The 56844-nt window shown below is 68.9% G+C and carries 52 protein-coding genes (2 of these 52 only partly in view); 19 read left to right on the forward strand and 33 right to left on the reverse strand.

All coding sequences use genetic code 11. The features are described 5' to 3' along the window. The 6 genes from pstB to AB0H49_RS02400 all read right to left on the reverse strand — a co-directional run. Nucleotides 1–83 carry the 5' portion of a phosphate ABC transporter ATP-binding protein PstB gene (pstB, locus tag AB0H49_RS02375; RefSeq protein WP_067790438.1) on the reverse strand. Its footprint begins 694 nt before the window's first position, so 83 of the gene's 777 nt are visible here — the first part of the coding sequence; it begins with the start codon at nucleotides 81–83; its stop codon lies beyond the left edge, outside the window. A gap of 18 nt (nucleotides 84–101) precedes the next feature. Further along, a complete protein-coding gene (pstA, locus tag AB0H49_RS02380; RefSeq protein ID WP_355000296.1) occupies nucleotides 102–1007 on the reverse strand; it encodes a phosphate ABC transporter permease PstA in 906 nt (301 codons plus the stop codon). Then, the gene (pstC, locus tag AB0H49_RS02385) at nucleotides 1007–1981 is read right to left on the reverse strand and encodes a phosphate ABC transporter permease subunit PstC (RefSeq protein ID WP_355000297.1); all 975 of its coding nucleotides are present in this window, start codon (nucleotides 1979–1981) and stop codon (nucleotides 1007–1009) included. The genes pstA and pstC overlap by 1 nt, the downstream gene beginning before the upstream one ends. 88 nt (nucleotides 1982–2069) lie before the next feature. Beyond that, nucleotides 2070–3182 carry a phosphate ABC transporter substrate-binding protein PstS gene (gene pstS, locus AB0H49_RS02390; RefSeq protein ID WP_355000298.1) on the reverse strand — a complete coding sequence of 371 codons (1113 nt, stop codon included), beginning with the start codon at nucleotides 3180–3182 and terminating at the stop codon, nucleotides 2070–2072. A 325-nt stretch (nucleotides 3183–3507) separates the two neighbouring features. Beyond that, entirely contained in the window at nucleotides 3508–4461 is a 954-nt protein-coding gene (gene mshD, locus AB0H49_RS02395) for a mycothiol synthase (RefSeq protein WP_357246598.1), read from the reverse strand. A gap of 90 nt (nucleotides 4462–4551) precedes the next feature. After that, nucleotides 4552–5313 carry a response regulator transcription factor gene (locus AB0H49_RS02400; protein WP_357246227.1) on the reverse strand — a complete coding sequence of 254 codons (762 nt, stop codon included), beginning with the start codon at nucleotides 5311–5313 and terminating at the stop codon, nucleotides 4552–4554. Nucleotides 5314–5488: 175 nt separating this feature from the next. Here AB0H49_RS02400 and AB0H49_RS02405 point away from each other — a divergent pair, with 175 nt between their 5' ends. The 6 genes from AB0H49_RS02405 to AB0H49_RS02430 all read left to right on the forward strand — a co-directional run bounded on the left by AB0H49_RS02405 (nucleotide 5489) and on the right by AB0H49_RS02430 (nucleotide 9684). Further along, the gene (locus tag AB0H49_RS02405) at nucleotides 5489–6301 is read left to right on the forward strand and encodes an LmeA family phospholipid-binding protein (protein WP_357246230.1); all 813 of its coding nucleotides are present in this window, start codon (nucleotides 5489–5491) and stop codon (nucleotides 6299–6301) included. Further along, nucleotides 6298–6747, forward strand: coding sequence for a thioredoxin family protein (locus AB0H49_RS02410; RefSeq protein WP_357246233.1), 450 nt, complete (start codon nucleotides 6298–6300; stop codon nucleotides 6745–6747). Before AB0H49_RS02405 ends, AB0H49_RS02410 begins: the two co-directional genes overlap by 4 nt. A gap of 278 nt (nucleotides 6748–7025) precedes the next feature. Next, nucleotides 7026–7598 (forward strand): DUF4395 domain-containing protein, encoded by a 573-nt coding sequence (locus tag AB0H49_RS02415; protein WP_357246236.1) that lies wholly within the window; start codon nucleotides 7026–7028, stop codon nucleotides 7596–7598. Nucleotides 7599–7627: 29 nt separating this feature from the next. After that, nucleotides 7628–8461 (forward strand): sulfurtransferase, encoded by an 834-nt coding sequence (locus AB0H49_RS02420; RefSeq protein ID WP_355000303.1) that lies wholly within the window; start codon nucleotides 7628–7630, stop codon nucleotides 8459–8461. Between the two features lie 5 nt (nucleotides 8462–8466). After that, nucleotides 8467–8772 (forward strand): DUF1416 domain-containing protein, encoded by a 306-nt coding sequence (locus AB0H49_RS02425; protein ID WP_063023277.1) that lies wholly within the window; start codon nucleotides 8467–8469, stop codon nucleotides 8770–8772. Nucleotides 8773–8958: 186 nt separating this feature from the next. Next, on the forward strand, nucleotides 8959–9684 hold the full coding sequence (locus tag AB0H49_RS02430) for an FABP family protein (RefSeq protein WP_355000304.1): 726 nt from the start codon (nucleotides 8959–8961) through the stop codon (nucleotides 9682–9684). Nucleotides 9685–9818: 134 nt separating this feature from the next. Here AB0H49_RS02430 and AB0H49_RS02435 read toward each other — a convergent pair whose 3' ends face one another. The 6 genes from AB0H49_RS02435 to AB0H49_RS02460 form a co-directional block, all read right to left on the reverse strand. After that, nucleotides 9819–10403 (reverse strand): Uma2 family endonuclease, encoded by a 585-nt coding sequence (locus tag AB0H49_RS02435; RefSeq protein WP_355000305.1) that lies wholly within the window; start codon nucleotides 10401–10403, stop codon nucleotides 9819–9821. Nucleotides 10404–10619: 216 nt separating this feature from the next. Then, nucleotides 10620–12284: an ATP-binding cassette domain-containing protein gene (locus tag AB0H49_RS02440; RefSeq protein WP_357246601.1), complete on the reverse strand. Its 1665-nt coding sequence runs from the start codon at nucleotides 12282–12284 to the stop codon at nucleotides 10620–10622. Nucleotides 12285–12385: 101 nt separating this feature from the next. After that, nucleotides 12386–14407 (reverse strand): ATP-binding cassette domain-containing protein, encoded by a 2022-nt coding sequence (locus tag AB0H49_RS02445; protein WP_357246240.1) that lies wholly within the window; start codon nucleotides 14405–14407, stop codon nucleotides 12386–12388. 5 nt (nucleotides 14408–14412) lie between these two features. Next, nucleotides 14413–15444: a cytochrome d ubiquinol oxidase subunit II gene (cydB, locus tag AB0H49_RS02450; RefSeq protein ID WP_355000307.1), complete on the reverse strand. Its 1032-nt coding sequence runs from the start codon at nucleotides 15442–15444 to the stop codon at nucleotides 14413–14415. Between the two features lie 11 nt (nucleotides 15445–15455). Next, on the reverse strand, nucleotides 15456–16952 hold the full coding sequence (locus tag AB0H49_RS02455) for a cytochrome ubiquinol oxidase subunit I (RefSeq protein ID WP_355000308.1): 1497 nt from the start codon (nucleotides 16950–16952) through the stop codon (nucleotides 15456–15458). Between the two features lie 130 nt (nucleotides 16953–17082). After that, the gene (locus tag AB0H49_RS02460) at nucleotides 17083–18003 is read right to left on the reverse strand and encodes an aminodeoxychorismate lyase (protein ID WP_357246243.1); all 921 of its coding nucleotides are present in this window, start codon (nucleotides 18001–18003) and stop codon (nucleotides 17083–17085) included. Between the two features lie 157 nt (nucleotides 18004–18160). Between AB0H49_RS02460 and AB0H49_RS02465 the strand changes: the two genes are divergently transcribed. The 4 genes from AB0H49_RS02465 (at nucleotide 18161) to AB0H49_RS02480 (ending at nucleotide 21530) form a co-directional block, all read left to right on the forward strand. Further along, entirely contained in the window at nucleotides 18161–19276 is a 1116-nt protein-coding gene (locus tag AB0H49_RS02465) for a folate-binding protein (protein ID WP_357246246.1), read from the forward strand. Nucleotides 19277–19342: 66 nt separating this feature from the next. Then, nucleotides 19343–20041: an MOSC domain-containing protein gene (locus AB0H49_RS02470; RefSeq protein WP_357246249.1), complete on the forward strand. Its 699-nt coding sequence runs from the start codon at nucleotides 19343–19345 to the stop codon at nucleotides 20039–20041. A 150-nt stretch (nucleotides 20042–20191) separates the two neighbouring features. After that, nucleotides 20192–21142 carry an asparaginase gene (locus AB0H49_RS02475; protein ID WP_357246252.1) on the forward strand — a complete coding sequence of 317 codons (951 nt, stop codon included), beginning with the start codon at nucleotides 20192–20194 and terminating at the stop codon, nucleotides 21140–21142. A 175-nt stretch (nucleotides 21143–21317) separates the two neighbouring features. Beyond that, complete coding sequence (locus AB0H49_RS02480) at nucleotides 21318–21530, forward strand: DUF3073 domain-containing protein (RefSeq protein WP_068055885.1); 213 nt, start codon at nucleotides 21318–21320, stop codon at nucleotides 21528–21530. 254 nt (nucleotides 21531–21784) lie between these two features. Here AB0H49_RS02480 and purM read toward each other — a convergent pair whose 3' ends face one another. The 5 genes from purM to AB0H49_RS02505 form a co-directional block, all read right to left on the reverse strand. Further along, a complete protein-coding gene (purM, locus tag AB0H49_RS02485) occupies nucleotides 21785–22861 on the reverse strand; it encodes a phosphoribosylformylglycinamidine cyclo-ligase (protein ID WP_355000313.1) in 1077 nt (358 codons plus the stop codon). A gap of 427 nt (nucleotides 22862–23288) precedes the next feature. Continuing rightward, nucleotides 23289–24971, reverse strand: a complete 1683-nt coding sequence (locus tag AB0H49_RS02490; protein ID WP_357246256.1) for an ABC transporter ATP-binding protein — start codon at nucleotides 24969–24971, stop codon at nucleotides 23289–23291. After that, nucleotides 24964–25962 carry an ABC transporter permease gene (locus tag AB0H49_RS02495; RefSeq protein WP_357246604.1) on the reverse strand — a complete coding sequence of 333 codons (999 nt, stop codon included), beginning with the start codon at nucleotides 25960–25962 and terminating at the stop codon, nucleotides 24964–24966. The genes AB0H49_RS02490 and AB0H49_RS02495 overlap by 8 nt, the downstream gene beginning before the upstream one ends. Nucleotides 25963–26045: 83 nt before the next feature. Continuing rightward, on the reverse strand, nucleotides 26046–27056 hold the full coding sequence (locus tag AB0H49_RS02500) for an ABC transporter permease (protein ID WP_357246607.1): 1011 nt from the start codon (nucleotides 27054–27056) through the stop codon (nucleotides 26046–26048). Nucleotides 27057–27151: 95 nt separating this feature from the next. After that, nucleotides 27152–28705, reverse strand: a complete 1554-nt coding sequence (locus tag AB0H49_RS02505) for an ABC transporter substrate-binding protein (protein ID WP_357246259.1) — start codon at nucleotides 28703–28705, stop codon at nucleotides 27152–27154. A gap of 715 nt (nucleotides 28706–29420) precedes the next feature. Between AB0H49_RS02505 and AB0H49_RS02510 the strand changes: the two genes are divergently transcribed. Further along, the gene (locus tag AB0H49_RS02510; RefSeq protein ID WP_357246262.1) at nucleotides 29421–29573 is read left to right on the forward strand and encodes a hypothetical protein; all 153 of its coding nucleotides are present in this window, start codon (nucleotides 29421–29423) and stop codon (nucleotides 29571–29573) included. On the opposite strand, the gene purF is transcribed toward AB0H49_RS02510, so the two are convergent. Beyond that, entirely contained in the window at nucleotides 29513–31093 is a 1581-nt protein-coding gene (purF, locus tag AB0H49_RS02515) for an amidophosphoribosyltransferase (RefSeq protein WP_355000317.1), read from the reverse strand. The two genes, AB0H49_RS02510 and purF, sit on opposite strands and share 61 nt — an antisense overlap. A 213-nt stretch (nucleotides 31094–31306) precedes the next feature. Here purF and AB0H49_RS02520 point away from each other — a divergent pair, with 213 nt between their 5' ends. Then, nucleotides 31307–32578, forward strand: coding sequence for an ABC transporter permease (locus tag AB0H49_RS02520; protein WP_357246610.1), 1272 nt, complete (start codon nucleotides 31307–31309; stop codon nucleotides 32576–32578). Nucleotides 32579–32699: 121 nt separating this feature from the next. On the opposite strand, the gene AB0H49_RS02525 is transcribed toward AB0H49_RS02520, so the two are convergent. The 3 genes from AB0H49_RS02525 to AB0H49_RS02535 form a co-directional block, all read right to left on the reverse strand. Next, nucleotides 32700–33098, reverse strand: coding sequence for a sterol carrier family protein (locus tag AB0H49_RS02525; RefSeq protein ID WP_357246265.1), 399 nt, complete (start codon nucleotides 33096–33098; stop codon nucleotides 32700–32702). Nucleotides 33099–33244: 146 nt separating this feature from the next. Then, nucleotides 33245–33961 carry a CPBP family intramembrane glutamic endopeptidase gene (locus AB0H49_RS02530; RefSeq protein WP_357246268.1) on the reverse strand — a complete coding sequence of 239 codons (717 nt, stop codon included), beginning with the start codon at nucleotides 33959–33961 and terminating at the stop codon, nucleotides 33245–33247. After that, the gene (locus AB0H49_RS02535) at nucleotides 33958–35691 is read right to left on the reverse strand and encodes an alpha/beta hydrolase (RefSeq protein WP_355000320.1); all 1734 of its coding nucleotides are present in this window, start codon (nucleotides 35689–35691) and stop codon (nucleotides 33958–33960) included. Before AB0H49_RS02535 ends, AB0H49_RS02530 begins: the two co-directional genes overlap by 4 nt. A 160-nt stretch (nucleotides 35692–35851) precedes the next feature. Here AB0H49_RS02535 and AB0H49_RS02540 point away from each other — a divergent pair, with 160 nt between their 5' ends. After that, nucleotides 35852–36139 (forward strand): YiaA/YiaB family inner membrane protein, encoded by a 288-nt coding sequence (locus AB0H49_RS02540; protein WP_355000321.1) that lies wholly within the window; start codon nucleotides 35852–35854, stop codon nucleotides 36137–36139. 72 nt (nucleotides 36140–36211) lie between these two features. On the opposite strand, the gene AB0H49_RS02545 is transcribed toward AB0H49_RS02540, so the two are convergent. Continuing rightward, nucleotides 36212–37939 (reverse strand): alpha/beta-hydrolase family protein, encoded by a 1728-nt coding sequence (locus AB0H49_RS02545; RefSeq protein WP_357246272.1) that lies wholly within the window; start codon nucleotides 37937–37939, stop codon nucleotides 36212–36214. Between the two features lie 18 nt (nucleotides 37940–37957). Then, nucleotides 37958–40252 (reverse strand): phosphoribosylformylglycinamidine synthase subunit PurL, encoded by a 2295-nt coding sequence (gene purL, locus AB0H49_RS02550; RefSeq protein WP_357246275.1) that lies wholly within the window; start codon nucleotides 40250–40252, stop codon nucleotides 37958–37960. A 359-nt stretch (nucleotides 40253–40611) separates the two neighbouring features. Between purL and AB0H49_RS02555 the strand changes: the two genes are divergently transcribed. Continuing rightward, complete coding sequence (locus AB0H49_RS02555; protein WP_357246278.1) at nucleotides 40612–41940, forward strand: glycosyltransferase 87 family protein; 1329 nt, start codon at nucleotides 40612–40614, stop codon at nucleotides 41938–41940. Nucleotides 41941–41980: 40 nt separating this feature from the next. Here AB0H49_RS02555 and AB0H49_RS02560 read toward each other — a convergent pair whose 3' ends face one another. Beyond that, nucleotides 41981–43264 (reverse strand): M18 family aminopeptidase, encoded by a 1284-nt coding sequence (locus AB0H49_RS02560; RefSeq protein WP_355000325.1) that lies wholly within the window; start codon nucleotides 43262–43264, stop codon nucleotides 41981–41983. 133 nt (nucleotides 43265–43397) lie between these two features. Between AB0H49_RS02560 and AB0H49_RS02565 the strand changes: the two genes are divergently transcribed. Beyond that, on the forward strand, nucleotides 43398–44471 hold the full coding sequence (locus AB0H49_RS02565; protein WP_357246281.1) for an ABC transporter substrate-binding protein: 1074 nt from the start codon (nucleotides 43398–43400) through the stop codon (nucleotides 44469–44471). A 62-nt stretch (nucleotides 44472–44533) separates the two neighbouring features. On the opposite strand, the gene AB0H49_RS02570 is transcribed toward AB0H49_RS02565, so the two are convergent. Beyond that, nucleotides 44534–44959, reverse strand: a complete 426-nt coding sequence (locus AB0H49_RS02570; RefSeq protein ID WP_355000327.1) for a MarR family transcriptional regulator — start codon at nucleotides 44957–44959, stop codon at nucleotides 44534–44536. Here AB0H49_RS02570 and AB0H49_RS02575 point away from each other — a divergent pair. Continuing rightward, a complete protein-coding gene (locus AB0H49_RS02575; protein WP_357246284.1) occupies nucleotides 44959–46089 on the forward strand; it encodes a substrate-binding domain-containing protein in 1131 nt (376 codons plus the stop codon). The two genes, AB0H49_RS02570 and AB0H49_RS02575, sit on opposite strands and share 1 nt — an antisense overlap. A 76-nt stretch (nucleotides 46090–46165) precedes the next feature. Here the strand turns inward: AB0H49_RS02575 and purQ are convergent, their stop codons facing one another. Together purQ and purS are read right to left on the reverse strand one after the other, a co-directional pair. After that, nucleotides 46166–46843: a phosphoribosylformylglycinamidine synthase subunit PurQ gene (gene purQ / locus AB0H49_RS02580; protein ID WP_355000329.1), complete on the reverse strand. Its 678-nt coding sequence runs from the start codon at nucleotides 46841–46843 to the stop codon at nucleotides 46166–46168. Then, entirely contained in the window at nucleotides 46840–47076 is a 237-nt protein-coding gene (purS, locus tag AB0H49_RS02585) for a phosphoribosylformylglycinamidine synthase subunit PurS (RefSeq protein ID WP_067791321.1), read from the reverse strand. The genes purQ and purS overlap by 4 nt, the downstream gene beginning before the upstream one ends. 112 nt (nucleotides 47077–47188) lie before the next feature. Between purS and AB0H49_RS02590 the strand changes: the two genes are divergently transcribed. Next, entirely contained in the window at nucleotides 47189–47833 is a 645-nt protein-coding gene (locus AB0H49_RS02590) for an MBL fold metallo-hydrolase (protein ID WP_355000330.1), read from the forward strand. Nucleotides 47834–47872: 39 nt separating this feature from the next. Here AB0H49_RS02590 and AB0H49_RS02595 read toward each other — a convergent pair whose 3' ends face one another. Beyond that, nucleotides 47873–49234, reverse strand: a complete 1362-nt coding sequence (locus AB0H49_RS02595; protein WP_357246288.1) for a dipeptidase — start codon at nucleotides 49232–49234, stop codon at nucleotides 47873–47875. A gap of 332 nt (nucleotides 49235–49566) precedes the next feature. On the opposite strand from AB0H49_RS02595, the gene AB0H49_RS02600 reads away from it, so the two are divergent. Then, nucleotides 49567–50976, forward strand: coding sequence for a glutamate decarboxylase (locus AB0H49_RS02600; protein WP_357246290.1), 1410 nt, complete (start codon nucleotides 49567–49569; stop codon nucleotides 50974–50976). Nucleotides 50977–51057: 81 nt separating this feature from the next. On the opposite strand, the gene AB0H49_RS02605 is transcribed toward AB0H49_RS02600, so the two are convergent. The 3 genes from AB0H49_RS02605 to AB0H49_RS02615 form a co-directional block, all read right to left on the reverse strand. After that, a complete protein-coding gene (locus AB0H49_RS02605; protein WP_357246293.1) occupies nucleotides 51058–51759 on the reverse strand; it encodes a DUF2334 domain-containing protein in 702 nt (233 codons plus the stop codon). A 108-nt stretch (nucleotides 51760–51867) separates the two neighbouring features. Next, nucleotides 51868–54021: a S9 family peptidase gene (locus AB0H49_RS02610; protein ID WP_357246296.1), complete on the reverse strand. Its 2154-nt coding sequence runs from the start codon at nucleotides 54019–54021 to the stop codon at nucleotides 51868–51870. Nucleotides 54022–54031: 10 nt separating this feature from the next. Further along, the gene (locus AB0H49_RS02615; protein ID WP_357246299.1) at nucleotides 54032–54439 is read right to left on the reverse strand and encodes a MerR family transcriptional regulator; all 408 of its coding nucleotides are present in this window, start codon (nucleotides 54437–54439) and stop codon (nucleotides 54032–54034) included. A 54-nt stretch (nucleotides 54440–54493) separates the two neighbouring features. Between AB0H49_RS02615 and AB0H49_RS02620 the strand changes: the two genes are divergently transcribed. Further along, a complete protein-coding gene (locus tag AB0H49_RS02620; RefSeq protein ID WP_357246302.1) occupies nucleotides 54494–55582 on the forward strand; it encodes an alkene reductase in 1089 nt (362 codons plus the stop codon). A gap of 15 nt (nucleotides 55583–55597) precedes the next feature. On the opposite strand, the gene AB0H49_RS02625 is transcribed toward AB0H49_RS02620, so the two are convergent. Both AB0H49_RS02625 and AB0H49_RS02630 read right to left on the reverse strand, forming a co-directional pair. Then, nucleotides 55598–56554, reverse strand: coding sequence for an alpha/beta hydrolase family protein (locus AB0H49_RS02625; RefSeq protein ID WP_357246305.1), 957 nt, complete (start codon nucleotides 56552–56554; stop codon nucleotides 55598–55600). Between the two features lie 135 nt (nucleotides 56555–56689). After that, nucleotides 56690–56844: the 3' end of an HIT domain-containing protein gene (locus AB0H49_RS02630; protein ID WP_357246308.1), read on the reverse strand. 280 nt of this gene lie beyond the right edge of the window; 155 of the gene's 435 nt are visible here — the last part of the coding sequence; the start codon falls outside the window, past its right edge — the gene reads right to left on this strand; it ends in the stop codon at nucleotides 56690–56692.

The raw sequence follows: 56844 nt of genomic DNA on the forward strand, positions 1-56844 counted from the left end.
AACACGGTGAGCGAGACATCGGCGACCGCGTGGAACTTGCCGTAGTAGATGTTCAGGTCTTTGACGTCGATGCGCTTGGCCATCTGAATATCCGTTCGCTTCTATCGGTTCCGCGTGAGCAGCTTGTTGACGCCCGCCGCCGCCAGGTACAGCAGCGCGATGAGCAGGATCAGCGTGAGCGCCGCGCCCCAGACTCGTTCGCGGCCCGCCGCTTCGGGGTTGGCCAGCTCTTGGTAGATCAGCAGCGGCAGCGAGGCCATGTTGCCGTCGAAGAGGTTGGTGTTGATCGACTTCGCGTAGCCGACCAGCACGAGCACCGGCGCGGTCTCGCCCATGACGCGGGCGAGAGCGAGCAGGGTGCCGCTGATCATGCCGGGCGCGGCGGTCGGGATGACGATCCGCACGATCGTCTTCCACTTGGGGATGCCGAGGGCGTAGGAGGCCTCGCGCAACTCGTCCGGCACCAGCTTCAGCATTTCCTCGGTGCTGCGCACCACCACGGGCAACATCAGCAGCACCAGCGCCAGCGACACCGCGAAGGCGCTCTGCGGCGCGCCGAGCGTGGCGATCCACAGCGCGAAGATGAACAGCGCCGCGACGATCGACGGCACGCCGGCCAGGATGTCGACCATGAACGTGGTGACCTTGGCGAGCCTGCCTCGTCCGTACTCGACCAGGTAGACCGCGGCCATGATGCCCAGCGGCACGGCGATGATCGCCGCGACCGCCGACTGGACGATGGTGCCGTAGATCGCGTGGTAGACACCGCCGCCGAACTGATCGGGCAGGATGCCCTTCTGGGACTTCTGCCACCAGTCGACGGAGGCGATCGCGCCGATGCCCTTGCTGATCACCATCCACAGCACCCAGCCGAGCGGCACGAGCGCGATGGCGAAGCAGGCGGTGACCAGGCCGGTGGCGAGGTGGTTCTTCACCCGCCGCGCGGGGCTCACGTGCCGGAAGGTCGGGGCCTTGACCGGCTGGTCGAACTTCGTCAGCGTTGTCATCAGCCGTTCACCTTTCCGCCTGCCGCGAGCCGGGCCAGCGCGTTGACCACGAAGGTCAAGGCGAACAGCACGAAGCCCGCGGCGATGTAGGCGCCGGTCGGCAGCGGCGAACTGAATTCCGATGCCGCCGAAGCGATCTTGGAGGCGAAGGTGTAGCCGCCGTCGAACAGCGACCAGCCACCCGCCTGTGCCGAAGTGCGCAGCACGACCAGTACCGCGATGGTCTCGCCGAGCGCGCGGCCGAGGCCGAGCATCGAGCCCGCGATCACACCACTGCGCCCGTAGGGCAGCACGGTCATCCGCACGACTTCCCACTTGGTCGCGCCGAGCGCCTGGGCGGCCTCGATGTGCGAGACCGGGGTGAGGTTGAAGACCTCACGCGAGACCGACGTGATGATCGGCAGGATCATCACCGCGAGCACCACGCCCGCGGTGAAGATCGTGCCGCCGCCGGAGATCGAGACGTTGCCGTCGTCGAAAAGGAAGAACCAGCCGAGGTTCTCGTTCAGGAAGCGCTGCACCGGCTCCAGCTCCGGCGCGAGCACCAGGAAACCCCACAGACCGAAGACGATCGACGGCACCGCGGCGAGCAGGTCGACCAGCATCGCGAACGGGCGGGCCAACCCTTTCGGCGCGTAGTGGGTCAGGAACAGCGCGATGCCGACGCCGATCGGCACCGCGATCACCAGCGCGAAGACCGAGCTCAGCACCGTGACCATGAGCAGGTCACGGATGCCGAACCGCAGGTTGTCCGCGTTGCTGGTGCTGAACTCCGTGCTGGTGAAGAAGTTCACCTGGTCGGCCCTGAGCGAAGGTACCGCGCGGATCAGTAGGAACAGCGCGATCAACGCGATGGAAGCGACGATGATCGCGCCCGCGGCCGTCGCGAGCGAGCGGAATACGACCTCGGCGCGTTGGCTGTGGGGCGGACGGCTCTTCACCGGGGCCGGCTCGGTGTTCGTATCACTCGGCATCTGCGCAGTATCTCCAGCCGCCGACGGGCCCGTCGAATCCGACGAGCCCGGGGCGGTCACCTCAGGGTGCACGGTCATGGTTGTGCGATCAGGAGATGGCGTTGATCGCGGTGGTCAGGCGGGTCTTGAACTGCTCGGGGATCGGGATGTACCCGCCCTCGTCCAGGCCCTTCTGGCCGTTGGTTACGGCCGAGGTCAGGAACGCCTTGACAGCCTCGCCGACGGCGGCGTCGCTGTACTTCGAGCAGACGATCTCGTAGGTCGCCATCATGATCGGGTACGAGCCCGCGGCGGTCGGCTTGTAGAACGAGCTGGTGTCGAGGACCAGGTCGTTGCCCTCGCCCTTGATCTTCACGCCGTCGATGGCCTTGCCCGCGGTCTCGACCGACAGCTTCACCGGGTCCTTACCGGCGGAGGTGACGATCTGCGCGACGGAGAGGTTCTGCGACTTGGCGAAGGACCACTCGTTGTAGGTGATCGAGTTCTTGGTGCTCTTGATCGCGGCCGAGGTGCCCTCGTTGCCCTTGGCGCCCTCACCGACGCCGCCGTTGAAGGTCTTGCCCGCGCCCTTGCCCCACGCGCCGTCGGAGGCGGCGTCCAGGTAGAGCTGGAAGTTGTCGGTGGTGCCCGACTCGTCGGAGCGGAAGATCACGGCGATCTTCTCCGAGGGGAGCTTGGCGTTCGGGTTGAGCGCCTTGATCTCAGGCGCGTCCCAGGTGGTGACGGAGCCGTTGAACACCTTGGCGGCGGTCGGGCCGTCGAGCACCAGGTCGGTCACGCCGTCGATGTTGTAGGTGATCGCGATCGGGCCGAAGACGGTCGGCAGGTTCCATGCCGGGGCGCCGCAGCGCTCCTGAGCCTTGGCCGGCTCTTCCTTCTTCGAGCTGAGCGGGGAGTCGGAGCCGCCGAAATCGGTCTGGCCGCCGATGAACTCGTTGACGCCCGCGCCGGAGCCGCTGGAGGTGTAGTTCAGGGTGTAGCCGTCGCAGTTCGCCTCGTAGGCGGCGATGAAGCGCTCCATCGCGTTCTTCTGCGAGGACGCGCCACTGGCCTTCAGCGACTTCTTGCCGCCGCAGGCGACGCTGGTGTTGGCGGCGTTGCTCGGGTCGCCGGTGGTGTTGTCGTCGCTGCCACAGGCGGCAAGGGGCATGGCGACGGCGGCCAGCACACCGACCAGGGCGCTGCTGCGCTTGAGATTCACTATTCCTCCGGGAATCGCGTCCGACACGCCCGGTCCCTCACCGGCCCGGGCGGGTGTTGTGGTGCTGTTCGCGGGGAACTCGCGCACCAGGCAGCGGCTGCACTGCCCTTAAGTAACGTAAAGTCGCCCGGTTGACAGTTGGACCAAGCTGAGTGAACGCGAGGTGAACACACCGGCGCGATTGCGTCTGTTTTGTGTGACATTTGCCGCAGCTTTACTGGACAGCCCCGACAGGTCACTTTCGCGCCATGCGCCGTTCGGGATTCGGCCGAATTGCGTCAGGCGCCCGACCCGCTTCGCGATCGGCGACGAGCCGTTCGATCCATCAGGTCCGATCGGATGCCGGCACCGCGTAGGCGACGTCGACGTGGGCGGTGGTGAAGCCGAGGCGGGTGTAGGTGTGGACGGCGGCGGTGTTGTCGGCTTCCGTGTACAGCAGGACCTCCGGGAGGCCGCGGTCGCGCAAGTGGTGCAGGCCCGCGAGGGTGAGGAGGCGGCCGAGGCCGCGGCCTTGGGCGGCGGGATCGATGCCGACGATGTAGACCTCGCCGACCGGCGGATTCTCCTCGTGGTGCACCTTGGTCCAGTGGAAGCCGAGAACGCGCGAGGGATCGTCGGCGGCGGTGGCGATGAACAGGCCTTTCGGATCGAACCACGGTTCGGCGCGGCGCATTTCGATATCGCGCTCGGTCCAGCCGCCCTGCTCGGGATGCCAGTGGAAGGCGGCGTTGTCGACGCGCAGCAGTTCGGCGTCGTCGGCGGGGCCGGAGTAGGTGCGCAGCACGATTTCGTCCGGCACCGTCAATTCGGGTAGCTCGGGCGTTGCCAGCGGGCGGCGCATCTGCCACAACTCGCGCGCGGTCACCAGGCCCAGCCGCGCCGCGACCGCCTTGGCCGCGGGCCGATCGCCGTGCGCCCACACCCGCGCCCCCGCCCCGCCTGCCGCCAGCGCGGCCCGCACGAGTTCGGTTCCGACACCGCTCCCCCGCGCCTCCGTATCCACGGCCGCTTCCGCCATCGCAGGGTGCTCACCGTGCGCCGCAACGAGATTGGCGTATCCGACGATCGCGCCCGCCCGCTCGGCGACCAGATGTCGCGCCGCACCTTTTTCGCGCAGCGAGAGCACGGCCTGCTCGGAGACGGGGGCGACACCGTCTGCGGAGGTCGCCCGCCCGAGCAATTCGCGCACCGCCAGCGCGGTGCGGTCATCCAGCTCGTCGGCCCATCGCACGTCGACCACAACTACCCCTCTCCGATCAGACGCCACCCAGGATGCCATCGCGCGCGGAGCCAGCTCGACCCCGCGTCGACCGAAGGCGCCCCGAGCCGGTCTCACCCACTGAAGGTGACATTCGGTCCACCGCGTGGACTACTGCACCGAACCGTTGACCGGCGTCAGGGCGGAGTCGTCGCCCTCGCTGTCGTCGTCGGGGAACGTGACGGGCTCGCCCTTGGCGGCGGTGCGGGCAGGGCGGACCGCCTTGTAGCCGACATTGCGGACCGTGCCGATGAGCGATTCGTATTCGCTGCCGAGCTTGGCGCGCAGGCGGCGGACGTGCACGTCGACGGTGCGGGTGCCGCCGAAGAAGTCGTAGCCCCACACCTCTTGCAGCAGCTGGGCGCGGGTGAACACCCGGCCCGCGTGCTGGGCGAGGTACTTGAGGAGTTCGAACTCCTTGTAGGTGAGGTCGAGCGGGCGCCCGCGCAGCCTGGCCGTGTAGGTGCCCTCATCGATGACGAGCTCGCCGAGGGTGATCTTGCCGGAGTTCTCGGGGCTCGCCACACCGCCGTTGCGGCCGACGAGCAGGCGCAGCCGGGCGTCCAGTTCGGCGGGGCCGGTGCCGGGCAGCAAGATGTCGTCCAGACCCCAGTCCGCGTTCACCGCGACCAGGCCGCCCTCGGTGAGCACCGCGACGACCGGCACCGACGAGCCGGTGCTGCCGAGCAGGCGGCAGAGTCCGCGCGCGGCGGCGAGGTCGGTGCGGGCGTCGACCAGCGCGACATCGGCGGTACCCGCCTCCAACAGCGACGCCACCTCGGTCGGGGCGGGCCGTACGTTGTGCGCGAGCAGCGCGAGCGACGGCAACACCGACTCGGGGTTGGGGTCGGAGGTCAGCAGGAGCAGCTCCACAAGCCCTCCTCCCATCTCGTAGCGCCGGGGCAACAGCAGCGTTGCCGAAAGCCACATCGCTAATCCATAGGTAATCGAGTGCAAGATTAGCGCGTCGACCCCGATGACCTCGCCATCCGGGTGACCGGTGAGACCGTCGCGACCCGCGCGGCGCCACCGCATTACTGTTCATGGCATGCGCAAGCTGATCATCGGACTGCTGTGTCTCGCGGGTTTGGCGGTCGTCGTCGATTTCGGCGCCGCCGCCTACACCGAGTACCGCGTCTCGCGCACCCTGCGCGAGGGAGCCGATCTCAGCGCCGACCCCGAGGTGACCATTCACGGCTTCCCGTTCCTCGGCCAAGCCCTCGACGGTCGGTACCAGAACATCGTGATCCGCGCGGCCGTCGTCCGCCCCGACATTCCCGGCGAGATCTCGGTGGACGCGACGCTCACCGGCGTGCATGCGAGCATGAGCGACCTGGACGACGGCAACGTGCGCAAGGTGCCGGTGGAGAAGGTCCAGGCGGCGATGCGCATCGAACCGGTCGAACTCGGTCGCCTCTTCAATATCCCCGACCTGCAAGTGCATTCGCGCCCAGCGGACAAATCGGACGGAACGGGCGGCTCCGGTGGCACCGGCATGACGACCGAGGGCGCGCTGGTGCTCACCGGCACGCTGCCCGGCAGCACCGCGCAGCCCGGCAAGTCCGGCGCGCAGAACGGTGACAAGGTCGCGGTGCAGGCCGAGCTGACGCTCGACGACGACCAGGTCAAGATCGTCGCCACCGGCTTCTATCGCAGCAGCGACACCGACCTCACCACCACGGCCATCGTCCCCGAAGCCGATCGCCCCGCCGTCCTCGCGCGCTTCACGCGCACTATCGATACGAAGGACCTGCCCTTCGGCGTGCGCCCGACGAAGGTGTTCGCGCTGGGCGGGCAGATCCTGGTCGAGGGCAAAGGAGAGAACGTGACGATCGACCTGGACCGACTGCAGAGACCATGACCGAAATCACACTGCTCGCACTCGTTCTGATCACCGCGCTCGCCGTCGGGCTGGCGCTGCGCGGCCGCCACGGCAAGCTGCGCGCCGCCACTCCCGCCGCCGATGCCGACTCCGCGCGCGCCGATCTGCTCGCCGGGGTGGGAGTAACCGGTTCGGGTCCGGCGGTGCTGCACTTCTCCGCCGACTGGTGCGGACCGTGCGCCGCGGTTCGCCGGGTGGTTGCTGGAGTCGCTACGGATCTGGCGGAGACCCCGCGCCCGCCGCAGGACATCGAGGTCGACATCGACGCCGAGCCCGCGCTGGCCAAGGAGCTGAACGTACTGTCGCTGCCGACGACGTTCGTCTTCGATATCGAGGGCAAGGAGCGCTTCCGTATTTCGGGCGTGCCGAAGGCGGGCGATCTCCGCTCCGCGTTGGCCCCCTTGACGGGGCAAAACCAGTCCTGACGCCGCCGGATGGCGACTGTGACGTACCCCGGGTCCAATTCTCCGTCCCAATTGGGTAAACTGCCTCTCGTGCAAGCCAACCACGAGCTGATGCTCACCCGACGCCGCACAGTTGATCTGTGTCGCCTCGGTGGTTGTTGCTGCCTGTGCCGCTGATCGGTCGGCTTTCCAGTCTTTCCTGACGCCGACCGCTGCCCGCCGCGCGAGTGATCTCACGATCCCCCGGCGAACTGGCAACTTTCCAGCCAATCAACGCATTCAGCGCAGGAGTACGCACAATGTCCACCGAAACCCGGAACACTTCCGGATCCCGAGCCATTCCCCCAGCGATCGACCGCGTCGACGTGCGCGGCCCGCGTTTCGCCGCCTGGGTCACCACCGCCGTTCTCGTCCTGGTTCTGGTTGCCGCGGCCGTCTCGCCCGTCGCCGCTGGCGTCCTGATCGCGCTGCAGGCGGTCGTCTTCGCGATCGGCGCGGCCGCCGGTCCGCGCAAGCACCCGTACGGCCGGATCTTCGCCGCCTTCCTCGCGCCGCGCCTCGCTCCCACCAGCGAGACCGAGCCGACGCCGCCGCTGCGATTCGCGCAGCTGCTCGGCTTCGTGTTCGCGGCCGTCAGCCTGCTGGGCTTCGCGCTCGGCTCCACAGTCGTCGGCGCGGTGTTCGCCGGCTTTGCCCTGTTCGCGGCGTTCCTGAACGCGGCGTTCGGGATCTGCCTGGGCTGCCAGATCTATCCTCTGGTCGCCCGCCTCCGCCGGAACAGAGTCCACGGCGCCGTCCGCGGGCCCTCCGTGGTCACGCAGGCTTCCGCCTCCGGGCCTGACGCTCCCACCGCGGTCTCGGCACCGAACTGACCCTGCAAGTCATATCTGAAAGGAACACAATGGCTCGCTCCGATGTCCTGGTCTCCGTTGACTGGGCCGAAGAGAACCTCAACGCCCCCGGCGTCGTCTTCGTCGAGGTCGATGAGGACACCTCCGCCTACGACGGCGGACACATCGAGGGCGCCGTCCGGCTCGATTGGAAGAAGGACCTGCAGGATCAGGTTCGTCGTGACTTCGTGAACCAGGAGCAGTTCTCCGATCTGCTCTCGGCGCGCGGCATCTCGAACGACGACGAGGTTGTCCTCTACGGCGGCAACAACAACTGGTTCGCCGCCTACGCCTACTGGTACTTCAAGCTGTACGGCCACAACAACGTCAAGCTGCTCGACGGCGGCCGCAAGAAGTGGGAGCTGGACGGTCGTCCGCTGTCCACCGAGGCCGTGAACCGTCCCGCCACCCAGTACAAGGCCGCCGCGCCGGACCTGACGATCCGCGCGTTCCGCGACGAGGTCATCGCCGCCATCGGCACCAAGAACCTGGTCGACGTGCGTTCGCCTGACGAGTTCTCCGGCAAGATCCTCGCTCCCGCGCACCTGCCGCAGGAGCAGAGCCAGCGTCCCGGCCACATCCCGGGCGCCATCAACGTGCCGTGGAGCAAGGCGGCCAACGAGGACGGCACCTTCAAGTCCGACGCCGAGCTCACCGAGATCTACAAGGAAGCCGGTCTGGACGGCGAGAAGGACACCATCGCCTACTGCCGCATCGGCGAGCGTTCCTCGCACACCTGGTTCGTGCTGCAGGAGCTGCTCGGCCACCAGAACGTCAAGAACTACGACGGGAGCTGGACCGAGTACGGCTCCCTCGTCGGTGCACCGATCGAGTTGGGAGCGTAATCAACATGTGTGCAGCACCTACCCAGGGTCAGGCCATCCCCGCAGGCGTCGACGTGGAGAAGGAGACGGTCATCACCGGCCGCGTCCTGAGCACCGACGGTCAGCCGGTCGGCGGCGCGTTCGTGCGGCTGCTCGACGGCAACGGTGACTTCACCGCCGAGGTCGTCGCCTCCGGCACCGGTGACTTCCGCTTCTTCGCGGCTCCGGGCTCGTGGACCGTGCGTGCGCTGTCCTCCGCGGGCAACGGCTCGGCCGAGGTCCGCCCCGAGGGCGCGGGCATCCACGCCGTGGACGTCGCGGTCGCCAAGTAAGGCACGTCGAACACCAACGGCCCCGGCGCTTTCCTTCGCGGAAGCTCCGGGGCCGTTGTGTTGCCCGGAAGTGGCGCTCGTTAGACTCCGAGACGTGGTCCTCTTCTTCGAAATTCTGCTGGTCCTGGTGTCCGTGCTGATCGGCTGGTTCGGTCTGTACGTCTTCTACCGGCTGTTCACGGAATCATGAGCGACCTCGCGAGCGAAGGTTCCAATTCGGCCGAGCGAGCGAGTGAACAGATGAACGGCAGCGCTCCCGCCGGGAACCCCGAGCGGGGTGACGACGTGGTCCGCCGCAGCGGCGACCAGGCCGTGGCCGAGGCCGCCGAGCGCGCGAAATCGACCGGCGCCCGCAACATTCCGGTGCTGCCGGACCTGCCGCTGCCCGAGGACACCGCGAACCTGCGGCTCGGTCCCGATCTGAGCGCCTCCATGCTGGCCCTGCTGCCCATGGTCGGCGTGTGGCGCGGTGAAGGCGAGGGCAACGACCCCGAGCGCGGGGACTACCGCTTCGGCCAGCAGATCGTCGTCTCGCACGACGGCGGCGACTACCTCTCCTGGGACTCCCGTTCCTGGATCATCGAGGACGACGGCGGCTACGGCGGACCCGATCTCCGCGAAAGCGGATTCTGGCGGGTCGGCATCGACGGCAACGACGAGGTCATCGAGCTCCTGCTCACGCACAGCTCCGGCATCGTCGAACTCTTCTACGGCACCGCGCTCACCCAGTCCTCCTGGGAGTTGGCCACCGACGTGGTGATCCGCAGCCAGTCCGGCGTCGTCGTCGGCGGAGCCAAGCGCCTCTACGGCATCATCGAGGGCGGCGACCTCGCCTACGTCGAAGAACGCGTCGTCGCCGACGGCCCCCTCGAACCCCGCCTCTCCGCCCGCCTCCAGCGTTACATCGGCTGAACCGGCCCGGACGATCTCCCCGGCCGTGGTCGGCGGCCCGCCGGTCGTCGTCAGAGGTCGGAGCCGCCGATCTGCGGCGATCCACGCGGCGTATGGACGCGATCGGCGTCCGAGACGTGACCGAGGCGGCGGGCTCAGCCCCGTTGCCCGATCGTCGTCAGGTCGATGTCGATCGGGAACGGCACGCTGATCTTCAGCCGGTCATGGAAGATCCCGGTGGGGACATAACGACGCGTGGCTGGGTCGATCTCGTAGACGTACACAACAACAGTGCCGTCTCCCTGCTCGGTCCGCCAGTAGTGCGGAATCCCAGCGTTGGCGTACTTCATCGGCTTTGTTTCGCGGTCACGCTCTTCAGAGTCCGGTGAGACCACTTCGATAGCCAAGACAAGGTCCTCGGCGAAGTAGTAGGTGTCCGGGTCCGCTCGGTTCATTGCTTCGAGCGTCACCACGATGACGTCCGGCTCCGGCATCTGGCGTTTCCCGAGCTTGACTGCCATCTCACGGTCGGCCCGGAGATGCGGAGGTGCCTGTAGAGCCAGTTCCGTCCGGAAGAGGTCGACTACCTGCCGGTGCCACTTCCGCTGCGGGCTAACGAAGATGAGACTCCCATCGATCAGCTCGGTGTGCTTCGGGAGGCCGCGCATCCGCAGGAACTCCTCGACAGTGAAACCGTTGGCAGGCGGAATCACCCAATCGGGAAGCGGCTCAACGGTCATTCGCCCAGCGTAGAGTCCCGAGGCAACAATCGTCACCATAAACGGAACGACCCCCGAGCCGTACCCGGCGGGTTCGAGAACCTGCGCGGGTCCCGGTCGGACAAGACCGGGGGCTCGGGGGTCGGGTGACTGCCTGGTATTCGCTCGGCGCCTCGCGCGGGCGGATACCACCTGCAGCGGTGGCGCTAGCGGACAGCCACCTCACGTGTCCTGGAATTACTCATTCTTCGAACCACCTCCTTCCTGTGTACTGACGAAATTAGCGAAGGATCGGCAGGTCGGCAATGGATTTTCGCGCGGGGCGGAATCGGCCGGATATTCGACCGTGACCTGGGCTGATACGTCGACGTGGACGACCGCGTCGGCGCGGTGCCCGTCCGGCAGCTGATGTGTGACGACCACCACTGTCCGGTCCGAGTCGACCAGTCCGCTCGCGGGGTCGAGCAGGGCCCGGAGCAGGTCGCCGCCGTCCTGGGCCTCGAGGTGTTCGGTGGGCTCGTCGAGCAGCAGGACACGGGCCGGTGCGAGCAGTGCGCGGGCGAGCAGGAGGCGGCGGCGCTGTCCGCCGGAGACCGCGGCCGCCCCGCCGACCAGCTCGGTGTGAATACCGTCCGCGAGTGAATCCAGCCAGTCGCCCAGACCGACCGCGCGCAGTACCTTCTCGGCCTCGGCTTCGGTGATATCGCCGCGAGCGACCCGCAGGTTCTCCAGAACGCTTGTGCCGAACAGGTGCGCGTCCTCGGCGAAGAAGGTGGTGTCGGGCCGAGGGGTGTCGAACAGCCCGGCCCACGACATGAGCAGCGTGGTCTTGCCCGCACCGCTCGGACCGACGACCGCGATGCGGCGTCCGGCGGGCAGCTCGGGCAGCTGGTGCGGCAGGCCGGACTCCCGGCGCGGGTCGGCGGCTTCGACGGCCGAGAGCCTGCGCAGCGCGGCCCGCGCGGTGGTGATGGCCTGCGCGGCGGCCGGTAGGGGTCCGACCGCTTCGAAGGCGGAGAGCGGCAGCAGCACGAGGATGGTGAGCGCCATGGGCGTCATGGCGCCGGGCGCGCCGCCGTTCGGGCCATAGATCGCGATGCCGATGAGCAGGGCGCCGAGCACGCTGGCCCCGATGGCGAGCGGCGTCGCGGCGGCGGCCGAAGCGGTGTGGGACGCGGCCTTGTCCTCGGCGGCTACCGCACGTTCACCCGCCTTCTTCGCCGCGGCCAGCGCCGCGTCGAGTCGTCCGGCGACGCGCAGTTCGGCCGCGTGGTCCAGCACGGTGAGCGCCTGCGCGGTGAATTCGGCGCGGTCGGCGCGCACCGCGGTCTCGGCCTCCCGCGCGGCGCGCGCCGAGAGCCAGGGCGCGAGAATGCCCGAAACCCCGAGCGCCACGGCGAGAATCACCGCCGCCGCGACGGAGATCGTGGCCAGCAGTCCGATCGCGGCGAACGCCAGCACGATGGCGACCACGATCGGCACCAGCGCCCGCACCACGACCGCACCGAGATCGTCGATATCGCTGCCGATCCGGACCAGCAGATCACCGCGTCGCAACCGCGCCGCGCTCCGCGGCTCGGTCTCGGTATCGCGCGCCCGGCGCAACCACACGTCCGAGCCCGCCAGGGTGCGGTAGACGCTCGTGCGCGCGATGGTCATCGACCGCAGCGCGACGTCGTGCGTCGCAAGCCGTTCCAGATACCGGCACAGTCCGCGCGAAATACCGAGCGCCCGCACCGAGACCACCGCGACGCTCAAATCCAGCACCGGCGGCATCTGCCACGCCCGCGCGATCAACCACGCCGCCAGCGCCGCCAGCCCGAGCCCACTGCCGAGCGCCAGCACGCCCCACCCGACCGCCACCGCGACCCGCCACGGGGAGAGCTCCAGCAGGCCCCACATCCGGCGAAAGTCGCCGCTGATCGACCCGCCCGCAGGACGTTTGCCTTCCTTGCTCACGCCAGGATCGGTGAATGCGGCCCCGGCGTGCACATCCGCAGCGCTCATGATCCGCTCACCGTCCGATCGAAGACCGAGGCTCGCACGGACACAACGTGGTCGGCGGCGGCCAGGATCGCGGGGCGGTGGCCGATGACGACGACCGTGGCGCCGTCGCGGGCTTTGGCTCGGAGGGCGGCGAGGACCGCGGACTCGCTCGCGGAGTCGAGGTGGGCGGTCGGCTCGTCGAGCAGGAGTGCGGGGCGGTCGGCGGCGAGCACCCTGGTCAGCGCGAGGCGCTGGCGTTGGCCGAGGGACAAGCCGGTGCCGCCCGCGCCGACGACGGTGTCCCAGCGCTGTGGCAACTCGTCCAGCACAGCGTCGAATCCGGTAGCGGCGCAGGACGCTTCGAGGACCGCCCCGCGATCCGAATCGTCGGCGGCCCGCGCGCCCAGCAGTTCCAGGTTCTCCCGCAACGTGCCCGGCACGAGCACCGGCCGCTGCGGCAGCCAAGCAACCCGCGCCCACCACGCTTCGGGGTCCAGCTCGCGCACATCGGTTCCGTCGACCAGCACGCACCCGTCCTCCGGCCGCACGAGACCGAGCATCGCGAGGAACGCCGTCGATTTGCCGCTCCCATTGGGCCCGGTCAGCACGGTCACGGTCCCCGGACGCAGCGCAGCCGAGAGCCCATGCGGCGCCAAACCGTCCCGCGCCCGCACACCGAGTTCGCGCATCTCGATGCGGCCGAGCGGCTCCGGTCGCGCCGCACCGCGTCCGGCCCCTTCGGCTCCGGCACCCTCGACCGCGCCGGGCGATCCGCTCTCGGATCCCGCCATCTCAGCGCTTTCGTCCGCACCGACAGCCGCCTCCGACCGGTCGGGCACCTCCCCCGGCTCGAGAATCGCGAACGCCTTGTCCGCCGCCGCCATCCCGTCCTGCGCCGCGTGGAACCGCTCCCCCACCATCCGCAGCGGCAGGTACACCTCCGGCGCGAGAATCAGCGCGACAAGCCCGGCGTACAAATCCATCCCGCCGTAGACCAACCGCAACCCGATCGACACCGCGATCAGCGCCACGCTGAGCGTCGCGAGCAACTCCAGCACCATCGAGGACAGGAACGCGATCCGCAAAGCGCGCATCGTGCGCGAACGCAACGCGTCACCGAGATCGCGCACCCGGTGCGCCATGGTGCGAGCCCGCGCCGCATCACCGCCCGCACGATCCGTATTCGCCGCCGATCCCCCGCCTTGCCCGCCTTGGCCCACGACGACGTCCGCATCCCGCGCCGTCGCCGATCCTGCGCCCTGAGGCGCCTGGGCGGCCGAGCCACTTCCCACCCGAGCGGCACCAGCACCTCGCTCCCGTACGGAGCCGGACCGGGCGGCATTCGCGCCCTGCTCGAAACCGGACCGCTCGGCAGCGCTTCCTTCCCTCCCCAACGCGCGCAACGTCGGCATGCCCGCGAACAAATCCAGCAACTGATCCGACAGCCGAGTCGTCGCCTCCAGCGTCGCCGCCGCGCGTCCCTGCGTCAGCCACCCGATCAGCACCATGAAGATCGGAATGAGCGGCAACGTCACCACCGCGATCCCCCCGGACACCGGATCGTGCATCGCGATGACCGCCAACACGATCGGCGGCACGAGCACCGCCAGCAACAGCGCGGGCAGATATCCGCTCAGATAGCCGCGCAACCCCGACAGACCGGTCCCGACCACCACCGCGAGTTCGGTTCTCCGGCTCTCCAATTCGCGCGGCGACAGCCGTGCACCGGCCGCGAGCACCGCCGCCTCCAGCTCCGCGACCACACCCGCCCCGGCCCGATGCGCCACCCTGGCTTGCACCCAGCTCGCCGCCACTCGTGCGGCAACGGACGCGGCCAGCACCGCGAGTTCGGTTGTCCACGAGCCGAACCCGCGCGCACCAGGGTCGGTGATGACTCCGGCCAGCACCCGAGCCAGCGTCACCGCGGTGACCACGATCGACGCGGTGATCACCACGGAGAGCCCGACGCTCAGCATCAGATACCGGCGTGCCGAGCGGGCATACCGCCACAGGCGCGGGTCGACGGGCGGACGTGCCATGGCCGTCAGTCCTTGCCCGGCCTCAGCGGCAGGCCGATGTGCCCCGGAATGTGGTCCACCGTCAGGCGTTTGCGGAAGACCCAGTAGGTCCAGCCTTGGTAGCCGAGCACCACCGGCGTGACGATCACCGCCGCCCAGCTCATCACCTTCAGCGTGTACGGCGTCGACGACGCGTTGTCGATGGTGAGGTGGAATGCGTCGCTGATGGTGGAAGGCAACACGTTCGGGAACAGCGAGCCGAACAGCAGCACCGTCGCGGCCGCGATGGCGAAGGTGGTTCCGGTGAACGCCCACCCGTCGCGTTCGGCGAATACCGCGACCGCCGCGACCACGAGCCCGAAAGCCGCGACGCCCAACGCGATCCAGGTCCACCCGGCCCCGTAGGCCAGCTGCGTCCACAGGCCGAACCCGCCGACGACGAGCGCGGTCGGGGCGAGCAGCAGGCGCGCGATGCGCACCGAGTCGGCCCGCACCTCGCCGCCGGTCTTGAGGTTGACGAAGATCGCGCCGTGCAGCAGGAACAGCAGGCCGGTGGTCAGCGCGCCGAGCAGCGCGTACGGGCTGAACAGGTCCGCCACCGTGCCGACGATCTGCTTCTCCTCGTCCAGCGGCACACCGCGCACGATGTTGGCGAACACCCAGCCCCACGCGAACGCCGGTAGCCAGGAGCCGATGCCGATACCGATGTCGCAGCGCGCCCGCCAGACCGGATCGTCGATCTTGGCGCGGTATTCGATGGCGCAGATGCGCAGGATCAGCGCGATCAGGATCAGCAGCAGCACGAAGTAGAAACCGGAGAACAGGCTCGCGTACCACTCGGGGAACGCCGCGAACATCGCGCCCGCCGCGGTGATCAGCCACACCTCGTTGCCGTCCCACACCGGGCCGATGGTGTTGAGCACCACGCGCCGCCGGGTGTCGCTGCCCTTGCCGAGGATCGGCATCAGCATGCCGACGCCGAAGTCGAAACCCTCCAGCACGAAGTAGCCGGTGAACAGGACGCCGATCAGGACGAACCAGAACTCTTGCAGACTCATCGTCGGGCTCCTCAGTACGCGAACGAAAGCTGTTCGACGGCAGGTTCTTCGGCGCGCTTGCGCTCACCGGGGCCGCCCGCGTCGTCCGGGCCCTCCGGTTCGTGCGCGTGCGGTTGCTCCGGCCCGGCGATCACGTACCGCCGCATCAGGTAGAACCACACCACCGCGAGCACGCCGTAGAGCAGGGTGAACACCACCAGCGAGGTGATCACGGTGCCCGCCGAGTGGTCCGAGACACCCTGCTGAACGGTCATCCGCAGGGCGGGGTCGCCGGTCGGATTCGGCACCACGACCCACGGCTGCCGGCCCATCTCGGTGAACACCCAGCCCGCGCTGTTCGCGAGGAACGGCGTCGGGATGGCCAGCAAACTCAGCCACGAGTACCAGCGCTGGTCCGGCACCCGGCCGCGCCTGGTGAGCCACAGCCCGGCGAGAACGAGCAGCATCGAGCCCGCGGCGAGGCCGATCATCGCGCGGAAGGACCAGTAGGTGACGAAGAGGTTGGGCCGGTAGTCGCCAGGACCGAACTTTTCGATGTAAGCCTTCTGCAGATCTTGCACACCGTCGAGCGTGACGTCGCTGAACTCGCCCTTGGCCAGGTACGGCAGCACGTACGGCACCTCGATGACGTGGGTGACGCTGTCGCAGTTGTTGTGCGTGCCGACGGTGAGCACCGAGAAGTGCGGATCGGTCGCGGTGTGGCACAACGATTCCGCCGAGGCCATCTTCATCGGCTGCTGCTCGAACATCAGCTTGCCCTGGACGTCGCCGCTGAGCACCAGCGCGAGACCCGAGACCACGATCACCCACATGCCCGCGCGCCCGCCCGAGCGCCACATGGTGCGCGCCTCGGCCGCCTTCTCCGGGTCGCCGCTGCGCGCGTTGCGCACCATCCACCAGCCAGCGATGCCCGCGACGAAGGTGCCCGCGGTGAGGAACGAGCCCGCGACCACGTGCGGGAAGGCCGCCAGCGTCGTGTTGTTGGTGAGCACCTCCCAGATGCTGGTCAGCTCCGCGCGCCCGCGTTCCGGGTTGTATCGCGCGCCGACCGGGTGCTGCATGAACGAGTTGGCGGCGACGATGAAATACGCCGAGGCGTTCACGCCGATCGCGACCATCCAGATCGCGCCGAGGTGCAACAGTTTCGGCAGTCGTGTCCAGCCGAAGATCCACAGACCGATGAAGGTCGACTCGAGGAAGAAGGCGACCAGCGCCTCGAGCGCGAGCGGCGCGCCGAACACGTCGCCGACGAAGCGGGAGTACTCGCTCCAGTTCATGCCGAACTGGAATTCCTGCACGATGCCGGTGGCGACGCCGAGCGCGAAGTTGATCAGGAACAGCTTGCCGAAGAATTTCGTCAGCCGGTACCAGTGTTCCTTGCCGGTGATCACCCAGGCGGTCTGCATACCCGCGACGAGCGGGGCGAGCCCGATGGTCAGCGGGACGAACACGAAGTGGTAGACGGTCGTGATACCGAACTGCCAACGCGAGATGTCCAGCACACTCATCCGACCCTCCAGCAACCGTCTACGACATGTCGTAGTAAATGCTACGTGCCGGGGTTCGGCAATCAACGTGCGTTAGGACACGGCCCTCGACAAAGCGAAGGTCGTCCGCCCCGAAGAGGCGGACGTCACCTCACCAATCCCCGACGGCACCCGCCCGATCGATACCGCGATCGACCAGGTCGATGATCTCCTGCGCGTTGTCCGGCGCGGACATCCGCAAACCGTCCAGCGAATTCACCCGCGCGGCAAGGCTGATGCTGGACATCATCCAGACGCTGTCGCAGGTCAGCAGATCCGCGGTGAAGAGCAATTCGTAGGTGCACGTCCAGCCCGCCTTCTGCGCCTCCGCGAACAGCGCGCGTTGGGTGACGCCGGGCAGCACACCGTTCTTCGCGGGCGGGGTGATCAGCTTCTTGTCGCGCGCGATCACCACCGTGGAGCGCGGACCCTCCAGCACCCGGTTCTCGGTGCTGGTGAAGATCACGTCGTCGGCGCCCATCCGGTGCGCGAACCGCAGCGCGGCCATATTCGTCGCGTAGGACAGGGTTTTCGCGCCGAGCAGCTGCCACGGCGCGGCCTGGGCCAGATCGATGGAGATACCGCGCGGCAGCGTCACCACCGAGACGCCCTCCGTGCGCGCCTTCGCCACCCGCTCGGGCACCGGCATCACCAGCACGTAGGAGGTCGGCACCGGAACCGCCGCGGCGAGATCGCCCGACTTGACGCTGGAGCGCGCGCCGGACAGCTCGCTGTCGCGACCGCGGGTCAGCACCAGCCGCATGATGCCCTCGTCCTCGGTGCCCCACTCCTTGGCGGCGGTTTCGGCGGCCTCGCGCCAGCGGCTCAGTTCGGGTTCCGGCAGTTCCAGCGCCTGCGCCGAGCGCCGTAGCCTGCCGAGGTGGAAATCGAGCGCGCACGCGTTTCCACCGCGCACCAGCACCGTTTCGAAGACGCCGTCGCCGCGCAGCACCCCGATGTCGTCGGCGAACAGCAACGGCGCGTCCGGATCCTGGACGACGCCGTCCAGTGTGACAAGAACCCGATCTACCATGCGTCGAGCGTAGGCGGTATGCGCTGCCCTTGCCTATGTTTGCCACGCCGTGAAACCCGCGGGCGCGCGCGTCGAAACCCGCGGGCGCGCGCGTCGCGGACCTGCTGGCTTCGGCAGTGCCCGGACCGCCGTCCGGCCGTGCCACTAAAGTGGAGACGTGTCCGTGGTCGATGCACCCAGCCCTGTCCTATCCGTTCCGGGCGCCGTCGCGGGTCCGCCCGGCACCCAGGACGCCGCCGTGGCGTGGCACTACGGCAATCCCTTCGGTGAACAACGGGCCGCCGCCGAACGCGTCGCGGTCATCGATCGCTCGCACCGTTTCGTCCTGTCCATCACCGGCGCCGAGCGCCTGACCTGGCTGCACACCATTTCCAGCCAGCACGTGGCGAACCTGGCCGACGGGCACTCGGCGGAGAATCTGGATCTCGATCTCAACGGTCGCGTGCAGCACCACTTCGTGCTCACCGATCTGGACGGCACGGTCTGGATCGATACCGAGGCCGACCACGGCCCGGCCCTGCTCGACTTCCTGCGCAAGATGGTGTTCTGGGCCGACGCCCAACCGCGCGAGGCCACCGACCACGCGGTGCTGAGCCTGCTCGGTCCGCGCGTGCGCGAACTGACCGCCGCCCTCGGCGTGGCCGAGCTGCCCGACACCTACGCGGCCGTTCCGCTGCCCAGCGGCGGTTTCCTGCGCCGTATGCCGTGGCCGACCGCCGACTCCTTCGACCTGGTGATTCCCCGCGAGCGGCTGACCGAATGGTGGGGCAAGCTCACCGAAGCGGGCGCCGAACCGGCGGGCATGTGGGCCTTCGAGGCGCTGCGGGTGACCGCGCTGCGTCCGCGCATCGGCCTCGACACCGACGACCGCACCATCCCGCACGAGGCGCGCTGGATCGGCGGTCCCGACGAACATGGCGCCGTGCACCTGGACAAGGGCTGCTACCGCGGCCAGGAAACCGTGGCCCGGGTGCACAACCTCGGCAAACCGCCGCGCCACCTGGTTCTGCTGCACCTGGACGGGTCCGCCGACGAGCGGCCCACACCCGGCACCGACGTCACCGCGGGCGGCCGCGCCGTCGGCAGGCTCGGCACCGTCGTCGACCACTACGAGTTCGGCCCGATCGCGCTGGCCTTGATCAAGCGCGCGATCCCCGCCGACACCGCGCTGGTCGCTGGTCCGTCCGCCGCCTCCATCGATCCCGATTCGGTCCCGCACGACGACACGCCGCAGGCCGGTCGTCTCGCCGTCGACCGGCTGCGCGGACGGTGATCCGCCCGAACTCGCTCGACGCCGAGCCTCGCGATCCCCATCCACACGACGAAGGGAGCGGCGCCGATGCGCAGCGATGACACCGCCCGCGTGCTCGCGGTCTGCGTGGTGCACGCCGATCTGGAGGTGCCGACCAGGGTCGGCCGCACCGCCATCGACAAGCGACCCGTCGCGGGCCGCGTCGGCGTGCGCGCTCTCGGCCTGGACGGCGATCACGTCTGCGACACCAAGCATCACGGCGGCGTGCACCAGGCGGTCTACGCATACGCCGAGCACGACGCGCGGCGCTGGGGTGACGAACTCGGCAGGGAGCTGCCCGCGGGCTGGTTCGGCGAGAACCTGCGCATCAGCGGACTGGCCGTGAGCGACGCGGTGATCGGCGCCCGCTGGGCGATCGGCGACACCCTGCTCGAAGTGAGCGCGCCCCGCGTCCCGTGTGCCACCTTCCAGCACTGGTCCGGCGAGGCGCAGTGGGTCAAACGCTTCACGCTGCGCAGCGACACCGGCGCCTATCTGCGCGTTCTCACCGAGGGCACGATCGGCGCCGGTGATCCGGTCGAGGTGGTGCACGTCCCGGAGCACGGCATCACCGTGCGCGACGTGTTCACCGGCAACGACATGGAGCGGCTCGCCACCCTGCTCGAGCACGAGACCACCGTCTCCGACGACATCCGGATGCAGATCGACCGGCACGCCCGTCGATCCGCCAACGCCGCCCGCGCCGCCGAACGGCGCGGCGAACTGTCGACCGAGGGGGCGCTATGAGCGAACGGCGTGAGCGAATCATGTGCCAGCGCGCTTCGCGCATGCCGGAGCCGAGCGCCAGCGAGGCGCAGGCATGAGCGAACGGAGTGAGCGAATCATGTGCCAGCGTGCGACACGCATGCCGGAGCCGAGCGCCAGCGAGGCGCAGGCATGAGTGTCGAACTCGTCGAGGTCGTCCGCTCCGGGTTCCGCGAATGCGTGCACCGCGGATCCCTGGTGATCCTCGACGCCCACGGCGAGCCCACGCACCAGCTCGGCGAGGTGCACGTGCCGATCTTCCCGCGCTCGACCAACAAGCCGATGCAGGCGATCACCTTGCTGCGCAATGGTTTCGAGCCGGTCGACGAGGCCGAGCTGGCCATCGCCACCGCCTCGCACTTCGGTGAGCCCGACCACGTCGCCTTGGTCCAGCGGCTGCTCGACCGGTTCGGCTTCCCCGAGAAGGCGCTGGAGTGCCCGCCCGACCTGCCGTTCGAGGAGCGGGCCCGCGCCGCCGCGCTGACCGCTGACGAACCGCGCCGGATCTACATGAACTGCTCCGGCAAGCACGCCGCGATGTTGGCGACCTGCGCGATCAACGGCTGGCCGACCGAGGGCTACCTCGACGAGACCCACCCCTTGCAGCGGGCGGTGATCGCGAACATCACCGAGCTCACCGGCGAACCGGAGACCGATCTCGGCATCGACGGCTGCGGCCTGCCCATCATCCCGGTCTCGCTGATGAACCTGGCCCGCGCCTTCGCGACCATGGCCACCGCCGAGCCCGGCACCCCGCCGCGCCGGGTCGCCGACGCCATCCGCGCCCATCCGCGAGTGATTTCGGGCACGAACGCGCCCGATTTGCTGGCCATGGCGGCCACCCCTGGCCTGATCTGCAAGATCGGGGCCGACGGGGTGCACGCGGGCGCGTTGCCCGACGGAAGGGCTTTCGCGTACAAGATCGACGACGGGCACGACCGCGCGCGGATGCCCCTGACGCTGGCGATTCTGCAACGGATGGGCGTCGACTGGACCGAGGCGCACACCGAATTGGCGGCCCAACCGGTGCTCGGCGGCGGCGCTCGAGTCGGGGTGATCCGGACAATTCCCGGCGTACTCTAAGAGCCAGGACACACGGCGACAACCGGGCAAACGGGGTTCGTTCGGCAGCTCTTCCCCCACTCCTGGAAGCGCGACCGCCGGACACACGCTAAAGTGTCTGTCAGGAAGAGTATTAATTCGAACGGGGCCGCCAACAAACCCCAGGCCGCCCCGCAGTGACGCGAGGGGGTCAGCCATGGGCCGTGGCCGGGCTAAGGCAAAGCAGACCAAGGTCGCACGCGAGCTGAAGTACAGCTCAGCGCCGACCGACTTCGCGAGCCTTCAGCGTGAGCTCTCGGGAAGCCCTACCACCCAACGCAGTGGCGGTGTGCTGTCCGATGAGCACGACGCGGACGTACCCTCGTCCCGTTGGGACGAGGACGACGACTACGACGACTGGCGCCGCTGACTCGGATCAGGCGTGACGAAGGGGGAGGCCGTCCGGGCCTCCCCCTTCGATCGTTGCCATCGAGACACGGACATCGCCTTAGAGGCTTGCCATACAACGAGATCAGCGTCCCGCATCCATGGATGCGGGACGCTGATCTCGTGTGAGCTGGTTGTTCGCCGTCACCGGTGAGTCGCGCCGGTCCGCGCGCGGCGAGGCAGGAACCAAAAACTCCGGCGGCCGATCACCGAAGCGATCGGCCGCCGACGGACTGATCAGAACCGCGGGTGCTCGCCGAGCAACACGGCGCGGGCGGCGTCGGACTCCTTGGCCTTCTTCACGGTGCCGAGGGTCCAGCACTCGATGTGCCGGGCGGTGAGCACCGCGAGGGCGCGGTCGACGTCCTCCGGAGCGACGACGGCGACCATGCCGACGCCCATGTTGAACGTCTTCTCCATCTCGGCCCGCTCCACCCGGCCGCGCTGGGCGATCATCTTGAACACCGGCGCCGGATTCCAGGTGCCGCGGTCCAGCTCGGCCACCATGCCCGCCGGGATGACGCGGGCCAGGTTCGCCGCAAGTCCGCCACCGGTGACGTGCGCGAAGGTGCGCACGTCGGTCTCGGCGACCAGCGCGAGGCAGTCCTTGGCGTAGATGCGGGTCGGCTCGAGCAGCTCCTCGCCGAGGGTGCGGCCGAATTCCTCCACGTGCCCGGTCAGCGACATCCGGTCGATGTCGAGCAGCACCTTGCGCGCCAGGCTGTAGCCGTTGGAGTGCAGACCCGACGAACCCATGGCGATCACCACGTCGCCGGGACGCACGCGATCCGGGCCGAGCACCGAGTCGGCCTCGACAACGCCGACGCCGGTCGCGGACAGGTCGTAGTCGTCGGGATCCATCAGACCCGGGTGCTCCGCGGTCTCGCCACCGAGCAGCGCGCAGCCCGCGCGCACGCAGCCCTCGGCGATGCCGGAGACCAGCTCGGCGACCTTCTCCGGGACGACCTTGCCGATGGCGATGTAATCCTGCAGGAACAGCGGCTCGGCGCCGCAGACGACCAAGTCGTCGACGACCATCGCGACCAAGTCGAGACCGACGGTGTCGTGCTTGTCCATAGCCTGCGCGACCGCGATCTTGGTGCCGACGCCGTCGGTCGAGGCGGCGAGCAGCGGCTCACGATAGCCGCCCTTGAGCGCGAACAATCCGGCGAAGCCGCCCAGCCCACCCTGGACCTCGGGACGGGTGGCCTTCTTCGCCAATGGCCCGAACAACTCGACTGCGCGGTCACCTGCCTCGATGTCCACGCCTGCCGCGGCGTACGAGGCACCACCAGTGGGGGTCTGTTCAGTCATTTTCGGGGAAAGCTCCAAACCGAATCGGCGGATAGATGCCTGCTCACGCTAGCTCATCCGCCTCTCCGCGTTTCTCGCCGGTCGTCGGTGCCGCGAGACTGTGACGCCGGGCCGCCGGTCGGGTTGGGGTCGAGTTCTGGGCGTACCCGACGAGTTACCCGGATCCTTGCGAAATCAGTCGTCACGTTTCGATTCTGTTCCGCTGATCATTCTGCCCGGTTCGCGGGCAACGGGCGGGTGTTCGAGGCATCGAGATGAGGTGGCTCGCTCCGTTGGCTTCGGTGCGAACAGCTCCCTTCACGCGGCGCCGAGTTGGCGCGGTGCGCTCCGGCGAGGTCGAGAGACAAACGGGCTCCCTCGCCTCGACAACGCGCGGCTCCGTCGAACAGCTGGGGTGACGAGCGGTGCGGCTTCGATGGCCGATGGCTCACTCCGCCGCCTCCGAGGCGAACAGGGTCGCGGCCTCGGCGCGGCGTCGGCGTTGTTCGACCGGGTCCGGTACCGGAACGGCGGCGACCAAGCGGCGGGTGTACTCCTCTCTCGGGTTCCGCAGGATGGCGTCGCGGTCGCCCTGCTCGACCACCGCGCCGTCGCGCAGGACCACGATGCGGTCGGCGAGCTGGTCGACGACGGCGAGGTCGTGGCTGATGAACAGGCAGGCCCAGCCGCATTCGCGTTGGAGTTGGGCGAACAGTTCCAGGACGGCGGCTTGCACCGAGACGTCCAGCGCGCTGGTCGGTTCGTCGGCGACGAGCAGGTCCGGGTCCAGCGCGAGCGCTCGGGCCAGGCTGGCACGCTGGCGTTGGCCGCCGGACAGCTCGTGCGGGTAGCGGCGTTCGACGCCCGCGGGCAGGCGGACGTCGTCGAGCAGAGAGCGCACCTTGGCGCGGATCGCCTCGGATTTGCCGACCTTGTGCACGATCATGGGTTCGGCGACGCAATCGCCCACAGTCATCCGGGGATTCAGCGAGCTGGCCGGATCCTGGAACACGAAACCGAACCGCCGCCGGATCGGCCGCAGCCGCCGCTGCGAGAGACCCGCGATGTCCTGGCCGCGCACCCGCACCGCCCCGGACGTCGGCCGCTGCAACGCCGCGACGCATCGCCCGATGGTGGACTTGCCGGACCCCGACTCCCCCACCAACCCCAGTGTCTCGCCCGCGGCGATGGACAGGCTCACCCCGTCCACCGCTCGGAACCGCGGACGTCCGATGGGTCCGGGGAACTCCACAACCAAATCGCGCACCTCGAGCACCGGCGCACGCTCCCCGAACTCGACGCTCCCACCACTTTTCCCGCCACGCGCGCCCAGGTGCGGGACCGCCGCGAGGAGGGCGCGGGTGTAGTCCGCCTTCGGTCGGGCGAAGAGGTCCTCGACGGGCGCCTCTTCGACAACCCGGCCCTCACGCATCACCACGACGCGGTCCGCGAGGTCCGCGACCACGCCCATGTTGTGGGTGATGAGGACGATCGCGCTGCCGATACGGTCGCGTAGGTCGCGCAGCAGGTTCAGGATCTCGGCCTGGACGGTGACGTCGAGTGCGGTGGTCGGCTCGTCGGCGATGATCACCTTGGGCTCGCAGGCGATGGCGATGGCGATCACCACGCGCTGCTTCTGCCCGCCGGAGAGCTGGTGCGGGTAGTAGTCGACGCGGTGTTCGGGCTCGGGCAGACCCACCAACCGCAGCAGTTCCACGGCACGCGCCTTGGCAGCCTTGCGCGACAGGTCGGTGTGCGCCCGCAGCGCCTCGGCGATCTGGAAGCCGACCGTGAACAGCGGGTCCAGCGCGAGCCCCGGTTCCTGGAACACCATCGAGATAGCCCCGCCGCGCAGCGCGGTGAGCTGGCGTTCGGACATCCCGGTGACCTGCCGCGTGCCGAGCGTCACCAGGCCGCGGACCTGCGCGGTCGACGGCAGCAGTCCCATCGCCGTCCGCGAACTCACCGATTTGCCCGAGCCGGACTCCCCCACGATGGCGAGCACCTCGCCGGGGAACACCTCGTAGGACACGTCGGTCACCGCGTGCACCGCGCCCGCGTCGGTGGCGAAGGTGACCGACAGTGCCTCGATGGACAGCGCGGGCCGCCGCTCCTCGGTCACGTCAGACATGATCGCCCTCCCGTCTACTCGAATCACTCTCTCCCGCACCTGGTTCGGCGCTTTCCTCCGCCACGGGCATCTCCGGCTCCCCCGTCGCGCCGACCACCACATCACTGCCCACCGCGACCGGCGCCGCGGTGCGCCGGGTGCGCAGCAGCGGGTTGAGCACCTCGTTCAAGCTCTCGCCGACCAGCGTCATCCCGAGAACGACGAGCACGATGGCGGTGCCGGGAAAGACCGCCGTCCACCAGATGCCGTTGGATACCGCCGCCAGCGACTTGTTCAGGTCGAATCCCCATTCCGCCGCCTGGGTGGACTCGACACCGAAGCCGAGGAAGCCGAGCCCGGCCAGCGTCAGAATCGCCTCGGCGCCGTTGAGCGTGATGATCACCGGCAGCGACTGGGTGACGTTGGCGAGGATGTGCCGGAACAGAATTCGCACCGTCGACGCGCCGGTGACCCGGGCGGCGTCCACGTACGGCTCCTGCTTCACCGCGACGGTGGCATTGCGCACCACCCGGAAGTACTGCGGCACGAAGATGGTCGTGATCGCCACGGCCGCGGAGAGCACACCACCGAACCCGCTGGACTCGCCGCCGGAGACCACGATCGACACCACGATCGCCAGCAGCAGGGTCGGGAACGCGTACAGCGCGTCCATGACGGTCACCAGCACCCGGTCCAGCCAGCGCCCCGCGTACCCGGAGACCAGCCCGAGCGGCACGCCGACGAAGAGCGAGAGCACCAGCGACACCACGATCACCCACAGCGCCGTCCGCGCTCCGTAGAGCACCCGGGAGAACACGTCCTCCTGCGCGACGGTCGTACCGAACCAGTGCTGTGCCGAAGGCGGTTGATACTGGCCGAAACCCACGCCGTTCTCGGTGGTCTGGGCCAGCCCGTAGGGCGCGAGGAAAGGCGCGAACAGCGCGACGAAGAGGAACCCCGCGATCAACACCAGTCCGAGGATCAGCGTGACGCGCTGCATTCCGGCGGTCATCGAGAACAGCCGCAGGCCGAACCGACCGCGTCGACTCGGTACCAGCGCCGCGGTGGGTTCGGTCACCAATTCCGGTGCGGTCATCAGAACCTCACCCTCGGATCGATCAGTGCGACAAGGGCATCCACCACGAAACTCATCACGGCGACGACCAGCGCGATGAACGCGACGATGCCCTGCACCGCCATGAAGTCGCGAGCCTTGAGGTATTCCGCGAGTTCGAAGCCGAGACCCTTCCACTCGAAGGTCATCTCGGTGAGCACCGCGCCGCCGAGCATCATGGCGATGTACATGCCCATCACCGTGACGATCGGAATCATGGCGTTGCGCACGGCATGTCGGCCGGTCACCACCCGCGCGGACAGTCCGCGGGCCCGCGCCGCGTCGACGTAGTCGCTGCGCAGGGTCTGGATGAGGTTGATCCGCACCAGTCGCAGGAACACCCCCGCCGTCAGCAGGCCGAGCGCGATCGCGGGCAGCACAGCGTGTTTCAGCACGTCGAGCAGATAGGCGTTGTCGCCGTAGAGGATCGCGTCGACCACCATGACGTTGGTCTTCGGCGAGACGTGCTGTAGCCGCAATTCCACGTCGGCGCTGGCCCGTCCGGAGACCGGCAACCAGCCGAGCCGCACCGCGAACAACAGCTTGAGCAGCAGTCCCACGAAGAACACCGGCGCCGCGTAGGCCAGGATGGCGAACAGGCGCAGCGCGGCGTCGCTGGCCGAATCTCGGTTGGTGGCAGCGTATCTGCCGAGCGGTACACCGATCGCGAAGGCGACGAGCAGCGCCCAGCACACCAGTTCCAGGGTGGCCGCGCCGCGGGTGGCGATGATGTCGGCGACCAACCGGTGGTCCTGGGTCTGCCCGAAGTCGCCGCGCGCGAGGCCGGACAGGTACTCCCAGTACTGCACCAGGATCGGCCGGTTCAGTCCGGCGGCCTCCCGACGCTGCTCGATCTGATCCGGTGGCAGCCGCCCGCCCAGCGCGGCTTCGATCGGATCACCGATCACCCGCATCATGAAGAACACCGCGGTCACCAGAATCCAAGCCGTCACCGGGATGAGCAGCAGCCGCACCCCCAGATACCTGGCCAGGGCGAGCCCGCGCGAATCCCCGCCCGCCGCCCGCCGGGGCAGCGCGAACCGCCGGGCCCGCGGCGCGATCGCCGCGGGCCCGGTCCCCTCCGACTTCACTTGCTCAGGACCGTGTAGCGGAACTTGAACGACAGGTCCAGCGTCTGCTCCATGCCCTGGACGTCCGTGCCCGCGACGCCGATCTGCTTGCCGGACAACAGCGGAACGATCGGCAGGAAGTTCTGCGCCAGGTCGCGCTGCACCTGCTGGATCTGCTGGAGCCTGCGGTCCTTGTCCGGCTGGGTCGACTCACCGACGAGTTGCGCGGTGATGCCGGGATCCTCGAAGTGCGACTGGAGGAAGTTGTTCGGGCCGAAGAACGGCGAGAGGTAGTTGTCCGGGTCCGGGAAGTCGGGGAACCAGCCGAACTGGTACAGCGGGTAGGCGTCGCGCGCCCGTTCCCTCTGGTAGCTCACCCATTCGGTGGACTGCAGATTCACCCGGAACAGACCCGTGCTTTCCAGTTGCGTCTTGATCGCCTTGTATTCCTCGGCGCTGCTGGAGCCGTAGTGGTCGGGGTTGTACTGAAGATTGAGTTCCACCGGCGTCGCGACGCCCGCGTCGGCGAGGAACTTCGCGGCCGCATCCTTGTTCGGACCCGCGCCGTAGATGTCCTTGAACGGTTCCGCCGCGCCCGGAATACCCTGCGGGACGGACGAATACGCCGGAACGTAGGTGTCCTTGTAGACGTCGCGGGCGAGCGCGGCCCGGTCCAGCGACGACGCGAACGCCTTGCGCACCGCCAGCTTCTGCTCCGGCGTACCGCCGGGCATGGTGTTCAAGTTGAAGACGATGTAGCGCAACTCGCCGCCGGGACCGTCGAGCACCTTGACCTTGTCGCTGGCGCGCAGCCCCTCGATATCGGTCGGCGTCAGCGAGCGGTAGCCCGCGTCGATCGCGCCGCTCTGCAGATCCAGCTTCAGGTTGTCGGTGGTGGCGTAGTACTTCGCCGAGATGCGGGGCGTCTTCGGGGTGCCGAGGATGCCGCGATAGTCCGGATACGCCTGGTACTCGACGAGCTTGTTCTTGTCGTAGCTGGTGATCGTGTACGGGCCGGAGTAGCCCTTGGCGCGCACCACGTCCTCGTCGGCCATCACCTTGTCGGCGGGGAACACCCGCTCGTCCACGATCGGCCCCGCCTGCGTGGGCAGGATGGCCGGGAAGGTCTGGTCGTTGGCGACCTTCAGCGTGAAGGCGACGGTGCGATCGTCGACCACATCGGTCTTCTCCAGATTGCCGAGCAGCGAGGCCGGACCGTTCGGGTCGTTGATACCGAGCATGCGGTCGAAGGAGAACTTGACGCTGTTGGCGGTCAACGGGTTTCCGTTGGCGAACTTCAATCCCGCCTGCAAGGTGCAGGTGTAGACCGTCGGCGAGGTGAACTCGCACTTCTCGGCGGCGTCCGGTTTCGGGGTCGGGTCGCCGGGCGCGAAATTCAGCAGGTACTGGTAGATCTGCGTCTCGGCGACCAGCGATCCGTTGTCGTAGGCGGCGGCCGGATCCAGCGAGAAGATCTTGTCGGTGGTGCCGACGATCAACCCGTCGCCGTCACCGCCCTCGCCCGTCCGTCCGGAACCGCAACCCGCGAGCACCGACGCGACCAGCGCCATGAGCCCGACCGCCGCAATGCCTTTCGCTCGTCTACGCCCGCCCGGCGTCCTCGAAACCCTCATCATCAGGCCCCACTTCTTCGAGCGCGCCGCACCGCGATACCTGGATCACAGGCCCGGTCCGGACGCGGTGAACTTTCGATATAGCTGGCGACCGTACCCACGAACCATTTCCGGCACATTGCGTTTTCAAAGAAAAATCACCGGGCTGTCATCGCCCGTCGCGAACCATGCACGGCCGCACCGGCGTCGCCCGGTCAAATGTCCAGGTGCGCGGAAAGATCGAGGTCGAGGCGTCTCGAGCAGGCCAAGTCACGCCCACGGACACCGTTGCGGCGCTACCCATTTCGGTGCTGCGCCAAACCCTCGCGCGCCAAACCACCCGGCATACCGGGTGCCCGTCACGACGCGCCCCGCGTGGGAATCGAACACGACGCACGGGAGGTACCTCGCACCGAAGCAGTGCGGGCCGCGAACCGATCAGCGCGAGTTCGCCGAAAACCTCGCCACCACGATCGACGCCCGCGTCCCCGATGAGTCGCCGCCGCAACCGAACTCGGAATCGGTACCGAGGCAGCGATGTTCGACCGGCAACTGGGCGGTCGAGCTAGGACTGGCGTCCACGATGCCCGCCGCACCGAAGGTGCGAAAGAACGGCACCTGCCAGTTTCATCCGCTACGTCTACGACCACTTGGCACAGGTGGCATCCCGAAGGTGGACCGGGAACCGGTCTTCACCGCGGTCGCCACCGAAGCGGAGCTGAACGCCGCGTTCGCGCGGTGGCTCGCCTCCCGCGCCGAGCGGACTTACGGCCTGCTCAGCGCGCTCGCGTTGGCGTTCTCGCCCAGCAGCACCGACTCCGGCTGACCCGTCAGCATGCCCTCCAGCAGGTTCTTGCCGATCGATGCCTCCTGCGGCAGCGGGATCGGGTAGCTGCCGTCGAAGCACGCGGAGCACAGGCGGGTGCGCGGCTGCTCGGTGGCGGCGATCATGCCCTCGGTGGAGATGTAACCGAGGCTGTCGGCGCCGATCGAGCGGCGGACGTTCTCGACCATGTCGTCGTAGCTGTCGTCGGCGCCCGCGCCGTTGGCGATCAGCTCCGCGCGCGAGGCGAAGTCGATGCCGTAGAAGCAGGGCCACTTCACCGGCGGCGAGGCGATCCGCACGTGGATCTCCAGCGCGCCCGCCTCGCGCAGCATCCGCACAAGGGCGCGCTGGGTGTTGCCGCGCACGATCGAGTCGTCCACCACGATCAGCCGCTTGCCGCGGATCACCTCGCGCAGCGGGTTCAGCTTGAGCCGGATGCCCAGCTGACGAATCGTCTGACTCGGCTGGATGAAGGTGCGGCCCACGTAGGCGTTCTTCATCAGGCCCTGCCCGTAGGGCACACCGGAACCCTGCGCGTAACCGACGGCGGCGGGCGTGCCCGATTCCGGCACCGGGATCACCAGGTCGGCGTCGACCGGACGCTCCTTGGCCAGCCTGCGGCCGATCTCGACGCGGGTGGCGTGCACCGAGCGGCCCGCGATGGTGGAGTCGGGCCTGGCCAGGTACACGTACTCGAAGACGCAGCCCTTGGGCTCGGGGTTGGCGAAGCGCATGGAGCGAACGCCCTCGGCGTCGATCGCCAGCAGTTCGCCCGGTTCGATCTCGCGCACGAAGGCCGCGCCGACGATGTCCAGGGCGGCCGTCTCACTGGCAACGACCCAGCCACGCTCGAGCCTGCCCAGGCACAGCGGACGGACGCCGTGCGGGTCGCGCGCCGCGTACAGGGTGTGCTCGTCCATGAAGGTCAAGCAGAAGGCGCCCTTCAGCGTCGGAAGCAGCTTCATGGCGGCCTGCTCGATGCTGGAATCCGCGGCGGCGTGCGCCAGCAGCGCGGTCATCACGTCGGAGTCCGAGGTCGCGCCGACCGGCTGCGGGCGGCCGCCGGAGACCGGGTTACCGATCAGTCCGAGTTCCCTTGCCCGGCTTGCCAATTCGGCGGTGTTGACCAGATTGCCGTTGTGTCCCAGCGCGAGTCCGGAGCCGACCGCGGTGGTGCGGAAGATCGGCTGCGCGTTCTCCCACGTCACACCGCCGGTGGTGGAGTAGCGACAGTGGCCGACGGCGATATGGCCCGGCATGGCGGCCAGCGTCTGCTCGTCGAACACCTGCGAGACCAGCCCGAGATCCTTGAAGACCAAGATCTGCTGACCGTCCGAGACCGCGATGCCCGCCGCCTCCTGACCGCGGTGTTGCAGCGCATAGAGGCCGTAGTACGTGAGCTTCGCCACGTCCTCGCTCGGCGCCCAGACACCGAAGACACCACACTCCTCGCGTGGCTCGTTCTCGTCCTCATCGGGGGTGGCTGCGAGGTTGTCGACCGATACTTCGGCGTTGGTCACCGTTTGCTCCCTGTTCGGGCGGGCTGGGGGCACCAGTCATTCTACGGGTGAAAATTCGATCGCGATCACGGCCACCGCATCCCCGGAGCAATCCCGTGTCGATTCACCGAAATCGCGCGGCCGCGGCGGTACCGTCCATTAGTGGCGACTACGGACAGCACCCGCGGGACGGATCCGAACGCTCGGCGGCTCGACCGCCGTTCGCTACTGCGCATGGTCGGCGCACCCATGATCGTGCTCACCTTGCTGACCACGCTGCTCGGGATCATGTACCTGGCCTACGTGGTCGATCCCGAAGAGAATCTGCACGACTTCCCGATCGCGCTGGTCAACCAGGATGTCGGCGAGACGTTCGGCTCGCCGGGTCAGGAACGGCGGGTGAACTTCGGCGACCAGGTGGCCGACGGGCTGCGCAAGTCCGTGCCCGCCGATCAGATCGATCTGCGGGTCATCGGGATCAGCGAGGCCGAGCGGCAGATGCAGTCCGGCAAGGTCTACGGCGCGATCATCATCCCCAGCGACTTCAGCAAGCGGCTCGGCATCCTGGGCGTCGGCAGCGTGGTGCCGGGCGATATCGAGCAGCCCATCATCACGCTCCAGACCAATCCGCGCGCGGGCACCTACGCCTCCTCGATCGTCGTCCGCGTCGGCGACACGGCGTTCCCCCAGGTGAACAAGCAGGTAGGCCAGGAGCTGACCCGGCAGGTGGAGGCTCAGCTCACACCGCCCGAAGGCGGACAGGCGCCCGAGCTCAGCGGAGCCACCCGTATCGCGCTGGCCAGTCCGCTGCAACTGATCGTCGAGCAGTACCGCCCGCTGCCGAGCAACACCGGGCAGGGTCTCACCGCGTTCTTCTACGCCCTGTTGTTGCTGCTCGCGGGCGTGATCGGCTCGATGACGATCCACACCATGGTGGACGCCAACCTCGGCTTCGTGCCCACCGAGTACGGCCCGTGGTACGTGCATTTCCCGCCCACTCCGATCTCCCGGTTCAAGACCCTGCTGCTCAAGTGGGGCGTGATGATTCTCATGGGCACCGTCGTCTCGCTGATCTACATGCTGGTGGCCAAGGCGCTCGGCATGCCGCTCGACAATCCGCTGGCACTGTTCCTCTACGGCGCGTTCGCGATCATCGCGGTCGGCATCACCGGCCTGTCGATCCTCGCGGCCATCGGCTCGGCGGGATTGCTGGTGAACCTGATCCTGTTCATCGTGCTCGGCTTGCCTTCGTCGGGCGGCACGGTGCCGATCGAGGCGACGCCCAAATACTTCGGCTGGCTGGCCCATTTCGAGCCGATGCACCAGGTGTTCCTGGCCGTTCGGTCGATCCTGTACTTCGACGCCAGCGGACCGGCGGGGTTGACGCGGGGCTTCTGGATGACGCTGGCCGGGCTCGTCATCGGGCTCGTGCTCGGGGCGGTCATCACCCGCTACTACGACTACAAGGGTCTGCATCGCGGTCGGCCCGCGCCCGCGGCGGCCTGATCCTCCCGCGGTGACGGGGCGGCATTCGCCCGGCGGATGGTCGACGGCCTACCCCGCGCGCCGAGGCGAATTCGGTGTCCACACGCAGCGACGCCGACCAGGACGAGCCGCCTGGGTCCCGTCACATCTCATCGGCCGGACGCAGGATCGGCAGCCAATGCGCGACCTCGGCGGCGCGGCTGCCGGAGGCGGTGAGAGCTCCCGAGCAGACGGCGGTGTCGAAATCGAGCAGTCCGGTGGCGAGCAGCAGCCAGGTGCGCGGGTCGGTCTCGACGACGTTGGGCGGGGTGCCGCGAGTGTGGCGGGGCCCTTCGATGCACTGCACCGCGACGAACGGCGGCACCCGCACCTCGACGGAATGGCCGGGCGCGTTCGCGGCCAGCGTGCGCACGGTCGTCTTGACCGCCGCCGCCAGCTCGGGCCGCGCGGGCTGCTCCGCGGCTTCATCACGCAACCAAGCACTCACCGCCGCCACCGCCGCCCGGGTCTCCGCCGGGTCCACCGTCGCTCGTCGTCCCACCCGGCCGAGGTTACCCAGCGGCCCCGACCGACGAGACACCGAAGCTACGCCGCCTGGCACACACCTTTCGCACGCCTCACATAGGCGGTGGCTATGTGAGGCGCGCGCCTGGCACACACCTTTCGCACGCCTCACATAGGCGGTGGCTATGTGAGGCGCATGGGGGATGTGTGGGACGTCAAGCGCGGTACTGCGGAGCCGGCCGGGGAGGCGCGGCGATCCGGCCGCTCCCGGAACAGCGACTCCAGAGCGGTCCGGCGCGCGACTACGCCGCCCGCATTGATCGCGTAGTGCACGAGGGCCGGCGCGGTCGTGCTTCCGGTGCTGCGGCGCAGCTGACCGAAGAGCGCGCCGCCGACCGCGGTGAACAGCACTGTCGGCACAACGGGTTCGGAACCCGCGCGGGCGGGATGGATGTGCCACAGACCGAAGGTAGCGGCGCCGAGCAGTCGGCCGAGGCGCGCGCCGAAAGCGTTGTCCAGCAGCGGTTCCAGCGTGGAGCGGAAGATCAGCTCCTCGCTGTAGACGGTGCCGATCGGGATGTGCACGGCGACCCACTCGACATCCGAAACCTCTTGTTCCGGTGCGGCGAACTCACGCAGACTCTCGCGCAGCGCCGGAATCGCCACGGCCGCACCGTAACCGGCCAGGACCAGCGAACCGGCCGCAGCACCAACCCGCGCACCTTTGCCCGACCACCAGTGGGATCGCCCGCCCAGCGCGAGCCCGTAACCGGTAGCGAAGCAGGCGTTTACCGCCGTTCGCCCACGCTGATCCAGTCCGAGCCCCGGCAGGACCAGGTTGCTCCACACCAAGGCGAGGCCGGTTCCCGCGAGCGCCTTCAGAACCGGCCCGGCGCTCACTTGGTCTCCCGCTCGAACTCCTCCGCCGCTTCCAGCTGGAACCGAACCCGCTCCGCCAGTTCGGCGTTCCAACCGGGCGGTGCCGCGATGGCGGCCCAACCGTCCAGCACCAGGCTGCCGTAGCGGTGCCCGTGCCCGTCCGAAACACCCTGCGCGTTGGTGAGATCCGCGGCGACCTGCCAGAACGTGACGAACGGCGCCCAGCGCATCTGCGAGGAAACGTCCGAGCCGCGCGGCTCCGACAACCAATCCGGTTGGGAGAAGATCAGATCCGTCGACCACCAGACGATCGGGTCGGAGGCGTGCATGAGATAGGCGATGCGCGGCGCCCGCCATTCGCTGTCGGGACGCGCGAGATCGGCGGCGTCGTCCGCGAATCGGACCACAAGCCCGTCGGCGTACACCGGCTCCACCTCCCGGGAACCGGGGTCGCGCCGCTGTACGAATTGCTGCCACAGCCGGTTGGAATTCGGCGGACCGACCCACAGCGCGCCGTCCACCTTGGCGCGCAGATCGGCGAGACCGTCGAAGGCGGCCTCCGAACCCTGCGAGCCCAGGCTCTCGCCGTACACCAGCAGCTTCGGCCGCGACTCCGGCGGGCGCGCCGACCAGTGCTCGTACACCGCGTCGAAGAGCCGCTCGCTCGCCGCGGCCGCTTTGCCGCGGTCCGCGAGGAACGAGAGCACACTCGGCAGATACGAGTACTGCGTCGCGACTATGGCGCTGTCGCCGCCGTACATGTACTCGATCGCGCCCACCGCCAGGGAATTGACCCAGCCGGTGCCCGTGGTGGTGACCACGACGAGCACCTTCCGGTCGAAGGCTCCGGTGCGCTCCAACTCCTCGACCGCGAGCGCGGCCTGCTCCGCGCCGCCGTCGGCCGACTCCAGCCCGACGTAGGCCCGGATCGGTTCGCGCGCCGGTTTCCCGGTGACCGCCGCGATGCGGCTCGCCGACGGTCCGTGCGAGACGAACCAGCGACCCTCGAAGCCGAGCGTCTCCCATTTCGCCAGCGACGCCGGGCTGCCCGAGCGCTCGGGCAGCTGCGGCTGCACCGCGTTGGGCGAGGTGTGGTCGTTGCGCACGCTGAACGCCGAGTTCGCGGCGGCGAAGAACGCGCGGTAGGCGACGCCGTTGAACAGCGTCACCACCAGCACCACGAGCACCAGTGCTCCCGCGGCGGGCGCCAGCTCGCGCGGTACCCGGACCCACCGGTTGAGCTGGCGGGCCAGGAACAGGATGATCTCGCGCACGGTCCGGTAACCCGCGACCACCGCGGCGCCCACCGCCACACTCAACAATCCGGTGCGCAGGTAGGCGGGCGTCGTCGTGCCCTCCATGCCCATCAGCGCGGTGATCTCGCGCTGCCAGCGCGCCGACTGCACCAGCATCAGGGCGGCGGCCAGTGCGGAGGTGAGCAGTATCGCGGTCTTGAGCGCGTAGCGCACCCAGGTGGGCGGTCCGGGAATCTTCAGCCGCGGCCGCACCCAGATCCGGAACAGCCATTCGAGCACGCAGCCGAGGCCGTAGCCGAGCGCCGCGTTGATGCCCGAGATCAGGCCCTGGAACAGCCAGTCGCGCGGCACCAGCGACGGCGTCACCGACAGCGCGAAGAAGATGGTCGCGACGACCAGCCCGACGTAGTTGAGGTCGATGATGTCCTCGGCCCGGCGCACCGCGACGACGCCGCGGGCACGCAGCTTCGTCAGGGTGTCTGCCTTCTCGAGCACTCGAACAGTATGGCGCTCCGCACCGACGGCCGGGCGGGTTGCCCGTGCCGCCCCCGGCGGCGCGGGCGCACATCACAGCCGGGTCGCGCGGCAATTACCCACCGTGCTCGAGTAGTTGTACGGGGTCGCGCGGGCCTCCCAACCCGCAGACTCGTTACCCATGAGCACTCCAAACGCAGCGCCGAAAGCCACCTCGGCCTACGTCGCGCAGGCCGCGATCGCGTTCGGCATCAGCTTGTTCGGGGCGGGCGTCGGCATCTTCTACCTTCCGCTGGACGTCTGGCAGCGCGGCTTCCTCGGCATGACCGTGCTGTTCCTGGTGACCAGCACCTTCACCCTGGCCAAGGTGGTGCGCGACCAGCACGAGGCCAACTCGACCACCAACCGCATCGACGCGGCACGGATGGAAAAGCTGATGGCCGAACACGATCCGTTCAAACCACTCTGACCGGCGACGGACGGCGCCCACTCGGGCGAGCCCGGCGACGAGGGGTTCGGGCCCGCACCGGGTGGGCGTTCGCTATTTCAGCTCGCGTTCCCGGTCGGCGGATTCCTCCAGATACCGGCGGACCCGGTCGGAGAGTTCCGCCGTCCAGTCCGGCGGTTGGGCGATGGCTACCCAGGCGTCGAGCACCAGCGTGCCGTAGCGGTGGCCGTGGCCGTCGCTGACCCGCTGCGCGTTCGGCAGGTCGGCGGCGACCTGCCAGAACGTGACGATCGGATACCAGCCCATGCGCGGCGACACGTCCGGCCCGGGCGGCTCGCGCAGCCAATCCGGTTCGTCGAACAGCAGATCCGGCGACCACCACACCACCGGATCCGTGGCGTGCTGGAGGTAGAGCACGCGCGGGTCGAGCCAGGTCGCGCCCGCCTGCCACAGGTTGGCGCGTTCGTCGGCGAATCGGACGACGAGATCATCGGCGTAAGTGGGCAGGATCTCCGGCGAACCCGGATCGCGCCGGGTGACGAACTCGCGCCAGATCCGGTTGGAATTGGGCGGTCCGACCCAGAGCACGCCGTCGGTGCGCGTCCGCAGGTCGGCGAGACCGCTGAAGGCGCCCTCCGAACCCTGCGAGCCCAGACTCTCGCCGTAGACCAACAGCTTCGGGCGCAATTCCGCTGGACGCGCCGACCAGTGCTCGTAGACCTTGTCGAACAACAGCTTGCCGGCCTCGGTGGCCTTGGCCCGGTCCGAGAGGAACGAAAGCACGCTCGGCAGATAGGAATACTGCGTCGCGACCACGGCGGTGTCGCCGCCGAACATCATCTCGATCGATTCCACGCTGGTGGAGTCGACCCAGCCGGTGCCGGTGGTTGTCACCACGACGAGCACCTTGCGTTCGAACGCCTTGGTGCGCTCGAGTTCGTCGATCGCCAATTCCGCCTGCGCCTCGGGGTCCACGGCCGACTCCAGGCCGGTGTAGACGCGAATCGGTTCGCGCGCAGGCTTCTCCGTGACCCGCTCGATCGCCGCGGCGTCGGGTCCGTAGGACACGAACCAGCGTCCCTCCGAGCCCAGTGTGTCCCACGCCGCCAACGATGCTGGGCTGCCGGACCTTTCGGGCAGTTGCGGCTGAGTGGCGTTCGGCGAGGTGTTGCTGTTGCGCACGCTGAACGCCGAATTCGCCGCGTCGAAGAAGACGCGCACCAGCACGCCGTTGCCGAGCAGCACGGCGACCACGGCCACGGTGACGAACCCGATCGGCAGCGCGATCCGGCGCGGGACGCGCACCCACTTCACCAATTCGCCCGCCACCCAGCGGACCAACCAGCGCGCCGCGCGGAACAGCCCGATCACTACGGCGACCACCGCCGCGCTCAACGCGCCCGTGCGCAGATAGCCGGAGGTGGTGGTCTGATCCATGCCCATCAGCGCGGTGATCTCGCGCTGCCAGCGCGCCGACTGCACCAGCATGACGATCGCGACCACCACGCACGCGAGCACGACGAGCGTCTTGACAACACCGGCGAGCCATCCCGGCAGTGCCAGCGCCGCGGGCAACTGCACCCGCGGCGCGATCCACTTGCCGTAGGCCAGGTCGAGCAGACAGCCGACGCCGTAGCCGATCGCGGCGTTGACGCCGCTGACCAAGCCCTGGAACAACCAGTCGCGCGGCAGCAGCGACGGCGTCAGCGACCAGCAGAAGAACAGGGTGGCGACGACGAGACCGACGTAGTTCGGATGGAAGAAACGCTCGACGAGACCGACCACTCGGCCGGCCCCGTCGCGTAGCTCAGCGGTAACCATCCGAGCCTCCCGGTGGGGTCAGATCGCGCTGGCTCCGAAGAGTTTCGGCAGCGTGCCCTCGTAGGCGTCGCGCAATTCGGCCATGGTAACCGAGAATTGGCCCTGCACCTCGACGGAATCCGACCCCTGGTCGACCACGCCGATGCGCACCCACGGCAGCTCACGCGCGTCGCACATCTTGGTGAACCGGGTCTCCTCCGAGCGCGGCACCGCGACGAGCACCCGGCCCGCCGATTCGGAGAACAGCGTGACGAACGGGTCGGCGCCCTCGGGAAGCAGGATGCGGCAACCGGTCTCGCCCGCCAGCGCGGCCTCCACCACGGCCTGCGCGAGGCCGCCCTCCGACAGGTCGTGCGCGGCGCTGATCATGCCGTCGCGCGAGCCCGAGGTCAGGATCTCGGCAAGCAGCTGTTCGCGCGCGAAGTCGACCTTGGGCGGTTCGCCGCCGAGGTGATCGTGGGCGACCTGCGACCAGATGGAACCGCCGAACTCGTCGCGGGTCTCGCCGAGCAGGATCAGCGTCTCGCCCGGCTCGAGGCCGAGGCCGGTGGGGATGCGGCGGTGCACGTCGTCGATGACGCCGAGCACGCCGACGACCGGCGTCGGCAGGATGGCGTCCTGGCCGGTCTGGTTGTAGAAGCTGACGTTGCCGCCGGTGACCGGAATGCCAAGGGCCACACAGCCGTCCGCGAGGCCGCGCACGGCCTGCTGGAACTGCCACATCACGCCGGGGTCCTCCGGCGAGCCGAAGTTCAGGCAGTTGGTGACGGCCTTCGGGGTGGCGCCGGTGGTGGCGACGTTGCGGAAGGCCTCGGCGAGCGCGAGCTGCGCGCCGGTGTACGGGTCCAGCTTGGTGTAGCGGCCGGAGGCGTCGGTGGCCAGCGCGATGCCGCGGCCGGTCTGCTCGTCGATCCGGATGACGCCCGCGTCGGCGTGCTCGGCGAGCACGGTGTTGCCGCGCACGTAGCGGTCGTACTGCTCGGTGATCCACTTGCGGCTGCACAGCTGCGGGCTGGAGATCATCTGGAGCAGCGTCGCGCGCAGCTCCTCCGGGGTCTTCGGACGCGAAAGCTTGTCCGGGGCGTCGGCGATCAGCGCGTCCTGGTAGTCCGGGCGCTGCACCGGGCGCTCGTACACCGGGCCCTCGTGCGCGACGGTGCGCGGCGGCACGTCCACCACGGTCTCGCCGTGCCAGGTGACGACCAGGCGGTCGCCGTCGGTGACCTCACCGATGACGGTGGCGAGCACGTCCCACTTGTGGCACACCGCCATGAACGCCTCGACGTTCTCGGGGGTGACCACGGCGCACATGCGCTCCTGGGATTCGCTGGAGAGGATCTCCGCGGGCGTCATGTTGGCCGCGCGCAGCGGGACCTTGGTCAGATCGATGTGCATGCCGCCGTCGCCCGCCGCCGCGAGTTCGGAGGTGGCGCAGGACAGTCCGGCGCCGCCGAGGTCCTGGATGCCGACGACCAGCTTGGCCGCGTACAGCTCGAGACAGCACTCGATGAGCACCTTCTCGGTGAACGGGTCGCCCACCTGGACGCTGGGCAGCTTCTTGCGTCCGGTGCCGGACTCGTCGCCGGAGAAGGTGTCCGAGGCGAGGACGGAGACGCCGCCGATGCCGTCGAGGCCGGTGCGCGCGCCGAACAGGATGATCTTGTTGCCGGTGCCGGAGGCGAAGGCCAGGTGCAGGTCCTCGACCCGCATCACGCCCGCGCACAGCGCGTTGACCAGCGGATTGCCCTGGTAGGAGGCGTCGAACACGGTTTCGCCGCCGACGTTCGGCAGGCCGAGCGAGTTGCCGTAGCCGCCGACGCCGCGCACCACGCCGTCGACGACGCGGCGGGTATCGGCCGCGTCCGCCGCGCCGAAGCGCAGCTGGTCCATCACCGCGATCGGGCGCGCGCCCATCGCCATGATGTCGCGCACGATGCCGCCGACGCCGGTGGCCGCGCCCTGGTACGGCTCGACGTAGGACGGGTGGTTGTGGCTCTCCACCTTGAAGGTGACCGCCCAGCCGTCGCCAACGTCGACCACGCCGGCGTTCTCGCCGATGCCCGCGAGCATGGACTCGCGCATCTCGTCGGTGGTGGTCTGCCCGAAGTAGCGCAGGTGCACCTTGGAGGACTTGTAGGAGCAGTGCTCGCTCCACATCACCGAGTACATCGCCAGCTCGGCGTCGGTGGGCCGACGACCGAGGATCTCCTTGATGCGGGCGTACTCGTCGTCCTTGAGACCCAGCTCTTTGTAGGGTTGCGCGACATCTGGGGTCGCTGCGGCTGCGCTGACGGTGTCGACCTGCGGAGTCACGGAGTACCAGGGTCCTTTCGGCCGGGCCATCGGGGTGGGCGAACGCGCGCGGTGCAGCGGCGAACGTCGGCACTGAAATTGCGGCGAGATGCCTGGGATCAGTTTAGAGGGCGGGTGGTGTGGGCCCGCAGGTGAGGGGCACGGCCGCGTCCGGCGCCGCGCGTACCTCCGCCTTCTTCCGGCCGTGCCGGTCCCGGAGTCCGGCCGGATGCCGCCGCGGACGGAGATCGGTCGCCCGTCGAGGCGGAGCCGACACCGGGTTGTCTCGGCGACGGTCTCGGGCGTAGCGGCGACGGATGGGACCTCGAGACAGGCCTAGCGACCGGACCGGGGTCGGGGGTGTTTATTACTCTGTCCGGGTGAGCGAACGATCGGGGGTTGCGAATTCGGCCGAGGTTGCCAGAGCGGATGCGCAACCGGGTGACGCCGAATCCACTGCCGACTCGTCGCCGCGTTCGCCGTTGGCATCGAAGCAGTTGCGCTGGCTCGGCGCCGCGCTCGCGTTGTTCCTGGTCTCCGCGGTGGTCTCGCTGCTGGTGCACTGGTGGGGTGGGTACATCGATCTGCGGGTCTATCGCAACGGCGCGCGCGTCTGGCTGGACGGTGGCGAGCTGTACGGCCCGATGCCGCCGGTGTTCGGCATCGGCCTTCCGTTCACCTATCCCCCGCTGGCCGCGCTGTTCTTCGCTCCGCTCGCGCTGATGCCGCTGCCGCTGGCCGAGGTGCTCGTGCTGGCCACCTCGATCGGCAGCCTGGGCATCACGCTGTGGCTGGTGCTTGCCAGGATTCGGCCGGAACTCGACCGGACGGCCATGCTGCCCTTGGTGATCGCCGCGGTCGCGGCGGCGGGGTTCCTGGAACCGGTGCGCCAGACCTACGGCTTCGGCCAGATCAACCTGGTGCTGATGGCCGCGGTCGCGCTGGACTCCCTGGTGCGCAAGCCCTTCTGGCCGCGCGGCATGCTCATCGGGATCGCGGTGTCGATCAAGCTGATTCCCGCGGGCTATCTGCTGTACTTCCTGCTGCGCAGGGACTGGAAAGCCGCGGGCACCCTGGTCGTCTCGGCGATCGGCGCGGTCGGAATCGGATTCCTGCTTTTCCCAAGCGATTCGGTGGACTACTGGTTCCACACGCTCTCCGACACCGGCCGCATCGGCCCGCCGTACTTCGCAGGCAACCAGTCGCTCAAGGGCATGGCTTTCCGGCTCGGCGTCTCCGATTCGGCGGCCACCCTGATCTGGATCACCCTCTCGGTGGTCGCGGTCGCGCTGGCCGCGATCTGGATGCACCGGCTCATCGCCGCGGGCAACACCGTAGCCGCGCTGCTGGTGAACGCCGCCGCGGTTCTGCTCGTCTCGCCGGTCTCCTGGTCACACCACTGGGTCTGGGTAGCGCCCGCCCTCGTCGTCGCCGCCGATGCCATCGCCCGAACCCGCGAAGGCCGCGCCCGAACCCCGCGCGGACGCTGGTTCACCACCACCGTCGCCGCCCTGACCATCCTGTTCCTCATCGGCCCCCACTGGTTGCTCCCCCATTCCAAAGACCGTGAACTGGACTGGGCTTGGTGGCAACAACTCCTCGGCAGCAGCTACGTCCTCGTGACCTTCACCATCTTCGTCTTCGCGGTGATCACCTACCGCCCCGTCGTGACCAGCACCACCGAAACCGCCCCGGCCAACGTGACGTGACCGCCGAAGAAGTCCTCGGGCGGCCGGTAGCCCGAGCGCCCTACTCCACCGGCGTGAGGAACGCCGCGAGAGCCGCCGCGTAGGCGGGAACGTCGTTGGCGCCCATCAGTTCTCGTGCCGAGTGCATCGCGAGTTGGGGGGCGCCGACGTCGACGGTGGGCATGCCGGTGCGGGCGGCGGTCATCGGGCCGATGGTGGAACCGCAGGGCAGGTCGGCGCGGTGGACGTAGCGCTGCAACGGGACCGCCGCCTGGTCGCAAGCGAGGGCGAAGGCGCCCGCGCCGGTGGCGTCGGTGGCGTAGCGCAGGTTCTGGTTGACCTTGAGCACCGGTCCGCCGTTGATCTCGATGCGGTGCGCGGGCTCGTGCCGCTCGGGGTAGTTGGGGTGGGTGGCGTGCGCCATGTCGCCGGATGCGCAGATCGAACCGGCGAGGGCCGCAAGGTATTCGGCGCGACCGCCACCGCGCGCCAGCACGATCCGCTCCAGCACGGCGGGCAGCAGGTCGGACTGGGCGCCGCGATCGGACTGGCTGCCGACCTCTTCGTGATCGAACATGGCGAGCACCGGCGTCGACGCGCCCGGATCCTCCACCGCGGCGAGGAACGCGTGCAGTCCGGCGTAGCAGGTGCCCTGATTGTCCAGCCGGGGCGCGCTGACCAGATCGCGGTCCCGTCCGACCAGCCTGCTCGGCTCGAGATCGTGCGTCATCAGCTCCCAGCCGAGCACCGCGGCCGGATCCACCTCCACGGTCTCGGCGACGAAGGCCAGGAACGAGCGCGGCAGGTCGCCGACACCCCACACCGCGTTCACGTGGCGCTGCGGGTCGAGCGTGACGCCGCGCCGGTCCTCGGAGAGATGGATGGCCAACTGAGGCACCCGCAGGATCGGCTCATCGATGCGAATCAGCTGCTCGCGCACCTTGTTTCCGACGCGCACCGTCAGCCTGCCCGAAATGCCGAGCTCGCGGTCCAACCACGAGTTCAGCCACGCGCCGCCGTAGGGCTCGAGCCCGACCAGCTGCCACCCGGCGGAGGCCAGATCCGGGTGCTGCTTCACCCGCAGGTTCGGGCTGTCGGTGTGCGCGCCGACGACGCGGAACGGGGCGTCCGGGCCCGTCCCCGACCAGGCGACCAGGGAACCACCGCGCACCACGTAACGGCGTCCGATCGCCTCGCCGGGCCAGACCGACGCCTCCTCGAGCCGGGTGAAGCCGTGCGCGTCCAGCTCCCGCGCGACCGTGCGGACCACGTGGAACGGCGAGGGTGAATCATCGATGAACGCGCACAGACCATCAGCCGTGGCGGCGGTCGCGGAAACGGGCATGGGAGCGATCCTAGGGGCCGACCACCGCCGCGGCCGTCCGAGGCGCGTGGCAACTTCCGCCACCGCCGCTAAACTGACGCCCAGGCTGCGAACGAGAACATTCAGCAATCTCGCGTGAAGGGCAGGGGTTCGCATGACACTGCCGAGCGGGCGGCACCACGACGCCGTCGAGATCGTCAACATCGCACCCCTGCACGGCGCGGGCGCCATCATCGGGCCGTCCTGCGTGGCGGCCGCGAATCTGGCCGTGGCCGAGATCAACAGCGGCACCGGCATTCTCGGCCGCGAAGTATGCGTGACCACGATCGACGGCGGCGGTCCGCCGCAGCGCGTCTACGACGAGGTCTCGGCCCTGCTGGCGACCGGCATGGTGCACGCCGTCACCGGCATCCCGATGCCGGAGAACCGCGTCGCGATCATGCGCGCGGCGGCCGGTCGCGCGCCGTGCCTGTTCGGCGTCGGCCACGACGGACTCGCGGGCGAAGAACCGGGCGTCTTCATGATCGGCGAGCATCCAGGCATCCAGACGCTGGTCGCGGTGGACTGGCTCCACCGGGAGTTCGGCGCCCGGCGCTGGGCCGTGGTGGCCAGCGACTATCTCTGGTCGCGCCGCATCGCGCCCACGTTGCGCGAGGTCCTCGCGCCGCGGCACACGGTGGTCGCCGAACATTTCGTGCCGATCGGCGCCGAGAATTTCGACGCCGTGCTCGACGATCCCCGGCTGGACGCGGCCGACGGGGTGATCCTGCTGCTGATCGGCGCCGACGCGGCCCGCTTCAACCGGGCGTTCACCGCGGCGGGACGCGCTGGCCGCCAGTTCCGCACCGGCCCGACCATCGACGAAAACGTCTTGCTGGCAGGCGGACTCGACGCCAATCGTGATATCTACGTGCCCTCCAGCGTGATTCCCGATCGGCGCAGCGCGGACCACCGCGATCTGCTCGACCGATACCTGCGGCTGCACCACGGATTCGCCCCCGCCTTCAGCCGATTCGCCAACGGCGCCTACCGCGCGCTGCACGCGTTGCGCACCGCGGTCGACACCGCGGGCTCGTTCGAGACGGCGCGCATCCACGGCGCGCTGGCCGACCGTCCGGTGCTCGAAGGCCCGTCCGGCGAGTTCACCTTCCGCGGCGATCAGATCATCCAGCCGACGTTGGTCGCGCGTGCGACGGGCGTCGACTTCGAGACGCTCACCGTGGTGTGAGCAACCCCCCTTGACGATTCTCCGCCGCCGCGACGCCCGCGCACGGCCAACGACAGCGCCGACTACGCCTCGGCGACCAGCTCCAGCAGCCGCTTCAGCTCGGCGTAGCGCCGCGCGCCGATCTTGTTCTGCAACTGACGCTCGGCGATTTCCTCCTCGGCCCGCACCGACGCGACCAGCTCGGCCCCCAGCCTGCTCAGCCCGATCAGAATGCGCCGCCGGTCCTCCTCCGCGGCCACCCGGAAGATCAGCCCGCGCTCGGCGAGGAAGTCGGCGTGCCTGGTCGCCGAGGACGGCGCCAATTGCGAGCGGTTGGCCAATTCGCTCATCGTGATGCCGTTTTCGGTCGACAGATTGCACAGCATCGACCACTGATCCGGCGAAAGCTGCCTCGCGCACAAAGCGGCATCGAGGTTACGCAGCCACCGTCGTTCCGCGGCACGCAGCGCCCCATGCAGCGTGACATATCCGCTTAGAATGGTCGTCATTGATTTTCCCCGCCTGCTTTTGTATTTCGTTCGAACCAGAAGAAGAGTACCGAATGTCAGCGGTCGGCGAGAGCCCAGACGGCACGATAGAGATCCTGAACATAGTTCCCATGCAGGGACCTGGCGGGATCTTCGCGCCTTCCTGCGACGCTGCCATTTCGCTCGCGGCGTCCGAAATCAACCGAGGCGCCGGAATTCTGGGGCGCGAAATTCGTACCACGAATATCGATGGCGGCAGGCCGCCCGCCGAGGTCGCGACCGAGGTGGCCGCGCTGCTGGCCACCGGCATGGTGCACGCGATCACCGGCTGGCACACCTCCGCGGTGCGGCGAGCCGTGGCGAAGGCGAACGACGGTCGCGTGCCGTATCTGTTCGCGGTCAGTCACGAGGGCCTGCCCGACGAACTGCCCGGTGTGCTGTTGGTCGGCGAGCACCCGGCGGGCCACACCGTCGCCGCGGTGCGCTGGCTCGGCAAGGAACTCGGCGTGCGCCGCTGGGCCATCATCGGCAACGACTACATCTGGCCGCGCGAGACGGCGAAAGCGGTGCGGCGCAGCCTGATCGACCCGGACGCCATCGTGCTGGAACGCTTCGTCCCGCTCGGCACGCCGAGCTTCGGCGAGTTCCTGCTGCACCCCGATCTGGATCGGGCCGAGGGCGTCATCATCCTGATGGTCGGCGCGGACGTCGCGCGGTTCAACCGCCAGTTCTGCGCCATGGGGCGGGCCGCCGACCAGGTGCGGGTCAGCCCGGCCGCCGACGAGAACGTGCTGCTCGCGGGCGGCGCCGAGGCCAATCACAATCTCTACGTGCCGTCCAGCTTCTTCCTGAACGAGAAGCTCACCGACGGCCGAGATCGCAAGGCCCGATATCGCAGGATGCACGGCAGCTTCGCGCCCGCGCTCACCACCTTCAGCAACGCCACCTACGAGGCCATCCACGCGCTGCGCGGGTTGGCCGAGACCGTCGGCTCGCTGGACGTGCCGAGCCTGCAATGCGCGCTCGCCGACGGCGTGCACTTCCAAACCCCGGGCGGGCCACGGGGATTCGTCGGCAATCAGGCGATCCAGCCCGGCTATCTGGCGCGGGCCGATGGCGTCGAATTCGACATCATCGACCGCATCTGGTGACCCACGAACGCGAAACGGCCCGGACCGACCGGCTCCCGATGCGGGAGCGCGGAACGATCCGGGCCGGAGTGTCGCGTCAGGCCGAGACCAGGGTGTCCAGCACCGAGAGGAACAGTCCGAGACCGTCGTCGCTCGGGCCGGTCAGCGGCTCGGTGGCGTGCTCGGGGTGCGGCATCAGACCGACCACCCGTCCGTTGGCCGAGGCGATGCCCGCGATGCCGCGCTGCGAGCCGTTCGGGTTGTCGCCCGAGTAGCGGAAGACCACCCGGCCCTCGCCTTCGAGCTCGTCGAGCACGGCGGCCGAGGCCTGGTAGCGGCCCTCGCCGGACTTCAGCGGGACCAGGATCTGCGCGCCCGGCTCGTAGCGGGACGTCCACGCGGTGGAGACCGAATCGACGGTCAGCCACTCGTCGCGGCAGATGAAGTGCAGACCCTCGTTGCGGGTGAGCGCGCCGGGCAGCAGACCGGCCTCGCACAGCACCTGGAAGCCGTTGCAGATGCCGAGCACCGGCATGCCCTGGCCCGCGGCCTGCACGACCTTGCCCATCACCGGCGCGAACCGGGCGATGGCGCCCGCGCGCAGGTAGTCGCCGTAGGAGAAGCCGCCGGGCACGACGACCGCGTCGACCTGCTTCAGATCGGCGTCGGCGTGCCACAGGCTGACCGCCTCGGCGCCCGCGAGGCGCACCGCGCGCGCGGCGTCGACGTCGTCGAGCGTGCCGGGAAAGGTGATGACCCCGATGCGCGCCGTCATGGGAGGCGAACCACCTTCCACTCCTCGATCACGGTGTTGGCGAGCAGGCCTTCGGCGATCTGCTCGAGCTCGGCGTCGCTGACGCTCTCGTCCACTTCGAGCTCGAATCGCTTGCCCTGCCGCACATCACCGATCCCGGCGAATCCCAGGCGCGGGAGCGCGCCGACAATGGCCTGCCCCTGCGGATCCAGGATTTCGGCCTTCGGCATCACCTCGACCACGACTCGTGCCACGCGTTGCTCCTCAGGTGGTGTGGGGGGTTACCTGAGCAGCCTAGTTGTTCCGGTCGCGCGAGCTACCTGCGGGGTCGGGTGAAAATCGACACCCTGCCAATAGCATGGCGGAATGCGCATAGCCCATTTCGGCCACTCCTGCATCCTCGTCGAGCTGCACGGCACGAAGGTGCTCTTCGATCCGGGCACGTTCTCGCACGGCTTCGAGGGCATCACCGGCCTGGACGCCATCGCCGTCACCCACCAGCACCCCGATCACATCGACCCGAACCGCATCGACGCGCTGCTCGAGGCCAACCCGCAGGCCAGGGTGCTGTCCGATCCGCAGACCGCGGCCCAGCGCGGCGGACGGTGGGAGGCCGTGCACGCGGGCAACGTGCTGCGGCTCGGCGACCTCCAGATCACCGGTGGCGGCGGCAGGCACGCGGTGATCCACCCGGACATCCCGGTCATCGACAACACGGTCTTCCAGCTCGGCACCGCCGACGACCCCGCCCAGCTCGTGCACCCCGGCGACTCGCTCTGGGTCCCGCCGGTCCCGGTCGGCGTGCTCGCCATCCCCGCCGCCGCGCCGTGGATGCGGATCAGCGAGGCGGTCGACTACTTGCGCGCCGTCGCCCCGCGCACCGCGCTGCCCATCCACTTCGGCATCATCCAAGAGGAGGCCCGCGGCATCTACTTCGGCAGGCTCGCCGAAATGGGTCCGGACGGAACCGAATTCACCGTGCTGGAACCGGAGAACCAGCGCGAATTCTGAACGAGCGCCGTCGACCGGCTTCAGGGGTGAATACGACCTTCAGCCGCGACCGTAGCTGGTCAGGAAAAGCGCCTCAGCCAGTGCCATGTGTTCGATTTCGGACGGGTCCACGCTTTCGTTGGGCGCGTGGATGAGGCACTTCGGCTCCTCGACGCCGATCAGCATGATCTCGGCGTCGGGGTAGGTGTCGGCGAAGACGTTGCACAGCGGGATGGAACCGCCCTGGCCCTGGGTGGTGGTCGGCCAGCCGTAGGAGGCGACCAGCGCGGCGTCCATGGCCGCGCGCGCGGGGCCGCCGCTGGCGGAGCGGAACGGCGCTCCCTCGCCCTCCAGCTCGATGGTGAGCTTCGCGTGCAGCGGGGTGTTCGCCTCCAAGTGGGCGACGAGGGCGCGGTGCGCGTGTTCCGGCGTGATGCCCGGGGGAATGCGCAGGTTCAGCCGGGCGCGGGCGGCGGGCTGAATCGACGCCGTCGAGCCGACCACCCGCGGCGCATCGATGCCGAGCACGGTGAGAGCCGGTCGGGCCCAAAGCATTTCGGCGACTGTACCGTCGCCGGCGAGCGCGACTCCGCCGAGCACGCCCGCGTCGTTGCGGAAGCGGTCGGGGTCGTATTGCACGCCGTCCCAGGTCTGCCGGTTGTCCAGCCCCGCGACGGTGGTGTTGCCGTCGGCGTCGCGCAGCGTGGCGAGCACCTGGATCAGCGCGGCGAGCGCGTCCGGCGCCGCACCGCCGAACATGCCCGAATGCAGCGGTCCGGCAAGGGTTTCCACGGTGACGAGCACGTTGACGTTGCCGCGCAGGGTTTCGGTGAAGGTCGGCACGCCCGCGGCGAAGTTGCCGCAGTCGCCGATCACGATGGCGTCGGCGCGCAGCAGATCCGGGTTGGCCACGACGAATTTCTCCAGCCCCCCGGTCCCCTGCTCCTCCGAGCCCTCGGCGACCAGCGTGACGCCCACGGGTAGCTCGGATCCGACGGCGCGCAGGGCCGTCAGGTGCATGACGATGTTGCCTTTGCAGTCCGCCGCGCCGCGCCCGTACCAGCGACCGTCCTTCTCGGTGAGCTCCCAGGCGGGCGTCCGCCACGCGGCCTCGTCCAGCGGTGGCTGCACGTCGTAGTGGCAGTAGAGCAGCACAGTCGGCGCCCCGGGAGGCGCGGGACGCGAGGCGATGACGGCCTTGCTGCCGTCCGGCGTCTCGTGCAACCCGACCTTGGTCAGCCCGACCGCGGCGAACGCGTCGGCCACCCACTGCGCGGCGCGCTCGCACTCCTCGGCGGGGAACTGCCGCGCGTCGGCCACGGACTTGAACGAAACCAGTTGCGCGAGATCGCGTTCGGCTTGCGGCATCAGCCCCGCGACGCGCGAGCGCAGGTCGGCGGTATGCGGATCGTCGGAAGTCATGGGCAGCTCACTTCGTCGTGTCGTCGAGCGTCGATTCGCACCTCGTCGAGGTGGATGCCGAGCCGGTCCACACGGCGCTGAAGCGATTCGCGCACAGTGCTGGCGCCGATTCGACGGCGATCACCGTATCGCGATCGCCGGTCGCCGAGCGGTTGCCGGGGCCGGGCCGCGTCGGTCGTGATGTCGTCGACGGGACGCCGGACCGAGCACCAGTAGCCGCTCAGCATCCACCCTCTCGGGGCGAAACTACCGCTTGTACAAGCAATTCATTGCAGAATGAGGGCAGAAACCAATCCGTGGCAATCTTTGAGCAGCATTGCTGGGAGGCCCCGATGCCCGCCGCACCGGATTTCGACGATCTGTTCGCACTGCCCGCGATCGACCATCCCGCGCCGAAAGAGAGTTTCCCGGACAAGGAAGTCCTTCCACAGGTCGCCTACCAGATCGTGCACGACGAGCTGCTGCTCGACGGCGTCTCCCGGATGAACCTCGCCACCTTCTGCACCACCTGGGTCGACGACCAAGCGCGCAGGTTGATGAACGAGTCGCTGGACAAGAACATCGTCGACAAGGACGAATACCCGCAGACCGCGGAACTGGAGCGCCGCTGCGCGCGGATGCTCGCCGACCTCTGGCACGCCCCGGATCCCGCGACCACGCTCGGCACCTCGACCACCGGGTCCAGCGAGGCCGCGATGCTGGGTGGGCTCGCCGCCAAGTTCCGCTGGCGCGAGCGCGGCGGCTCGGGCACGCCGAACTTCGTCTGCGGACCCGTGCAGGTCTGCTGGGAGAAGTTCGCCCGCTACTTCGACGTCGAGATTCGCCAGGTGCCGTTGCGCGGCGATCGGCTCACCATGCACCCCGACGACGTCGCCGCGCACTGCGACGAGAACACCATCATGGTGGTCGCCAATTTCGGGCAGACCTACACGGGACTTTTCGAGGACGTCGCGGGCATGGCGCGTGCGCTCGACGATCTCCAGTCCGCGAAGGGCCTGGACATCCCGCTGCACGTGGACGCGGCGAGCGGCGGTTTCCTCGCCCCGTTCACCGCCCCCGATGTGGTGTGGGACTTCCGCCTGGAGCGGGTGAAATCGATCAACTCCTCCGGCCACAAGACCGGTCTCGCCCCGCTCGGCGCGGGCTGGGCCATTTGGCGCACGGCCGACGACCTGCCCGCGGAGCTGATCTTCGACGTCGACTATCTCGGCGGCAGCATGGCCACCTTCAACCTGAACTTCTCCCGGCCCGGCGGGCAGGTGATCACGCAGTACTACGACTTCATCCGGCTCGGCAGGCTCGGCTACACGCGGTTGCAGGAGGCGATCTACCGGGTCGCGGGACATCTGGCGGACGGGTTGCGGAAGTTCGACGGGTTCGAGCTGATCCACGACGGCGATCCGGGTCGCGGCATCGCCGCGGTGTGCTGGCGACTGACCGGCTCGCCCGGTTTCAACCTCTACGACCTGTCCGATCGGCTACGCACCCGCGGCTGGCTGATCGCCGCGTACCCACTGCCGCCCGATCGCGGATCGGAGACGATCATGCGCGCGGTGATCCGGCACGGCTTCACCCACGACATGGTGGACCTGTTGCTCGCCGACATCGAACGCAGCGTGCGGCAGCTGGCCGACCATCCGCTGACGGTCTCGCTGACCAGGGCGGAAGCGGGCGGCTTCACGCACAACGCGACGCCGAAAGTTCCCACCGCGCAACCGAAGACCACCGCCGAACAAGCCTAGTCCCGCGGCCGAGTACGCGAAGGTGCGCCCGCCGCCACCGATCGCCATTCCCGGCGGCGGGCGTACCTCCGCCCGCGACCCTCAGGCCGCGCGCATCAGGTCGATCGGCTCCCACCGATACACATCGCTGACCGCGCCGTGGAACAGCGCCAGATCCACCGCGTCCAGCATCGCCTGGCGCGGACCCGAACGCTGTAACTGCGCCGCGGAGATCGCCAAGCGCAGCACGCCGCCGCGCCGCGCGGTCCGCGCCGCACCCATCACCAAGGCGCGGCACCACCACGGCTCGGCGCGGAAACCTTCGCCGATGCCGTAGACGCGCGACTTCTGCGCCGCGTTGCGCTCCAGATCGAGGATCGAGGTGAGCCCGAGCGCCAGCCGGAACCCCGTCTCGGGCAGCGCGGCGATGGCCCCCGCCGAGGCGTCCCAGCGCGGCGCGGCGAACAGCCGGGTGCGCAGTTCCGCCTGCTCCAGCACCCGGTCGGCCGCGGTGAGCCGCAGCTTGGCCTCGTGCTTGGGCAGCGTCGCGAACTCGGCCCTGCGCCGCTTGGTCGCCGCTTGGTCGTAGCCGTGCAGCACGATGGCGTCGCCGCGGGCCCGCCTGCCGCGCAGCCATGCCTGCGTCGCCAGGTCGTCGACCAGCCGGTACTTGCCCTTCAACCGCGGCGCCACCAGCAGCGACAACCGCACGTCGCGGCGATCCATCTCCGCGGCGAATTCGATCGCGGCGTCTCGAGTGGTGTCCCGGATACCCGACACGGACACGATCAGCTCAGCGTTCATGAACCAACGGTGCCGGACGCAGGTGTCATTCATGTGCAGCGAGCATGACCAGGGGACGAACAACCGAAACACCGTCGGCGACCAGCCCGGGCCGCCGACGGTCGGTCTTTATTCGTCGGCCAGGCCGACGGTGTCGAGCACCCAGGCGTGCTCGAACGCCACTTCCTTCCACTTCTCGTAGCGCCCGCTGACGCCGCCGTGGCCCGCGCTCATCTCCGTCTTGAGCAGCAGCGGCGCGTCACCGGTCTTGGTCGCGCGCAGCTTGGCGACCCACTTGGCGGGCTCGACGTAGAGCACCCTGGTGTCGTTCAGGCTGGTGACGGCGAGGATCGCCGGGTAGTCCTTGGCCTCGACGTTCTCGTACGGCGAATAGGACTTCATGTACTGGTAGACGTCCTTGTCCGCCAACGGATTACCCCACTCGTCCCACTCGATGACGGTGAGCGGCAGCGACGGGTCGAGGATCGAGGTCAGCGGGTCGACGAACGGCACGTTGGCGAGAATGCCCTGGAACAGCTCCGGCGCCAGGTTCGCCACGGCGCCCATGAGCAGCCCGCCCGCGCTGCCGCCGTCGGCGACCAGCCGATCGGGCGCGGTCCTTCCGGTGTCGATCAGGTGCCGCGCGCAGGCGACGAAGTCGGTGAAGGTGTTCTTCTTGGTGAGCGTCTTGCCGTTCTCGTACCAGAGCCTGCCCATCTCGCCGCCGCCGCGCACGTGCGCGACCGCGAACACCATGCCGCGATCGAGCAGCGACAGCCGCGCGACCGAGAAGGACGGATCCATGCTCGCCTCGTACGAGCCGTACCCGTAGAGCAGCAGCGGGTTGGGCTGGCCCTCGGCCACCGCGCCCTTCTTCCACACCAGCGAGATCGGGATCCGGGTGCCGTCCTCCGCGATCGCCCAATCCCGGTGCTGCGCATAGTCGTTCGCGTCGTAGCCGCCGAGCACCGGCTGCTCCTTGCGCAGCAGCAGCGCGCCGGTGGCCGGAACGTAGTCGAAGACCTGCATCGGGGTGATGAACGAGGTCAGGCCGATGCGCAGGGTCGGCTGGGTCCATTCCGGGTTCGCGCCGGAGCCGACCGCGAAGAGCTCCAGATCGAACTCGAGTTCGCGCCGCTCGCCGTAGCCGGAGTCGGTCAGCGACCAGACCGCGACCCTGGTCAGCGCCTCGCGCCGGTAACTGAGCACCAGGTGATCGGCGAACGCGTCGACGTCCTCGAGCCGCACGTCGTCGCGGTGGCCGATCAGCAGCGTCAGGTTGGACGGATCGGCGACGGGCGCCTCGGCGAGCACGAAGTTCTCCGCCTTCACCCCGTCCACGACGTCGTTGTGCAGGATGAGGAAGCGGTCCTCGCCTCCGATCACCGCGTGCTCGGCCGAGTATTCGACGCCCTCGCGCCGCGGCATGATGATCCGGAAATCGCCCTCGGGGTTGTCGGATTCCAGCACCCAGCCCTCGGTGGTGATCTTGGAGCCGACCCAGATCATCAGGTACTTCTCCGAGCGGGTGGAGCCGATGCTCACCCAGTAGCGCTCGTCGGGCTCGTGGAAGACCTTCACGTCGGCTTCGGTGGCGGTGCCGAGCCGGTGCCGCCACACGGTGTCGGGGCGCCAGGACTCGTCGACCGTCTGATAGAAGACGTGGCTGCCGTCCAGCGACCAGGTCGCGCCCGGTGCGGTGCCCGCGATCTCGTCGGCGAGCGGTTCGCCGGTGCGCAGGTCCTTGAAGCGCAGGGTGTAGCGCTCGTCGCCGACGGTGTCGACCGAGTAGGCCAGCAGATTGCCGTCGTGGCTCACCGAGAACGCGCCGAGGGCGAAGTAGGCGTGGCCCGTGGCCAGCTCGTTGCTGTCGAGCAGCACCTGTTCACCGGGGATCTCGCTGTCGACCTCGAGCCGCGGCGGAGTCCACGCGTCGATGCCCTCGGCGGCGCCGCTGGCGATCGGGCAGCGGCAGTGCACGCCGTACTGCTTGCCCTCGTAGCTGCGCGAGTAGTACCAGAACTCGCCCATCCGGGTCGGCACCGAGAGGTCGGTCTCCTGGGTGCGCGACTTGATCTCCTCGAAGATCTTCTCGCGCAGGCCCTGCAGGTGCGCGGTCTGCGCCTCGGTGTAGGCGTTCTCCGCCTGGAGGTGGGAGATGACCTCGGGATCCTCCTTGTCCCGCAGCCACTCGTACTCGTCGACGAAGACGTCGCCGTGATGCACCCGCTCGGTCGGCACCGTCTTGGCGATCGGGGCCGCCACCGCACTTTCGACAGACATGCGGTCCACCCTACTTGCGGGTCGTCGAATCCCCCGCGCGTTGGAACTCCGCGGGCGGCGCCTCGCCGCCCGCCGCGCGGATGACGCTGTCGAGCACCTCGCAGGTGCGGTGCAGATCGCGCAGCGCGCGGTCGATCCTGGCCCGCTCCTCGGTCAGTTTCTCCACCAGGAACGGGGTCGCTTCGGCGCTGGGTGAGCCGTCGGTGTCGTGGATGCACGGGAGCAGTTCGGCGATGGTGTCGCTGGTCAGTCCGGCCGCGAACATCTCCTGGATCCGGCGCACCCGCTCGACGGCCGCCTCCGGATACTCACGCTGCCCGCCGGAGCTGCGGGGGGCGGCGAGCATGCCCTTGTCCTCGTAGTACCGCAGCGACCGGACGCTCACGCCGGTTCGCTCGGCAAGTTCACCGATGCGCACGTCACTCCTCGAGCCCTTGACCTGACATTGATGTCAGCTTCTAGCGTACGCCTCATGAAACTTCTGACGCCCTACCGCGACCACGAACTCGCCCTGCCGAACCGCATCGTCATGTCTCCCATGACCCGCTTGCGTTCGCTCCCGGACGGCTCCCCGACCCCCGACGTCGTCGACTACTACGCGCAACGCGCCACCGCCGGATTGATCATCACCGAGGGCATCTGGCCGCATTCGACCGGTCAGAGCGAGGCGTGGGCGCCCGGCCTGCAGACCGAAGCCCACGTCGACGCTTGGCGCCGGGTCACCGAAGCGGTGCACGCGAAGGGCGGGCGGATCTTCGCGCAGCTGATGCACGGCGGCCGCAAGAACCATCCGCTCGGCCGCATCGACGGAACCTGGCCCGCCGGTCCTTCCGCGGTGGTCGATCCCGATCGCGTGCACCTGATCGAGGGCGGCAAGGCCGATCCGATCACGCCGGGCGAGCTGAGCCGCGCCGACATCGCGGCGGTGATCGGTCACTACGCCGCCTCCGCCCGCAATGCGATGGCCGCGGGCTTCGACGGCGTCGAAATCCACGGCGCCAACAGCTATTTGCCCCACCAGTTCCTCGCCGACAACACCAACCTGCGCACGGACGAATACGGCGGTTCGATCGACAACCGGATGCGGGCGCCGCTGGCCATCGTGGACGCCGTGGCCGAGGCGATCGGATCGCGCCGCACCGCCATCCGGCTCTCGCCGGGCAATCCGCAGTTCAACATGTACGAGGCCGATCCGGCGCCGCTGTACCGAAAGCTGGTGTCCGAGTTGGATCGTCGCCAGCTGGCCTATCTGCACCTCGTCGACAACGACGACTATCCGGCGTTGACCGATCTGCGTCCGCGCTGGCGCGGCACTCTGATCGCCAACATCGGCGAGAACCGCGAACCGACCACCGCCGCGGGTGCGGAAGCGGTATTGCGCGCGGGCACAGCGGATCTCGTCTCGTTCGGGCGTGCGTTCATCGCCAATCCCGATCTGGTGGAACGGATCGCGCGCGATCTGCCGCTGAACTCGATCCGCGAGGACGGGCTGTACGGACGAGACGCGAAGGGCTACACCGACTATCCGGCTTGGTCGCAGAGCGCGTTGTCCCGATCGTAGGTGTGTTGCGCCGGGTCAGGCGCCGATGGCCGAGCCGATGGTCGGCCACGAGGCGTGCAGTGTGTCCTGCCAGTAGGACCAGGAGTGGGTGCCGACCGGGCTGTAGTCGATGCGGGCCGGAATGGCCAGACTGCGCAGGCGCCGCTCGAAGGCGATCACGCAGGTGTTGATACCCACCTCGACCGGGCCGCCGAGGACGATGTTCTCGGCGAGCTGCGGCTTGATCTCCGTCTCGTGCGGGCCGGGGACGCCGGTGCCGGTGGACAGGTAGATCGTCTTGCCGCGCAGGCGTTCCGCCAGCAACGACGGGTCGTGCTCGGCCCAGGCGTGGGTGCCCGGCGCGCCCCACATATTGATCGGGTTGCCGCCGCGGTTGGCGATCGAGAACATCACGCCACCCGTGGCCAGGCCGGTATCCGGGCAGGCGCTGTAGCCCGCGATCGCCGTGTACAGCTGCGGGTTGCGCGCGGACAGGACGAACGCGGCGGTGCCGCCCATGGAGAGTCCGCCGATCGCGTTGACGCCGTTGCCGTCGAAGTTCGCGTCGATCAGCGGCGGCAGCTCCCTGGTCAGGAAGGTCTCCCACTTGTAGCGGCCGAAGCGCGGGTCGTCCTGCTGCCAGTCCGTGTAGTAGCTGGCCTGGCCGCCGACGGGCAACACCACATTGACGTTCTTGCTCCGGAAGAACGCCTCGGCGTCGGTCGCGTTGGTCCAGGTGCTCTGGCCTACGCCGGGGTCGAGTCCGTCCAGCAGGTAATAGGACGGCCGGGCGCCGCCGCCCGTCGGGTGCAGCACTTCAACCTGAACCGTTCGGCCCATCGCCGGGGAATCGATGAAGACCGAGGATCGGGTCGGGCTCAACGGATCGATCCGCACGATCTGCGCGGCGGAGGCCGGGGCTCGTGCGATCAGCGGGCCGAGCATGGCGATCGCGACCGCAAGCACTGCCACAGCAACTCCGGTACGCCGCACGTCTCGCCCTCCATCACCGCATGAGAGTGGGCTCCAACGTAACTCACTCCATGGAGTTGCGGAAGGGATCCGAGATCTCCGCTCTTCTACAGCAAACTGCCCAGTACGTAATGGGTTTCACGCTGACCCCACCGGTCACCGACCTTCGGCGCGCTCCAACGCCCCACGAATGGATCCGGCGAGATAGTCCAGATCGGCACGGGGCGGGGTCGTCGGACGGCCACGAAGCCCGAACCCGTCGCCCGGCGTCCGCGGGATGACGTGCAGGTGCACGTGAAACACCTCTTGCC

Origin of the sequence: Nocardia sp. NPDC050713, from assembly GCF_040654315.1 — a bacterium.
In the GTDB taxonomy this organism is placed as follows: Bacteria; Actinomycetota; Actinomycetes; order Mycobacteriales; family Mycobacteriaceae; genus Nocardia.

Excerpts from the sequence above, each read along its gene's own strand:
- pstA (WP_355000296.1), bottom strand. The coding sequence starts at position 1,007 with ATGACAACGCTGACGAAGTTCGACCAGCCGGTCAAGGCCCCGACCTTC.
- AB0H49_RS02440 (WP_357246601.1), bottom strand. The coding sequence starts at position 12,284 with ATGTGGGGCCTGCTGGAGCTCTCCCCGTGGCGGGTCGCGGTGGCGGTC.
- AB0H49_RS02420 (WP_355000303.1), top strand. The coding sequence starts at position 7,628 with ATGGCTCGCTCCGATGTCCTGGTCTCCGTTGACTGGGCCGAAGAGAAC.
- AB0H49_RS02435 (WP_355000305.1), bottom strand. The coding sequence starts at position 10,403 with ATGACCGTTGAGCCGCTTCCCGATTGGGTGATTCCGCCTGCCAACGGT.
- AB0H49_RS02565 (WP_357246281.1), top strand. The coding sequence starts at position 43,398 with ATGACACTGCCGAGCGGGCGGCACCACGACGCCGTCGAGATCGTCAAC.
- AB0H49_RS02460 (WP_357246243.1), bottom strand. The coding sequence starts at position 18,003 with ATGGTAGATCGGGTTCTTGTCACACTGGACGGCGTCGTCCAGGATCCG.
- AB0H49_RS02415 (WP_357246236.1), top strand. The coding sequence starts at position 7,026 with ATGTCCACCGAAACCCGGAACACTTCCGGATCCCGAGCCATTCCCCCA.
- AB0H49_RS02490 (WP_357246256.1), bottom strand. The coding sequence starts at position 24,971 with ATGTCTGACGTGACCGAGGAGCGGCGGCCCGCGCTGTCCATCGAGGCA.
- AB0H49_RS02405 (WP_357246230.1), top strand. The coding sequence starts at position 5,489 with ATGCGCAAGCTGATCATCGGACTGCTGTGTCTCGCGGGTTTGGCGGTC.
- AB0H49_RS02495 (WP_357246604.1), bottom strand. The coding sequence starts at position 25,962 with ATGACCGCCGGAATGCAGCGCGTCACGCTGATCCTCGGACTGGTGTTG.
- cydB (WP_355000307.1), bottom strand. The coding sequence starts at position 15,444 with ATGAGTCTGCAAGAGTTCTGGTTCGTCCTGATCGGCGTCCTGTTCACC.
- AB0H49_RS02475 (WP_357246252.1), top strand. The coding sequence starts at position 20,192 with ATGAGTGTCGAACTCGTCGAGGTCGTCCGCTCCGGGTTCCGCGAATGC.
- AB0H49_RS02480 (WP_068055885.1), top strand. The coding sequence starts at position 21,318 with ATGGGCCGTGGCCGGGCTAAGGCAAAGCAGACCAAGGTCGCACGCGAG.
- AB0H49_RS02570 (WP_355000327.1), bottom strand. The coding sequence starts at position 44,959 with ATGACGACCATTCTAAGCGGATATGTCACGCTGCATGGGGCGCTGCGT.
- AB0H49_RS02520 (WP_357246610.1), top strand. The coding sequence starts at position 31,307 with ATGGTCGGCGCACCCATGATCGTGCTCACCTTGCTGACCACGCTGCTC.
- purQ (WP_355000329.1), bottom strand. The coding sequence starts at position 46,843 with ATGACGGCGCGCATCGGGGTCATCACCTTTCCCGGCACGCTCGACGAC.
- purM (WP_355000313.1), bottom strand. The coding sequence starts at position 22,861 with ATGACTGAACAGACCCCCACTGGTGGTGCCTCGTACGCCGCGGCAGGC.
- AB0H49_RS02595 (WP_357246288.1), bottom strand. The coding sequence starts at position 49,234 with ATGACTTCCGACGATCCGCATACCGCCGACCTGCGCTCGCGCGTCGCG.
- AB0H49_RS02560 (WP_355000325.1), bottom strand. The coding sequence starts at position 43,264 with ATGCCCGTTTCCGCGACCGCCGCCACGGCTGATGGTCTGTGCGCGTTC.
- mshD (WP_357246598.1), bottom strand. The coding sequence starts at position 4,461 with ATGGCATCCTGGGTGGCGTCTGATCGGAGAGGGGTAGTTGTGGTCGAC.
- AB0H49_RS02430 (WP_355000304.1), top strand. The coding sequence starts at position 8,959 with ATGAGCGACCTCGCGAGCGAAGGTTCCAATTCGGCCGAGCGAGCGAGT.
- AB0H49_RS02605 (WP_357246293.1), bottom strand. The coding sequence starts at position 51,759 with ATGAACGCTGAGCTGATCGTGTCCGTGTCGGGTATCCGGGACACCACT.
- AB0H49_RS02545 (WP_357246272.1), bottom strand. The coding sequence starts at position 37,939 with ATGGTTACCGCTGAGCTACGCGACGGGGCCGGCCGAGTGGTCGGTCTC.
- AB0H49_RS02540 (WP_355000321.1), top strand. The coding sequence starts at position 35,852 with ATGAGCACTCCAAACGCAGCGCCGAAAGCCACCTCGGCCTACGTCGCG.
- AB0H49_RS02610 (WP_357246296.1), bottom strand. The coding sequence starts at position 54,021 with ATGTCTGTCGAAAGTGCGGTGGCGGCCCCGATCGCCAAGACGGTGCCG.
- AB0H49_RS02455 (WP_355000308.1), bottom strand. The coding sequence starts at position 16,952 with ATGAGTGTGCTGGACATCTCGCGTTGGCAGTTCGGTATCACGACCGTC.
- AB0H49_RS02505 (WP_357246259.1), bottom strand. The coding sequence starts at position 28,705 with ATGGCGCTGGTCGCGTCGGTGCTCGCGGGTTGCGGTTCCGGACGGACG.
- pstC (WP_355000297.1), bottom strand. The coding sequence starts at position 1,981 with ATGCCGAGTGATACGAACACCGAGCCGGCCCCGGTGAAGAGCCGTCCG.
- AB0H49_RS02590 (WP_355000330.1), top strand. The coding sequence starts at position 47,189 with ATGCGCATAGCCCATTTCGGCCACTCCTGCATCCTCGTCGAGCTGCAC.
- AB0H49_RS02425 (WP_063023277.1), top strand. The coding sequence starts at position 8,467 with ATGTGTGCAGCACCTACCCAGGGTCAGGCCATCCCCGCAGGCGTCGAC.
- AB0H49_RS02600 (WP_357246290.1), top strand. The coding sequence starts at position 49,567 with ATGCCCGCCGCACCGGATTTCGACGATCTGTTCGCACTGCCCGCGATC.
- AB0H49_RS02410 (WP_357246233.1), top strand. The coding sequence starts at position 6,298 with ATGACCGAAATCACACTGCTCGCACTCGTTCTGATCACCGCGCTCGCC.
- AB0H49_RS02445 (WP_357246240.1), bottom strand. The coding sequence starts at position 14,407 with ATGGCACGTCCGCCCGTCGACCCGCGCCTGTGGCGGTATGCCCGCTCG.
- AB0H49_RS02470 (WP_357246249.1), top strand. The coding sequence starts at position 19,343 with ATGCGCAGCGATGACACCGCCCGCGTGCTCGCGGTCTGCGTGGTGCAC.
- AB0H49_RS02620 (WP_357246302.1), top strand. The coding sequence starts at position 54,494 with ATGAAACTTCTGACGCCCTACCGCGACCACGAACTCGCCCTGCCGAAC.